Source organism: Halobaculum magnesiiphilum, assembly GCF_019823105.1.
In the GTDB taxonomy this organism is placed as follows: Archaea; Halobacteriota; Halobacteria; order Halobacteriales; family Haloferacaceae; genus Halobaculum; species Halobaculum magnesiiphilum.
Map to the genome: position 1 here is coordinate 1,343,327 of NZ_CP081958.1, position 54,605 is coordinate 1,397,931.

General features: G+C 70.2%; 57 protein-coding genes, 1 tRNA gene and 1 pseudogene (1 of these 59 cut by a window edge). 27 read left to right on the top strand and 32 right to left on the bottom strand.

Annotated elements, in window-relative coordinates:
* Together K6T50_RS06770 and K6T50_RS06775 are read right to left on the bottom strand one after the other, a co-directional pair.
* Nucleotides 1-377, bottom strand: partial view of a Vms1/Ankzf1 family peptidyl-tRNA hydrolase gene (locus K6T50_RS06770; RefSeq protein ID WP_222608633.1) — the beginning only. It extends 535 nt beyond the left edge of the window; only the first 377 of its 912 coding nucleotides appear in the window; the start codon lies at nt 375-377; the stop codon falls past the left edge of the window.
* A gap of 137 nt (nt 378-514) precedes the next feature.
* Nucleotides 515-889, bottom strand: coding sequence for a DUF5802 family protein (locus tag K6T50_RS06775; protein WP_222608845.1), 375 nt, complete (start codon nt 887-889; stop codon nt 515-517).
* 196 nt (nt 890-1,085) lie between these two features.
* Between K6T50_RS06775 and K6T50_RS06780 the strand changes: the two genes are divergently transcribed.
* Together K6T50_RS06780 and K6T50_RS06785 are read left to right on the top strand one after the other, a co-directional pair.
* Nucleotides 1,086-1,892: an aldo/keto reductase gene (locus K6T50_RS06780; RefSeq protein WP_222608634.1), complete on the top strand. Its 807-nt coding sequence runs from the start codon at nt 1,086-1,088 to the stop codon at nt 1,890-1,892.
* A gap of 135 nt (nt 1,893-2,027) precedes the next feature.
* Nucleotides 2,028-2,267, top strand: coding sequence for a hypothetical protein (locus K6T50_RS06785; RefSeq protein ID WP_222608635.1), 240 nt, complete (start codon nt 2,028-2,030; stop codon nt 2,265-2,267).
* A gap of 48 nt (nt 2,268-2,315) precedes the next feature.
* Here the strand turns inward: K6T50_RS06785 and ppc are convergent, their stop codons facing one another.
* The gene (gene ppc, locus K6T50_RS06790) at nt 2,316-5,018 is read right to left on the bottom strand and encodes a phosphoenolpyruvate carboxylase (protein ID WP_222608636.1); all 2,703 of its coding nucleotides are present in this window, start codon (nt 5,016-5,018) and stop codon (nt 2,316-2,318) included.
* Between the two features lie 451 nt (nt 5,019-5,469).
* On the opposite strand from ppc, the gene K6T50_RS06795 reads away from it, so the two are divergent.
* The 7 genes from K6T50_RS06795 to K6T50_RS06825 all read left to right on the top strand — a co-directional run bounded on the left by K6T50_RS06795 (nt 5,470) and on the right by K6T50_RS06825 (nt 12,463).
* A complete protein-coding gene (locus K6T50_RS06795; protein ID WP_222608637.1) occupies nt 5,470-6,360 on the top strand; it encodes a Rieske (2Fe-2S) protein in 891 nt (296 codons plus the stop codon).
* Between the two features lie 55 nt (nt 6,361-6,415).
* The gene (locus tag K6T50_RS06800; RefSeq protein WP_225935383.1) at nt 6,416-6,835 is read left to right on the top strand and encodes a DUF8113 family protein; all 420 of its coding nucleotides are present in this window, start codon (nt 6,416-6,418) and stop codon (nt 6,833-6,835) included.
* A gap of 150 nt (nt 6,836-6,985) precedes the next feature.
* On the top strand, nt 6,986-7,984 hold the full coding sequence (gene trpD, locus K6T50_RS06805) for an anthranilate phosphoribosyltransferase (RefSeq protein WP_222608638.1): 999 nt from the start codon (nt 6,986-6,988) through the stop codon (nt 7,982-7,984).
* On the top strand, nt 7,984-8,643 hold the full coding sequence (locus tag K6T50_RS06810) for a phosphoribosylanthranilate isomerase (RefSeq protein ID WP_222608639.1): 660 nt from the start codon (nt 7,984-7,986) through the stop codon (nt 8,641-8,643). The genes trpD and K6T50_RS06810 overlap by 1 nt, the downstream gene beginning before the upstream one ends.
* The gene (gene trpE, locus K6T50_RS06815; RefSeq protein WP_222608640.1) at nt 8,640-10,523 is read left to right on the top strand and encodes an anthranilate synthase component I; all 1,884 of its coding nucleotides are present in this window, start codon (nt 8,640-8,642) and stop codon (nt 10,521-10,523) included. The genes K6T50_RS06810 and trpE overlap by 4 nt, the downstream gene beginning before the upstream one ends.
* Nucleotides 10,520-11,113 (top strand): anthranilate synthase component II, encoded by a 594-nt coding sequence (gene trpG / locus K6T50_RS06820; RefSeq protein ID WP_222608641.1) that lies wholly within the window; start codon nt 10,520-10,522, stop codon nt 11,111-11,113. Before trpE ends, trpG begins: the two co-directional genes overlap by 4 nt.
* 57 nt (nt 11,114-11,170) lie before the next feature.
* Nucleotides 11,171-12,463 (top strand): hypothetical protein, encoded by a 1,293-nt coding sequence (locus K6T50_RS06825; RefSeq protein ID WP_222608642.1) that lies wholly within the window; start codon nt 11,171-11,173, stop codon nt 12,461-12,463.
* 18 nt (nt 12,464-12,481) lie between these two features.
* On the opposite strand, the gene K6T50_RS06830 is transcribed toward K6T50_RS06825, so the two are convergent.
* A complete protein-coding gene (locus tag K6T50_RS06830; protein WP_222608643.1) occupies nt 12,482-13,033 on the bottom strand; it encodes a peptidylprolyl isomerase in 552 nt (183 codons plus the stop codon).
* 128 nt (nt 13,034-13,161) lie between these two features.
* Between K6T50_RS06830 and K6T50_RS06835 the strand changes: the two genes are divergently transcribed.
* Nucleotides 13,162-14,232, top strand: coding sequence for a succinylglutamate desuccinylase/aspartoacylase family protein (locus K6T50_RS06835; protein WP_222608644.1), 1,071 nt, complete (start codon nt 13,162-13,164; stop codon nt 14,230-14,232).
* 54 nt (nt 14,233-14,286) lie between these two features.
* On the opposite strand, the gene K6T50_RS06840 is transcribed toward K6T50_RS06835, so the two are convergent.
* Together K6T50_RS06840 and K6T50_RS06845 are read right to left on the bottom strand one after the other, a co-directional pair.
* Nucleotides 14,287-14,811 (bottom strand): hypothetical protein, encoded by a 525-nt coding sequence (locus K6T50_RS06840; protein ID WP_222608645.1) that lies wholly within the window; start codon nt 14,809-14,811, stop codon nt 14,287-14,289.
* Nucleotides 14,812-14,903: 92 nt separating this feature from the next.
* Complete coding sequence (locus K6T50_RS06845) at nt 14,904-16,013, bottom strand: anthranilate phosphoribosyltransferase (protein WP_222608646.1); 1,110 nt, start codon at nt 16,011-16,013, stop codon at nt 14,904-14,906.
* A 104-nt stretch (nt 16,014-16,117) separates the two neighbouring features.
* Here K6T50_RS06845 and ahbB point away from each other — a divergent pair, with 104 nt between their 5' ends.
* On the top strand, nt 16,118-17,182 hold the full coding sequence (gene ahbB / locus K6T50_RS06850) for a siroheme decarboxylase subunit beta (RefSeq protein WP_222608647.1): 1,065 nt from the start codon (nt 16,118-16,120) through the stop codon (nt 17,180-17,182).
* 83 nt (nt 17,183-17,265) lie between these two features.
* Here the strand turns inward: ahbB and K6T50_RS06855 are convergent, their stop codons facing one another.
* Nucleotides 17,266-18,342, bottom strand: coding sequence for a dipeptide epimerase (locus K6T50_RS06855; RefSeq protein WP_222608648.1), 1,077 nt, complete (start codon nt 18,340-18,342; stop codon nt 17,266-17,268).
* A complete protein-coding gene (locus K6T50_RS06860; protein WP_222608649.1) occupies nt 18,342-19,364 on the bottom strand; it encodes an N-acetyltransferase DgcN family protein in 1,023 nt (340 codons plus the stop codon). The genes K6T50_RS06855 and K6T50_RS06860 overlap by 1 nt, the downstream gene beginning before the upstream one ends.
* A gap of 832 nt (nt 19,365-20,196) precedes the next feature.
* Here K6T50_RS06860 and K6T50_RS06865 point away from each other — a divergent pair.
* Nucleotides 20,197-21,558, top strand: a complete 1,362-nt coding sequence (locus K6T50_RS06865; RefSeq protein ID WP_222608650.1) for an LLM class flavin-dependent oxidoreductase — start codon at nt 20,197-20,199, stop codon at nt 21,556-21,558.
* Nucleotides 21,559-21,863: 305 nt separating this feature from the next.
* Here the strand turns inward: K6T50_RS06865 and K6T50_RS06870 are convergent, their stop codons facing one another.
* On the bottom strand, nt 21,864-22,052 hold the full coding sequence (locus tag K6T50_RS06870; RefSeq protein WP_222608651.1) for a DUF8015 family protein: 189 nt from the start codon (nt 22,050-22,052) through the stop codon (nt 21,864-21,866).
* 90 nt (nt 22,053-22,142) lie between these two features.
* On the opposite strand from K6T50_RS06870, the gene K6T50_RS06875 reads away from it, so the two are divergent.
* Both K6T50_RS06875 and K6T50_RS06880 read left to right on the top strand, forming a co-directional pair.
* Nucleotides 22,143-22,514: a tautomerase family protein gene (locus tag K6T50_RS06875; protein WP_222608652.1), complete on the top strand. Its 372-nt coding sequence runs from the start codon at nt 22,143-22,145 to the stop codon at nt 22,512-22,514.
* A 65-nt stretch (nt 22,515-22,579) separates the two neighbouring features.
* Nucleotides 22,580-23,092, top strand: coding sequence for a cytochrome b N-terminal domain-containing protein (locus K6T50_RS06880; protein WP_222608653.1), 513 nt, complete (start codon nt 22,580-22,582; stop codon nt 23,090-23,092).
* A gap of 138 nt (nt 23,093-23,230) precedes the next feature.
* On the opposite strand, the gene K6T50_RS06885 is transcribed toward K6T50_RS06880, so the two are convergent.
* A tRNA-Leu gene (locus K6T50_RS06885) sits at nt 23,231-23,315 on the bottom strand.
* Between the two features lie 134 nt (nt 23,316-23,449).
* Here K6T50_RS06885 and K6T50_RS06890 point away from each other — a divergent pair.
* Nucleotides 23,450-25,114 carry an ABC transporter substrate-binding protein gene (locus tag K6T50_RS06890; protein ID WP_222608654.1) on the top strand — a complete coding sequence of 555 codons (1,665 nt, stop codon included), beginning with the start codon at nt 23,450-23,452 and terminating at the stop codon, nt 25,112-25,114.
* Between the two features lie 6 nt (nt 25,115-25,120).
* On the opposite strand, the gene K6T50_RS06895 is transcribed toward K6T50_RS06890, so the two are convergent.
* Nucleotides 25,121-25,462: a ferredoxin gene (locus K6T50_RS06895; protein WP_222608655.1), complete on the bottom strand. Its 342-nt coding sequence runs from the start codon at nt 25,460-25,462 to the stop codon at nt 25,121-25,123.
* Between the two features lie 191 nt (nt 25,463-25,653).
* Between K6T50_RS06895 and K6T50_RS06900 the strand changes: the two genes are divergently transcribed.
* Nucleotides 25,654-26,658 carry a DUF7972 family membrane protein gene (locus K6T50_RS06900; RefSeq protein ID WP_486606382.1) on the top strand — a complete coding sequence of 335 codons (1,005 nt, stop codon included), beginning with the start codon at nt 25,654-25,656 and terminating at the stop codon, nt 26,656-26,658.
* A 97-nt stretch (nt 26,659-26,755) separates the two neighbouring features.
* Here K6T50_RS06900 and K6T50_RS06905 read toward each other — a convergent pair whose 3' ends face one another.
* Nucleotides 26,756-27,619: a PspA/IM30 family protein gene (locus K6T50_RS06905; protein WP_222608656.1), complete on the bottom strand. Its 864-nt coding sequence runs from the start codon at nt 27,617-27,619 to the stop codon at nt 26,756-26,758.
* 93 nt (nt 27,620-27,712) lie between these two features.
* Here K6T50_RS06905 and K6T50_RS06910 point away from each other — a divergent pair, with 93 nt between their 5' ends.
* Nucleotides 27,713-28,339: a dienelactone hydrolase family protein gene (locus K6T50_RS06910; RefSeq protein WP_222608657.1), complete on the top strand. Its 627-nt coding sequence runs from the start codon at nt 27,713-27,715 to the stop codon at nt 28,337-28,339.
* On the opposite strand, the gene K6T50_RS06915 is transcribed toward K6T50_RS06910, so the two are convergent.
* From K6T50_RS06915 to K6T50_RS06945, 7 genes are all read right to left on the bottom strand, one after another.
* A complete protein-coding gene (locus K6T50_RS06915) occupies nt 28,322-28,741 on the bottom strand; it encodes a hypothetical protein (protein WP_222608658.1) in 420 nt (139 codons plus the stop codon). The two genes, K6T50_RS06910 and K6T50_RS06915, sit on opposite strands and share 18 nt — an antisense overlap.
* A gap of 36 nt (nt 28,742-28,777) precedes the next feature.
* Entirely contained in the window at nt 28,778-29,101 is a 324-nt protein-coding gene (locus tag K6T50_RS06920; protein WP_222608659.1) for a transcription factor S, read from the bottom strand.
* Nucleotides 29,102-29,133: 32 nt separating this feature from the next.
* The gene (locus K6T50_RS06925; RefSeq protein ID WP_222608660.1) at nt 29,134-29,883 is read right to left on the bottom strand and encodes a DUF8135 domain-containing protein; all 750 of its coding nucleotides are present in this window, start codon (nt 29,881-29,883) and stop codon (nt 29,134-29,136) included.
* The gene (locus K6T50_RS06930) at nt 29,884-30,696 is read right to left on the bottom strand and encodes a CopG family transcriptional regulator (protein ID WP_222608661.1); all 813 of its coding nucleotides are present in this window, start codon (nt 30,694-30,696) and stop codon (nt 29,884-29,886) included. It lies immediately after the preceding gene.
* Nucleotides 30,697-30,885: 189 nt separating this feature from the next.
* Nucleotides 30,886-31,722, bottom strand: coding sequence for an RAD55 family ATPase (locus tag K6T50_RS06935; protein ID WP_222608662.1), 837 nt, complete (start codon nt 31,720-31,722; stop codon nt 30,886-30,888).
* A gap of 261 nt (nt 31,723-31,983) precedes the next feature.
* Nucleotides 31,984-33,012, bottom strand: a complete 1,029-nt coding sequence (locus K6T50_RS06940) for a beta-ribofuranosylaminobenzene 5'-phosphate synthase family protein (protein WP_222608663.1) — start codon at nt 33,010-33,012, stop codon at nt 31,984-31,986.
* Between the two features lie 162 nt (nt 33,013-33,174).
* Nucleotides 33,175-34,272 carry an NAD(P)/FAD-dependent oxidoreductase gene (locus K6T50_RS06945; protein ID WP_425601401.1) on the bottom strand — a complete coding sequence of 366 codons (1,098 nt, stop codon included), beginning with the start codon at nt 34,270-34,272 and terminating at the stop codon, nt 33,175-33,177.
* Between the two features lie 107 nt (nt 34,273-34,379).
* Between K6T50_RS06945 and K6T50_RS06950 the strand changes: the two genes are divergently transcribed.
* From K6T50_RS06950 to msrB, 3 genes are all read left to right on the top strand, one after another.
* Nucleotides 34,380-35,033 (top strand): HAD family hydrolase, encoded by a 654-nt coding sequence (locus tag K6T50_RS06950; RefSeq protein ID WP_222608665.1) that lies wholly within the window; start codon nt 34,380-34,382, stop codon nt 35,031-35,033.
* Nucleotides 35,034-35,142: 109 nt separating this feature from the next.
* A complete protein-coding gene (locus tag K6T50_RS06955) occupies nt 35,143-35,940 on the top strand; it encodes an aldo/keto reductase (protein ID WP_222608666.1) in 798 nt (265 codons plus the stop codon).
* Between the two features lie 134 nt (nt 35,941-36,074).
* Nucleotides 36,075-36,494, top strand: coding sequence for a peptide-methionine (R)-S-oxide reductase MsrB (gene msrB, locus K6T50_RS06960; RefSeq protein ID WP_222608667.1), 420 nt, complete (start codon nt 36,075-36,077; stop codon nt 36,492-36,494).
* 67 nt (nt 36,495-36,561) lie between these two features.
* Here msrB and K6T50_RS06965 read toward each other — a convergent pair whose 3' ends face one another.
* Complete coding sequence (locus tag K6T50_RS06965; RefSeq protein ID WP_222608668.1) at nt 36,562-36,807, bottom strand: DUF7385 family protein; 246 nt, start codon at nt 36,805-36,807, stop codon at nt 36,562-36,564.
* Nucleotides 36,808-36,898: 91 nt separating this feature from the next.
* Nucleotides 36,899-37,510 (bottom strand): translation initiation factor IF-2 subunit beta, encoded by a 612-nt coding sequence (locus tag K6T50_RS06970; RefSeq protein WP_222608669.1) that lies wholly within the window; start codon nt 37,508-37,510, stop codon nt 36,899-36,901.
* Nucleotides 37,511-37,737: 227 nt separating this feature from the next.
* On the opposite strand from K6T50_RS06970, the gene K6T50_RS06975 reads away from it, so the two are divergent.
* The 3 genes from K6T50_RS06975 (at nt 37,738) to K6T50_RS06985 (ending at nt 41,505) form a co-directional block, all read left to right on the top strand.
* On the top strand, nt 37,738-38,937 hold the full coding sequence (locus K6T50_RS06975) for a redox-regulated ATPase YchF (RefSeq protein WP_222608670.1): 1,200 nt from the start codon (nt 37,738-37,740) through the stop codon (nt 38,935-38,937).
* A gap of 284 nt (nt 38,938-39,221) precedes the next feature.
* Nucleotides 39,222-40,370, top strand: coding sequence for a DUF4397 domain-containing protein (locus K6T50_RS06980; protein WP_222608671.1), 1,149 nt, complete (start codon nt 39,222-39,224; stop codon nt 40,368-40,370).
* Between the two features lie 265 nt (nt 40,371-40,635).
* Entirely contained in the window at nt 40,636-41,505 is an 870-nt protein-coding gene (locus tag K6T50_RS06985; protein ID WP_222608672.1) for a DUF4397 domain-containing protein, read from the top strand.
* 211 nt (nt 41,506-41,716) lie between these two features.
* On the opposite strand, the gene K6T50_RS06990 is transcribed toward K6T50_RS06985, so the two are convergent.
* The gene (locus tag K6T50_RS06990; RefSeq protein ID WP_073307266.1) at nt 41,717-41,911 is read right to left on the bottom strand and encodes a cold-shock protein; all 195 of its coding nucleotides are present in this window, start codon (nt 41,909-41,911) and stop codon (nt 41,717-41,719) included.
* 417 nt (nt 41,912-42,328) lie between these two features.
* On the opposite strand from K6T50_RS06990, the gene K6T50_RS06995 reads away from it, so the two are divergent.
* Entirely contained in the window at nt 42,329-43,330 is a 1,002-nt protein-coding gene (locus K6T50_RS06995; RefSeq protein ID WP_222608673.1) for a DUF7972 family membrane protein, read from the top strand.
* Between the two features lie 500 nt (nt 43,331-43,830).
* Here the strand turns inward: K6T50_RS06995 and K6T50_RS07000 are convergent.
* Nucleotides 43,831-44,234, bottom strand: a pseudogene (locus K6T50_RS07000) (PIN domain-containing protein).
* Nucleotides 44,235-44,296: 62 nt separating this feature from the next.
* A complete protein-coding gene (locus K6T50_RS07005; protein ID WP_222608848.1) occupies nt 44,297-44,548 on the bottom strand; it encodes a hypothetical protein in 252 nt (83 codons plus the stop codon).
* Between the two features lie 326 nt (nt 44,549-44,874).
* Here K6T50_RS07005 and K6T50_RS07010 point away from each other — a divergent pair, with 326 nt between their 5' ends.
* Nucleotides 44,875-46,581 carry a spermidine synthase gene (locus tag K6T50_RS07010; RefSeq protein WP_222608674.1) on the top strand — a complete coding sequence of 569 codons (1,707 nt, stop codon included), beginning with the start codon at nt 44,875-44,877 and terminating at the stop codon, nt 46,579-46,581.
* 148 nt (nt 46,582-46,729) lie between these two features.
* Nucleotides 46,730-47,989, top strand: coding sequence for a carboxylate--amine ligase (locus K6T50_RS07015; RefSeq protein ID WP_222608675.1), 1,260 nt, complete (start codon nt 46,730-46,732; stop codon nt 47,987-47,989).
* 234 nt (nt 47,990-48,223) lie between these two features.
* On the opposite strand, the gene K6T50_RS07020 is transcribed toward K6T50_RS07015, so the two are convergent.
* From K6T50_RS07020 to K6T50_RS07035, 4 genes are all read right to left on the bottom strand, one after another.
* Nucleotides 48,224-49,273 (bottom strand): deoxyhypusine synthase, encoded by a 1,050-nt coding sequence (locus K6T50_RS07020; protein WP_222608676.1) that lies wholly within the window; start codon nt 49,271-49,273, stop codon nt 48,224-48,226.
* 96 nt (nt 49,274-49,369) lie between these two features.
* On the bottom strand, nt 49,370-50,137 hold the full coding sequence (locus K6T50_RS07025) for a Nif3-like dinuclear metal center hexameric protein (RefSeq protein WP_222608677.1): 768 nt from the start codon (nt 50,135-50,137) through the stop codon (nt 49,370-49,372).
* A gap of 76 nt (nt 50,138-50,213) precedes the next feature.
* Complete coding sequence (gene speB, locus K6T50_RS07030; protein WP_222608678.1) at nt 50,214-51,068, bottom strand: agmatinase; 855 nt, start codon at nt 51,066-51,068, stop codon at nt 50,214-50,216.
* A 4-nt stretch (nt 51,069-51,072) separates the two neighbouring features.
* Nucleotides 51,073-51,450, bottom strand: a complete 378-nt coding sequence (locus K6T50_RS07035; RefSeq protein ID WP_222608679.1) for a translation initiation factor IF-5A — start codon at nt 51,448-51,450, stop codon at nt 51,073-51,075.
* A gap of 130 nt (nt 51,451-51,580) precedes the next feature.
* Here K6T50_RS07035 and K6T50_RS07040 point away from each other — a divergent pair, with 130 nt between their 5' ends.
* A complete protein-coding gene (locus K6T50_RS07040) occupies nt 51,581-51,988 on the top strand; it encodes a hypothetical protein (protein WP_222608680.1) in 408 nt (135 codons plus the stop codon).
* 27 nt (nt 51,989-52,015) lie between these two features.
* On the opposite strand, the gene K6T50_RS07045 is transcribed toward K6T50_RS07040, so the two are convergent.
* The 4 genes from K6T50_RS07045 to K6T50_RS07060 all read right to left on the bottom strand — a co-directional run bounded on the left by K6T50_RS07045 (nt 52,016) and on the right by K6T50_RS07060 (nt 54,581).
* The gene (locus K6T50_RS07045) at nt 52,016-52,747 is read right to left on the bottom strand and encodes an SDR family NAD(P)-dependent oxidoreductase (protein ID WP_222608681.1); all 732 of its coding nucleotides are present in this window, start codon (nt 52,745-52,747) and stop codon (nt 52,016-52,018) included.
* A 23-nt stretch (nt 52,748-52,770) separates the two neighbouring features.
* On the bottom strand, nt 52,771-53,217 hold the full coding sequence (locus K6T50_RS07050; protein ID WP_222608682.1) for a desampylase: 447 nt from the start codon (nt 53,215-53,217) through the stop codon (nt 52,771-52,773).
* Between the two features lie 19 nt (nt 53,218-53,236).
* Nucleotides 53,237-53,830 (bottom strand): NUDIX hydrolase, encoded by a 594-nt coding sequence (locus K6T50_RS07055; protein ID WP_222608683.1) that lies wholly within the window; start codon nt 53,828-53,830, stop codon nt 53,237-53,239.
* A gap of 337 nt (nt 53,831-54,167) precedes the next feature.
* A complete protein-coding gene (locus K6T50_RS07060) occupies nt 54,168-54,581 on the bottom strand; it encodes an Lrp/AsnC family transcriptional regulator (protein ID WP_222608684.1) in 414 nt (137 codons plus the stop codon).
* Between the last annotated feature and the right edge of the window lie 24 nt (nt 54,582-54,605).

The window sequence follows — 54,605 nt, forward strand, 5'->3', positions numbered from 1 at the left end:
GCCGCCGACACCGCGTCGGGCACGTCGCCGTCGTCGGCGACGAACGCCGACAGCGCCCCCTCCGGGCCGGTCTCCACGCTCCGCAGGCGCGAGAGCACCTCGTCGCGGCGGTCGGGCCGCAGCGTCTCGATGTCGCGGAAGTCGACGCTCGCGTCGGCGTCGGCCTCCCGCTGCTGGGCGCGCTCCAGGCGGTCCTCAAGCTCCGTGATCCGCGTTTCCAGCTCGTTGACCCGCTTTTCGGCCTCCTGACGCTTCCGGGCGGCCTCGGCGCGCCGCTCCTCCTCGGCCTCCATGTGCGCGACGGCGTCGTCGCGTTCCCCCTCCAGCTCGGCGATGCGCTCCTTCAGGCGCCTCCTGCCGAGGAGTCGATCGATCATACGCCAGTCGGCGAGCCCCCGGGGCAAAAACGGTACGGGGATCGGCCGGCGACGCGGGTGCCGGTTGCCGTCGCTGGTGCCGGTTCGCGTCGCTACTCGTCGGTGCCCGTCGGCGGACGCGTCGCCCGCGACCCCGCTCAGGCGTACTCCGCGGGGTCTCCGGTGTCTCCCTCCCACCCGGTGAAGCGGAGCAGGTCGCCGGCGCGCTCGGCGTTCGCGAGGAACACCTCGCTGCGGCCCGGCAGGCGGAACTTGAGGTCCTCCGGCACCGCGGCTTCCGGGAGCGCGAGCGTCCCAGAGGGGACGTCCTCGTCGCCGACGACGGGGAAGTGCTTCGTCCCGACCTTCATCACGAGCGGGTTGTCGAGTCGGGTGATCCCCTCCTCGTCCGCATACAGCTGTTCGTTCACGCGCTCGTGATCCGCCCGCTTGATCGCCGCCGCGCTGTCGCTGTCGCTGGGCTGCACGTACAGTTCGCCCAGGTAGTAGCCGTGTGAGAACCGTTCGAACATGCGGTACATCCGATACGCGGTCGTTCAGAGTGATAAACGTTAGCACGAACCATTAAGTCGGACCGCATTCCGAGGACCCCGATTCTCGTCGGGCGAAAATCGGACGGCTCCGAGGACGGCGACGGCGGCCCGCTCACGCCCCGGCGGCGCCCGCCGACACCGACGCCTTGAGGGGCGCCGCCCCGAAGCGTCGGGTATGTCCGACTTCCAGCGGTTCGGTCTCGGCACGTACCAGCTCACCGGCCCGCAGTGCGTCGAGAGCGTCCGGACGGCCGTCGAGGCCGGCTACGACGCGATCGACACGGCGCAGGGCTACCAGAACGAGGCGCTCGTCCGCGAGGGGATCGAGGCCGCCGGCGCCGACCCCGAGGACCTCTTCGTCGCGACGAAGCTCCGGACGGAGAACCTGAGCTACGACGACGCCTACGACACCGCCCACGAGTCCGCCGCGCGCCTCGGCGTCGACGCCATCGACCTGCTGTACGTCCACTGGCCGATCAACAGCTACGACGCCGAGGAGACGGCCCGCGCGCTGAACGACCTCGTCGCCGAGGGCACCGTCGACCGCGTCGGCCTCTCGAACTTCCGACCGGATCAACTCGACGTGGCGCGTGAACACCTCGACGTGGATCTCTTCGCCCACCAGGTCGAGTGTCACCCGATGCTCCAACAGGAGGAGCTTCGCGAGTACGCCCGCGAGGACGGCCACTGGCTGGTCGCCTACTGTCCGATCGCGCGCAATCAGGTCGCCGACATCGACGAGATCGTCGAGATCGCGGAGGCCCACGACGCCACGCCCGCGCAGGTGTCGATCGCGTGGCTGCTCGCCCACGACGAGCTCGCCGCGATCCCGAAGGCGACGAGCGAGGCGCACATCCGCGACAACCTCGCGGCGACGGAGCTGGAGCTGACCGACGAGGAGGTCGCGACTATCGACGGCCTCTCCGAGGAACACCGCATCGTCGACTTCGAGGAGGCGCCCTGGAACCGGGTCGACGCCTGAGCCGCCGCCCCGACCGCTCTACATCCGTCATCGACCCCTGTCGTCGACGCAGCACGGTCCGTCCGTTCGCGCGTTTTACTTTCACTCCGGACAAGGCCGATAGTTAACCCCGAGCGGGGGCATCGGTCGGATACGATGCGAGAAACCTCCAACGGAGACGACGAACGCGACGATCCCGTCGGGCCGGCGTCCCGGCAGGTGTTGGCGGTCGCGGTGGTGTTCGCGGTGCTCGGCGGAGCGCTCGTGCGGTTCGCGACCGTCGAGCCGCCGCCGGGGACCCTCTGGACGGCGCTGTCCGTGGTCGTCGTCGCCGCGGCGGTCACGCTGTTCGGCGGCGATGCGGTTCGCACGGCGCTGCGCGTGCTGGGTCGGTGAGCGGCAGTCGACGGCGATGAATCGACCGAACTGCGCGGTCGGGGATCGTTATCCGGTGTTCTTCATCCCGGCCGCGATCCCCTTCACCGTCAGGCGGAGCGCGCGTTCCTCCGCCTCGGTCAGGTGGGTTCGCGAGAGCAGGTCCACCTGCAGGAGGTTCAGCGGGTCCACGTAGGGGTTGCGGCGCTGAAGGCTCTCGTCGAGCCACTCGCGGCGGACCAGCTCGTCGTTGCCGGTGATCTCCCGGACCAGCTCGACCGCGCGCTCGTACTCCGCCTCGATGCGCGGGAAGAACTCCTCGCGGAGGTGCTCGGGCGCGAGGTCGGCGTACTCGGCGGCGATCTCCAGCTCCGTGCGCGCCAGCGACAGCGCGACGTGGTCGACCGTCGTCCGGAAGAACGGCCACTCCTCGTACATCTCCCGGAGGGTATCGAGGTCGCCGCCGTCCTCCAGGTAGGTGTCCAGTCCGGAGGCGGTCGAGAACCAACCGGGGAGGATGGCGCGGCTCTGAGTCCACGAGAACACCCACGGGATCGCGCGCAGGTCCTCGACCGTCCGCTCGCCCGACCGCGAGGCCGGCCGCGACCCCATGTTGAGGTCCTCGATCACGGTGATCGGCGTCGCCGTCTCGAAGAACTCGACGAAGCCGTCGGTCTCCAGCAGGTCCTGGTAGGCGTCCCGGGCGCCCTCGCCGGCGGCGTCCATCGCCGCCTCCCACTCCTCACGCACGTCGGGCGCGGTTCCCTGCAGCGCGCGCAGGCGGGCGCGAACCTGCGCGTCGAGCATCTGTTCCAACTCGCGCTCGGCGACCCGAGGGTTGGCGAACTTCTCGGCGATGGCCTCGCCCTGCTCGGTGAACTTGATCTCGCCGGTCGCGGTCTCCGGCGGCAACGCGAGCATCGCCTCGTTCATCGGGCCGCCGCCGCGGGAGATGGAGCCGCCGCGGCCGTGGAACAGCCGCAGCTCGACGCCCAGATCGTCGGCGACCTCCGCCAGCCGGCGGGCGTTCTGCTGGAGGTCCCACGCCGCCGCCAGCGGGCCGTTCTCCTTGTTGGAGTCGGAATAGCCGAGCATCACCTCCTGGAGGTTCCCTCGCTCCTCCAGCGCGGCGCCGTACGCGTCGTTGTTGACGAGCGTGTCGAAGATGTCGCGGGCGTTCGCGAGCGCCGAGGCCGTCTCCAGCAGCGGCACCACGTCGAGCCCGCAGTGGTCCGGGAGGTCGACGACGCCGGCGAGGTCCGCGAGGTACAGCACCTCCAGCACGTGGGAGGGCTCCTCGGTCATCGAGATGCAGTAGGCGTCGATCGCCTCCTCGCCGTACTCGCGGTGCCAGTCGGCCAACGCGCGGAACCGGTCGCAGACGCGCTCGCTGGTCTCGGAGAACTCCTCGCCGGGGTCGAGGCTCCCGACGGCGTCGTCGACGACCGACTCCGTGAGGACGGCGACGCGCTCGTCCTCGTCCATCGCCCCGTAGTCGAGTCCCTCGCGCGCGAGCACGTCCGTGACCGTCTCGGTGTGGTTCTCCTGATGGTCGCGCAGGTCCAGCGCCGCCAGCGAGAAGCCGAACGTCTCGACGCGCCGAACCAGCGGGTCGACGCGCTCTGCGGCGGTCGTCTCGTGGCCGTTCGCGCGCAGGTCGCCCGCCAGCGCCCGCAACGAGGCGACGAGGTCGTCGGGGTCGTCGTAGCCGCCGGGACGGAGATCGTCGACGCGCTCGACGCGGGCGCGGACGACGGTGACGGCGCGGCGGTACGGCTCCTCGGGGTAGCGCTCGTCGGCGTCGTCGGCGACCGCCGGCACCGCCTCGCGGTCGGCGGCGACGCGCGCCTGGAACTCGTCGGTGTGGTCGAGGCGCTCGCCCTCCTGGCTGAGCGCGCCCAGCACGTCGGTCAGGGCGTCGACGTAGCGGTCGAGTACCGCCTCGCGCTGGGACTCCAGCGTCTCGCTCGTCACCTCGGGCGTGACGAACGGGTTGCCGTCGCGGTCGGAGCCGGCCCACGAGCGAAAGTCGAGGGTGCCGGCCGCGTCGGCCGCGTCGCTGGCGTCCAGGTCCGGGTGCGCCTCGACCACGCGGTCGGTCAGCGCGGCCTCGGCCTCGGCGGCCACGTCGAACAGCGTGTTCTCCAGGTACCAGCGCACGTCGCGCGCCTCGTCGGTCGGGGTGGGTCGCCGCGGGCGGACCTGCCGCGTCGACCACAGCGTCTCGACCTCCGACTCCAGATCGCGGTCCAACTCGTCGAACTCGCCGTCGGTGAGGCGGCGTTCGTCCAGGTCACGGAGGATCTCCGCGACCCGTCGGAGCTTCGCCTTCACCGTCTTCCGGCGCGCCTCCGTCGGGTGAGCGGTGAACGTCGGGACGACGCGGACGTCCTCCAGTACCTGCTGGGCGGTGTCGGCGTCGACCTCGGCGAGCGCCTCGGCGGTGCGGTCGAGGCCGTCGCCCAGATCGCCCTCCGCGCGGCCCCGGCGGACCGCCCGGACGCGTTCGCGCTCCTCGGCGACGTTGACGAGTTCGAAGTACGCCGCGTACGCCCGCGCGACCGTGCGGGTCGTCTCCGGGTCCAGCCCCGACAGCCGCTCGCGAACCGGGTCGCGCGACGGGGCGTCGCCACGGCGGTAGTCGATGGAGGCGCGACGGACCTCCTCGACGGTGTCGAACGCCTCCCTCGACGTCTGCCGCTCGAGCACCTCTCCCAGCAGCGCGGCCAGCTCGCGGATGTCGCGACCGACATCCCGCGCATCGAATGACATACACTCACATGCACGAGGGTGAGGGACAACCCTCCCGATAGGGGGCAATATTGCGTGAAATTCCTTCACGATCGAGTAAATAGAATTGGCGGTCGGCCGGCGCGCCGCTCGATGGCACGCGATTCGATCCCGACGGGCGTGGCTGTACCGCCCGACGGGGATGGACACGGAACCGGCGACTCGGGTCGTGGTGACGCGGTCGCCAACAGAACGGTTCGGTGGACGCGACAAGAAGCTCGCTATGAGGGATGTGGAGCGCTCCGGACGGCTCCGTTCGGAACCGAACCGGAACGGAATCGCGGCGGCGGAGCGACGGCGTGTCGACGGGGAGGGTGTTTTACCCGGTGGACGCGAGCGTGTTTCCCCCGGTCGACGCGCGACAGAATCGACGGGAGACGCCCGGGTTCACCCTTTCGTCAGGCTTTTGCGTGGCGCCTCCCGAGAGGGAGCTATGAGCGCAGACGACGACAAGTACCCCGGCGAGTCCGGCCGTCGCCGGTTCGTCAAGGGCGTCGTTGGCGGAGCGGCCCTCGCGGGCGTCGGGGCCACCGGGTCGGCTGCCGTCAACAGCCTCACCACCTCCCCGGGGCGCGGCGGGGGGGCCACCGAGGCGATGGCGATCGAGAACACCGCGGGCCCGGCGCCGCGCGGCATGCCGCAGGTCCCCATCGAGATCCAAAGCGACGGGACGATCCAGGGCGTCTGGCCGGAGGTGAGCCAGGAGACGGTGCAGGGCCAGACGATCAACGTCGCCGAGATGGATCTGGGCGGCAAGACGTACTCCACGGAGTGGTTCCAGTACTGCGGCGTCGAGACGTACGAGGGGATCCAGCCGACCTACGAGTCGGACAACGTGTTCTACGTCGGCAGCGCCCCCGGCTTCGAGTGGCAAAACGACATCGAGGCCGGCACCGCCCTCAACATCAGCATGTTCGACGACTACGAGACGTGGGGCAACGGGGTCGGCGTCGCCGGCATCGGCAAGCCCGGCACCGCCAACTGGCGTTCCCAGGACACCGAGGACACGATCCCGGTGAACGTCCTCCGGTCGACGATCATCGAGCAGCTCGCGGAGAACGGGCAGGCGCCCGCCCCGGACCAGGACGAGCCGTACACCGTTACCTCGGACGTCCAGCAGTGGCTCCAGGCGTCGACCTCCCAGGGCGTCATCGCGTGGCTCAACAAGTGCACCCACTTCTGTTGCGTGCCCGGCTTCAAGGCCGAGGGCGGCACGAAGTTCAACGCGGCCAACGAGGTGTACTGCCCGTGCCACCAGTCGGTGTATGAGCCGTTCAGCATCGTCCCGACGCTGTTCACCGCGCGCCCGCGCCCCGACGAGTAGACGCGCGCCGACCCGCACCCGACCGCTTTTCCTCGCCCCCCGCGACGACCCGCCCGTGAGCGACGACACCCCCGACGCGACCGACGGCGACGACCCCGACAGCGACGACCCCGACGGGGACGCGTCCGACAGCGACGCGCCCGCGGACCGGACGTTCGAGCGCGAACTGGCGGCCGCTCGCGCCCTCCTCGAGGACGCCGACGACCTCACCGCGCTCCACGTCGGCGTGGTCCGCGGCGACCGCGTGGACACCACGACCGCCCGCCGCAGCGAGGGCGAGCAGGCGGGACTGGAGACGCTGGCGCTGTTGGCCTCTCACCTCCGCACGGTCGCGAACGAGGCCGGCGTCGACGTCGAGACGGTCGCCGGCGACGCCGCCAGCCTCGCGAACGAGGTCGAGGAGTTCCCGACGGACCCGACCGCCGTCCGCGACGATGACGGCGACGGCGACCGCGACGGCGACGACGCGGAGTAGGTCGCGACCGACGGTCCGTGTTCGAGACCGACAGCCGCGCTCGACCGCCACACACGCCAGCGACGCCCACGTGTCCGCCGCCCGCGACAGCCTTATTGCGATGCACACATTCGTACATCGTACAACCAACACCGACAACGGTGGTTCACAATGAGTATACAAGATCACATCGAGCGCGTGACGGAGGGGGAGGACCTGAGCGTCGCGGCGGCCCGCGAGGCGTCGACGGCAGTGTTCGAGGGGGCGACCGAGGCGCAGATCGGCGCGTTGCTCGCGGGGTTGCGCGCGAAAGGCGAGACGGAGGCCGAGATCGCCGGGTTCGCACAGGGGATGCGCGAGGCCGCGCGGACGATCGAGCCCGACGCCGGCCCGCTCGTCGACACCTGCGGCACCGGCGGCGACGACTACGACACGATCAACGTCTCGACCACGTCGGCGATCGTCGCCGCCGGGGCGGGCGTCACCGTCGCCAAGCACGGCAACTACTCCGTCTCCTCGTCGTCGGGCTCGGCGGACGTGCTGGAGGTTGCGGGCGTCGAGGTCGACGCCGAGCCGCCGGCCGTCGAGGACGCCATCGAGCGCGACGGCATCGGCTTCATGCTCGCGACGGTGTTCCACCCCGCGATGAAGGCCGTCATCGGCCCGCGCCAAGAGCTCGGGATGCGGACGATCTTCAACGTCCTCGGGCCGCTCACCAACCCCGCGGGCGCCGACGCGCAGGTGCTCGGCGTGTACGACCCGGATCTCGTCCCGGTCATCGCCGAGTCGCTCACGCACATGCCCGTCGAGCGCGCGCTCGTCGTCCACGGCGACGGCGCCGACGAGATCGGGCTCCACGGTCCGACGACGGTCGCCGAGGTCGACGGCGACGAGGTCACCGAGTTCACCCTCACCCCCGAGGACATCGGCCTCGACCGCGCCCCCGTCGCCGACATCGCCGGCGGCACCCCCGAGGAGAACGCCGAGGACCTGACGGGGATCGTCCGCGGCGACGTGACCGGCCCGAAGCGCGACGTGATCCTCGCGAACGCGGGCGCCGCGATCTACGTCGCCGGCCTCGCCGACTCGATCGAGGAGGGAACCGAGGTGGCGGCGAACGCCATCGACGAGGGCGACGCCGCCGCGACGTTCGAGGCGCTCCGGAGCTGATGGTCCGCGTGAAGATCTGCGGCGTCACCAACGGCGCCGACCTCCGCGCGGTCGCCGACGCCGGCGCCGACGCCGTCGGCGTCATCTCCGAGGTGTCGGTCGACACGCCCCGCGAGGTCGACCTCGCGCAGGCGGCGGACCTGCTGTCGATGGCGCCGCCGCTGCTCACGACGGTGCTCGTCACGATGCCCGAGACCGCCGGGGACGCCGTCGACGCCGTCCGGACCGTGACGCCGGACGTGGTCCAGCTCCACGGCGAGTTTTCGCCCGAGGAGATCGGCTACATCCGCGCGGAGACCGAGACGAAGGTCGTCCCGGTGGTCGACTACGACGAGCCCGACCGCGCGCGGAAGCTGGACGAGGCAGCGGACGCGCTGCTGGTCGACTCGACCGACGAGGACGGCGGCGGCGGCACCGGGGAAACGGGCGACTGGACGGCCGCGGCCGACCTGCGCCGAGAGCTCGTCTCCCCGGTCGTACTGGCGGGCGGCCTGACCCCCGAGAACGTCGCCGACGCGGCCGCGACCGTCGAGCCGTTCGCCGTCGACGTCGCCAGCGGCGTCGAGCGCTCGCCCGGCGCGAAGGACCACGCGGCCGTCTCGCGGTTCGTCCGCAACGCCGGGCGCGCGCTCGGCGAGGCCGAGGAGGTGTACGAGTGACCCGCGAGGGCGAGCAGAGCGAGCCCGGCGTTCACCTCTCGCGCTCCCGCGAGGCGTTCGTCGACCTGGTCGAGTCGACCGACTGCGACGGCCCGTGCGTCGTCCACGCGACCGCCGAGTTGGGCGTCGACGTGGAGCCGCTGACCGCCTACGCGGCGCTCGCGGATCGCTCGAACCACTCGTTCCTGCTGGAGAGCGCCGAGAAGGTCGCCTCCAGCGACCCCGACGGCGCGTTCGCGCCGAGTTCGCGCGGCCGCGCCGGCACCGGAAGCGACGGCGGCGACGCGAGGAGCGACGGCGGCACCGACGGCACCGCCGAGCGCCACGCGCGCTACTCGTTCGTCGGCTACGACCCCGAGGCGGTGATCGCGGTCGGCCCCGACGGCACCGACCTTCAGCGGCTGGGACCGGCCGCCGACTACGTCGACGTTCGCGGCCCCGCCGCCGGCGACACCGTCGACCGCGTGCGCGCCGCCCTGCCCGACCTCGACCGCGTGGGCTTCCCGGACAACGACCGCCAGACGCTCGACGGCGGGCTCGTCGGTTTCCTCGCGTACGACGCGGTGTACGACCTGTGGCTCGGGGAGGTCGGCGTCGACCGCCCCGACCCCGTCGTGCCGGACGCCGAGTTCGTGCTCACCACCAGAACGCTCGCGTTCGACGACCGCGAGGGGAGCGTCTCGCTCGTGTTCACGCCGATCGTCGGCGACGACGACCCCGGCGCGGTGTACGACCGCCTGGCCGACGAGGCGGCCGATGTGGCGTCGACCCTCCGGAACGCCGAGGCGCCCGCGACGGGCGGCGTCCGCGTCGACCGCGAGACGGCCGGCCCGCGCGAGGAGTACGAGGACGCCGTCCGCGAGACGAAGGAGGCCGTCCTCGACGGCGAGGTGTACCAGGGCGTGATCTCCCGCACGCGGACGCTGGAGGGCGAGGTGGACGACCTCGGCCTGTACGAGTCGCTTCGGGCGGTGAACCCCTCGCCGTACATGTACCTGCTGCGCCACGGCGACCGCTCGGTGATCGGCGCGTCCCCGGAGACGCTCGTCTCCGTCGACGGCGACCGCGTCGTCTCCAACCCCATCGCGGGCACGATCCGGCGGGGGACCTCGCCCGTCGAGGACCGGAAGCTGGCGGGCGAGTTGTTGGCTGACGGCAAGGAGCGCGCCGAGCACACGATGCTCGTGGACCTGGCGCGCAACGACGTTCGCCGCGTGAGCGAGGCGGGGAGCGTCCGCGTCGAGGAGTTCATGAACGTCCTGAAGTACAGCCACGTCCAGCACATCGAGTCGACCGTGACTGGGACGGTCGCGGCCGACGCGGACGCCTTCGACGCGACGCGGGCGACGTTCCCCGCGGGCACCCTCACCGGCGCGCCGAAGGTGCGGGCGATGGAGCTGATCGACGAGCTGGAGCTGGAGCCGCGGGGGGTGTACGGCGGCGGCGTCGGCTACTACTCGTGGACCGGCGACGCCGACTTCGCGATCGTGATCCGGACGGCGACGGTGGAACACGGCGTGCCGCGAAGCGGCACGGGAAGTCGAGCGACGGAGCCGCGAGACGGCGGGGTCGGCCCCGACCGCCTGACCGTCCGCGCGGGCGCCGGCGTCGTCGCCGACTCGGACCCGGCCAGCGAGTACGAGGAGACCGAGCAGAAGATGGCCGGCGTGCTCGACGCCGTCGACCGGATCCGGGTCGAGCGCGCGGCGCGAAGTCGTTCGAGAGCCGAAGGCTCTCGTGATGACGAGACGCAAAGCGTCTCGAACCACGCCGCGGACGGCCGAGCGGCGGAGCCGCGAGACGACGACGGCGACGGGACCGAGGACGAGGGTGAGCAGCCGACGGAGACCTCGACGGACACCCCGGAGGTGGACCGGTGAACGTCACCGTCGTCGACAACTACGACTCGTTCACGTACAACCTCGTGGAGTACGTCTCCGACCTCCGGATCGACGGCGAGACGCCCGAGATCACGGTGCTGAAGAACGCCGCGACGCTGGCGGAGGTGCGCGACACCGACCCCGACGCGCTCCTCATCTCGCCGGGACCGGGCCACCCGAAGAACGACCGGGACGTGGGCGTCTCCGCGCCCGTCCTCCGCGAGCTGTCGCCCGAGGTGCCGACGCTGGGCGTCTGTCTCGGCCTGGAGGCCGCGGTGTACGAGTACGGGGGCAGCGTCGGCCACGCGCCCGAGCCGGTCCACGGGAAAGCGTTCCCCGTCGACCACGACGGCGCGGGCGTGTTCGCCGGGCTGGCGCAGGGCTTCCGGGCGGGTCGCTACCACTCGCTGATCGCCACCGAGGTGCCCGACTGCTTCGCCGTCACGGCGACGACAGACCACGACGGGGAGGAGCTGGTGATGGGCGTGCGCCACCGCGAGCACCCCATCGAGGCGGTGCAGTTCCACCCCGAGTCGGTGCTGACGGCCGTCGGCCACGACGTGATCGAGAACTTCCTGCGCGGCGTCTGAGCCGGGCGACCCGACGCACGACAAGACATTTCAGCCGGGGACGAGCACCGAACGCGTATGGTCCCCGACCTCCCCTCCCCGAGCAGGCGCGGCCTCCTCGCCGGCGCCGGGCTCGCGCTCGCGGGCGCCACCGTCGGCGTCGGCGCGACCGAACCGACCGCTCTCCCCGATCCCGTTACCGATCGGGCCTCGAAGTGGCTCCCGGACCCGACCGACCACCGCTGGCACCCGCCCGTGAGCGAGGCGCACGCGCGCGACGCCGTCGATCGACTCGCGGCGGAGGTCGAGCGCGGCCGCGACCTGTGGGACGAACTCGACACCGACGAACGGTTCACCGGCGACGGCGGCTGGCTGGAGGACGCCCGGGAGTACCTCGAGGAGGGGCGCTACCGGGAGGCGACGTTCTACGCCACCGGCGGGATGGGGTTCGCCGCCGAGGACGTGGGGTTCGCGCTCGCGCGACTCGACCGCCCCGAGGCCGACCCCGAACAGCTCGCCGAGCGAGGCACGGCGATCCGGGAGCGAGCGGACCGGATCCTCGACGGGATCGACGACTATCCGGTCGCAGAACCCGGCCGCGACCTCGGCTGGTACCACGAGATCGAGCGACGGATCCGGCTCGTTCGGCTCGACGCCCACGAGCCCGACCCGGACCGCGACCGTGGATACGACGCCGACGAGATCGCGTCGATCCACGCCGGCAACCGCCTGGCTGTCCTGCGCGTCCGCGACGCCGAGCACTACCGCGAACAGATCGAGGAACTCCTCGGCGACGACGGCGAGCCGTGGGCCGACCGGATCGAGCGGCTCGACACGCGGTTCCGTGAAGCGATCGACGAGTTCCCGGACCGGGGCGAACTCCGCGAGGAGATCGAGTCGATCGAGGACGACCACGGCCCCGGGCCCTACCACACGGCCCGCTGGAAGCTCTCGATGTGGTGTTACGACACGGACTACCTCGTCGCCGACTGGGACGAGGATCTGGGGCTCGTGAACGCCGTCGAGGCCGGGCAGGCGCTCGCACAACGGCGCGCGCACGACCGCGCGGTCGACGCGCTCGTGATGGAGCCGGACGGCCCGCGGTCGTTCGACTCGGGCCACGTCATCCGCGAGAAGCGCGCGGCGATGCGGCGCTTCCGGCGGGTCGTCGGCGACTCGCCGCCGCCGCTGTTGTCGATCCTGACGGCGCGCGCCGGCGAGGACATCGACGTGGCCGAGGTCGGGTTCGCCGGGAGCTACCAACGGCCCCTGTGGCGCGACCGCGTCGACGCCTACTGCTACGCGTTGATCGCGCGGATGAAGTTGAAGGAGTATCCGCAGATATTCGAGCGGTTCCTCGCGCGGGAGTGAGTCGGGCGGGCGGCCGTCTTATCGGTCGACGGTGACGCGCTCGATCTTCACGTCATCGCGGGGCTCGTCGTTGCGGCCGGTCGGCACCGAGCCGATCTCCTCGACCACGTCCATCCCGTCGACGACCTCGCCGAAGACGGCGTGGCGGCCGTCGAGATGGGGCTGGGCGTCGAGCGTGATGAAGAACTGCGAGCCGTTGGTGTTCGGGCCGGAGTTCGCCATCGAGAGGATCCCGGCGCCGCTGTGGGTGAGGTCGTCGTGGAACTCGTCGTCGAACTCGTAGCCGGGGCCCTCGCGGCCGGTGCCGGTGGGGTCGCCGCCCTGGATCATGAAGTCGGAGATGATCCGGTGGAAGACGACGCCCTCGTACAGCGAGTCGCCGCGGATCTCGCCGGACTCGGGGTCCTCCCAGGTCGTCGTCTCGACGCCGGGCTCGTCGCTGGCGGCGGGGTCGTGCTCCGCGAGGTTGAGGAAGTTCTCGACCGTCCGGGGCGCGCGGTCGGCGTACAGCTCGATCTCGATGTCGCCGTGGGTCGTGTGCAGCGTGACGTGCGGCAGGTCGTCGCTCATACAACCCTCCAGACCGCGGAGGGGGGAAAGTCGTTCGGCTTCGCCGTCGGCCGGGTCGCCCGCCGTCCGCCCGTCGTCAACCGGGCACCGGGCCACAGCTACAAGCCGCCGGCCGCGGAAGGGCCGCCATGGCCGACCACGAAGCCGAGCGCCTCACGCTCGCACGCCTCCCCTCGGGCGTCGCCATCGAGACAACCGTCCACACGTACACGCCCGTGTCGGGCGGTGACGGCGCGGACAACGGCGCGGGCGACGCCGACAGCAACGACTCGAACGGCGGCACGGGCGACGACGATTCGAACGATACCCCGACCGTCTACGTGCAGGCGGCCCAGCACGGCCGCGAGATCAACGGCGCCGCGGTGTGCCGGCAGCTTCACGACGACCTCGTCGCCGCCGACATCGCCGGGACGGTCCACGTCGTTCCCGTCGCGGACCCGCTTACCTTCGACACGGTCTCGTACACGACGCCGGAGGCGTACGACTCGGTGAACCCGAACATGAACCGCTGTTGGCCCGGCGACGCCGACGGCACCCTCCACGAGCGCATGGCGGCGACGCTGTGGGGGTACGCCGGCGAGGCGGACTACATCGTCGACCTCCACACCGGGAGCCGCGACATGCTCACGCACACAGTGTACCTCCGGGGCGACGACGACTGTCGCCGGCTCGCGGAGGCGTTCGGGACGGACCTCCTGCTGGCGGAGTCGGCCGGCGAGGACGCCGACGAGGAGTGGGACAGCCGAAACTTCGGCGGGAAGCTCCGCGTCGCGGCGACCCGGGAGGGGATCCCCTCGATCACGCCCGAACTCGCGCACAACAAGGAACTCGTCGACGACGCGATCGAGGCCGGCGTCGAGGGGACCGAGCGCGCGCTCCGCCACGCGGGCGTGCTGGATGACGACGGGGGCGTCCCGGAGTGGGACGGCACCCGCGCGCGCAACCACCTCGGACGGGTCACCGCCGGCGAGTCGGGGCTGTTCCGCGCGGCCGCCGACGTCGCCGTCGGCGACGAGGTCGTCGAGGGGAAGTACGTCGGCGAGGTGTACGACCCGACGACCTACGAGGTGCGCCAGGAGGCGACCGCCGACCGCTCGGGCGTCGTCTACTCGGTCGCCCGCGAGGCGACCGTCACCGCGGGCCAGACGCTCGTCGGCATCGCGATCCGGCTCGACGACGAGGAACGCGAGATCGAGTGAGGCGATCGTCGCGCCGGCGACGGGAGCGGCTCGCTCGCCCCCGACGGGGGCGACTCACCCGCCGGCGGCGACGGGCGCCGCCTCGCCGTCCCCCCGCCTCAACAGGACGAGCGTGAAGCCCCCGGCGACGACGCCGAGCAACGCCATGTACCCGAGGAACCCGACGTACCACTCGACCCCGAGCAGTCCGGGCGTCCAGCCGATGAGCGCCGGCAGCGACGCGCCGGCGGCCTGCGTGACGAGCGCGACGACGAGCGCGGCCATCCAGCCGCCGATGAGGAGGCGACACACCTCGCGCCACGGCGCCACCGAGACGGCCTTCGCGAGCAGGCCGCCGACGCCGACCGGGACGTAGAGGAACGCGAACCCGAGCGCGAGCGGGAGCGTGGCGGCGTCGGCGGGCAGCCCGAACCCCGCGCCGGTACCGGTGAAGACGGCGACGAGGGCGAGCATCGCGCCCAACGCGCGGTCGTGGCCGATCAGTCTGCCGAGTACGTACGTCGAGAGCGCGAGCAGGACGACCACGGCGCTGGCCGCGAGGAAGAACAGCTGGTACAGGCTCGCCGGTCCCACGGCCATGCTGCGTGGACGGCGCGCGCGACCGGTAATAAACCTCGTGCGCCGGGTCTCAGCGGTGAGAACCGCGGACGCGGCTCGTTCGTGGGCGCCTCTCAGAAGTCGCGCAGGTCCACCAACACCGCCGCCGCGGCGCCGTCGTCGATCGCCTCGTGGGCGAGATCGAGCCCTTCCTCGATGCTATCGGCGTCGCCGCCGGCGTAGATCCGGAAGGCGGCGTTGAGCGCGACGGCGTCGCGCCAGTGGTCGTCGCGCTCGCCGGCGACGACCGCCTCGGTGAGCGTCGCGGAGTCGACGGCCACGTCGTCGACCTCCAGGTCGGCCTCCTCGAAGTCCATGCCGTACTCGGCCGTCTCGATCTCGAAGTCGGTGAAGGAATCGCTCTCGCTGCCGCCCTCGCCGTCCGCGTCGCCTCCCGCGTTCCATTCAGCTACTTTCGTGTACCCGGGCCGGATGTCGTCGTACCCCTCCATGCCCTGGAACATGATGACGCGGCCGAGGTCGTGGAACTCGCTCTCGACGAACGTGTCGACCACCTTCTTCGCGAACGCGAGGTGGTAGAACGAGCCGAGGTGGGTGGAGGCGCCCGCGGGGTTCGCGAGCGTCTCGATCGTGTTGACGAACGAGCGCACCCCCATCATGTCACGGCGCTCGAACAGGTCGTCGACCGCGGGGTTGAACGCCGGCTGGTAGTAGAAGCCGAAGCCGGTCTCGTCGACCATCTCGGCGGAGTCACGCGGCGTCAGCTCGGTCGCGATCCCGAGTTCGTCGAGGACGTGCTTGTACGCGTCCTGCTTCTGGGTCGGCACGCGGTCGCCCGAGTGGACGACGACGGGTGTACCGGCGCCGGCGGCGACGATGCCCGCGGCAGCCCCGAGGATCGCGGTGTCACCCTTGCCGTCGTAGTTGGCGCCGCAGTCGACGGGGTCGACCTCGGGCTCGGCGTACTCGACGCGCGCGCACATCTCGTCGACGTACGCCGCCAGCTCCTCGGGGTTGTTGCGCTTCCAGCGGTTCGCCAGCCAGAACGCGCCCAGCGTGGTGTGGTCCGGTTCGCCCGCGAAGATCCGGCGCATCGCCTCGCTCGCCTGCGCGCGGGTCATGTCGTCGGCCGACTTCGGGCCGGAGCCGCACACCTCGGTCATCAGCCGCTTGAGCGGCCACTCGCCGAATTCCTCGTCCGCCTCGGTGGTCGCCTTCGCCATGTCCGATCGAACGGGCGTTCGCCGCAAAAACCACCCGGTTACCCGAGGGGGCGGGCTCGGCGACGAGCGAAACCGGTAGGTGCCGCCGGTCCCTACGACGGCCAATGAGTAGCGCCGAGGGCGATGGCGCGGACGCGGACGCGACCGACGACTGGCGCGCCGGCCTCGACGACGTGGACGCGCGGCTGATCGACGACTACCAGAGCGGCTTCCCCGTCGCCGAGCGCCCGTTCGGGGTCGTCGCCGACGACCTCGGTATCGACGAGGGGGAGGCGCTCGACCGGGTGAAACGGCTCCGCGATCGGGGCGTCTTCCGCCGCTTCGGCGCGGTGCTCAACCCGCCGGTGATCGGCTCGTCGACGCTGGCGGCCGTCTCGGCCCCCGAGGACCGCTTCGAGGAGGTCGCGGAGGTGATCAACGGCTACCGGCAGGTGAACCACAACTACCGCCGCGACCACGAGTGGAACCAGTGGTTCGTCGTCACCGCCGCCAGCCGCGAGACCCGCGACCGGATCCTCGCGGAGATCGAGGAGCGCACCGGCTGTTCGGTGCTGAACCTCCCGATGCTGACGGACTACTACATCGACCTGGAGTTCCCGGTGTGGAACGACGACGCGTTCGCCAGGGAGTCGCTCGACTCGACGGACGCCGCGGCGACCCGGATCTCCGAGAGCGCGACCGGCGACCTCTCCGCGCTGGACCGGGCGCTCCTGGTCGAGATCCAGGACGGCTTTCCACTCAGCGCGACGCCGTATCGCGACGTCGCCGACGCCGTCGGCGCCGACGTGGAGAACGTGCTCGCGGCGATCGAGCGCCTGCTGGCGGACGGCTGCATCAAACGGATCGGCTGCGTCGTGAACCACATCGTCACCGGCTTCCGGAACAACTGCATGGTCGTGTGGGACGTGCCCGACGACCGGCTGGACGAGCTCGGGGAGCGGGTGGGGGAGCTCCCGTACGTCACCCTCTGTTACCACCGACCGCGCCGGCCCGACCAGGACTGGCCGTACAACCTCTTCACGATGGTCCACGGCCGGGAGGCGGAGGCCGTCGACGCGAAGATCGACGAGTTGGCCGACGACTACCTCCCGTTCGACCACGAGCGCCTCTACTCGACGGCGACGCTGAAGCAGACCGGCGCGCAGTACGAGGAGTTGGTCGGGGAGTAGTCGCGGCCGGCGGACGACCCGGTCGCCGTCGCGCTCTCGCTCGCTCGCGGCTCACACCGTTCGCCGATCGCAACGAAGGCTCGCTATCGCCCGCCCTCGCCCCCCTCAACCGCCCCGGTCCCCGCGCGGTCGAACCCCTCCAGATCGATCCTCCCCTCCGGCATCGGAACGCCCTCGAACGGGTCCGCCCCGTCCGCGAGCAGCAGGCTGCCGTCCAGATCCGCGTAGTCGAGCAGCGGTCCGAGGTGACAGCCGGCGGCGATGGCGGCATTCGACTCGACCATGCAGCCGAGCATGACGTCGAGGCCGTGCGCGCGGGCGGCGTGGACCATCCGTTTCGCCTCCAGCAGGCCGCCGCACTTCATCAGCTTCAGGTTCGCGATGTCGCAGCGGTCGGCGATCCGTGGGATGTCCGCGAGCGTGACGCACGACTCGTCGGCGGCGATCGGGAGCACGGAGCGTTCGGAGGCGTCCTTCAGGCCCGCCGGGTTCTCCGCGGGGATGGGCTGTTCGATGAACTCGACGCCCAGATCGGCGAGCCACTCGCTCTTTCGGGCGGTCTCGCGCGGGGTCCACGCCTCGTTGGCGTCGACGCGTAGCGTCGCCTCGGGCGCCTCCTCGCGCACCGCCTCGACGACCTCGCGGTCGCGGTCGGTGCCCAGTTTCAGCTTGAGGGTGGAGTACCCCGACTCGACGGCGGCGGCGGTCTTCTCGCGCATCACGTCGGTGTCGTCGATGCCGATCGTGTACGACGACGTAGGGGCGTCCGCGGGGTTCAGCCCCCACAGGCGATACAGCGGGACGCCGAGGCGTTTCGCGGCCAGATCGTGCAGCGCGATGGAGACGCCACAGCGGGCGGCAGGGTTGTCGGCGACCACGGCCTCCATGCGCTCCTCGATCTCCGCGAGCGCGTGGGGGTCGCCGACGGTCTCGACCTCGGCGAGCAGATCCGGGAGCACGGCCACGACGGTGTCGGCCGTCTCGCCGTAGTGGCTCGACGGCGCGGCGGCGCCGACGCCGACCATCCCGCCCTCGTCCTCGATCCAGACGATCACGTTCTCGGCGGCGGTGGTGGTGCCCCGCGAGATGGTGAAGTCGTGTTCCAGCGGCAGGGAGACGCGCTCGAAGGACGCGGTAAGCGTCGACGAGGTGGCCGACATCAGCGGATCGCCTCCACGACCTCCTCGGCGCCGAAGCGGATCAGGTCCGTCGCGGGCGCGTCGATCCCGGCGGCGAACTCCTCGACGGCGGCCTCGGCGGCCGCGTCGTCGTCGAGGTCGGCGGTGTTGAGCGCGCCGGCGACGACCTCGGTCCCGTGGACGGGCGCCGCGAGCGACTCGTAGAGGTCGACGTACTCCGGCAGCGGCGGGAGGTCGAACGACTCGTAGCCGTGGATCGCCTCCCGGCCGGCGGCGTGGCACATGACGAGTTCGTCCGCCATCGCGCCGTGGAGGATGCCGCAGGTGACCGCCGAGTAGGCGGGGTGGACGATGCTCCCCTGCCCCTCGACGACGAGCAGGTCGTGGTCGTCGCCCTTCTCCAGGATCATCTCCTCGACGGCGCCGGCGGTGAAGTCCGAGACGACGCGGTCGACGGGGTTGCCCCAGCCCTCGATCATGATCCCCGTCTGGCCCGTCGGGATCACGCAGGCGTCGATGCCGACCTCCCTCGCGGCGTCGACGATCTCCATCGTCGCGGTCATCTTGCCGACCGAGCAGTCGGTGCCGACGGTGAGCACCACGTCGGCGTCGACCTCGTCCGATCGCCCCTCGGCGACGCCGATGTCGCGGTCCGGGCGCCGCACGTCCCACAGCTCGACGCCGTGTTCGGCCGCCAGCGCGGCGAGGTCGTCGTCGTCGTTCAGGAAGTAGTGGAGCCCCGAGACCACGTCGCAGCCGGCCTCGATGGCCGCCTCCACGTCCGGCCGCCACGACTCGTCGAAGCCGCCGCCGATCGGCGCGATCCCGATGACGAGCGCGTCCACGTCGTCGGGCACGTCCGCGAAGGACGCGACGACGGGCGCGTCGGCCACGCCGGGGAGGTGGTCGGCGACGCGCTCGCCGGGTCGGTCGCGGTCGAGGACGGCGGCGACCTCGTAGTCGGCGTAGCGGATGATGCCGTTGGCGGTCTTCGAGCGGTCGGGGAACTTCCCGTGCGCGAGGACGGCGACGCGATCGTACATGTGCGGAGGTGCGTGAGCGTGGGTGATAAATCGGACTCACGCGGTCGGATCGGCCGGATACTTCGACTGTGAGATCGGTGTGTACAGGTGATCGACAGTTTCGACAGCGACGACCGTGGTGTCCACCGCGAAAGCCCCCGCGGCTTTCGACTCCCGCGACTCGCTGCGCGCGCTCGGTCGCTCCGCTCTCTCGCGTGCTTGCGTCGTCATCAGAACGCGTAGCGTTCTGATTGGCTCACGAGAGCTCCGCTCTCGTGAACGTCGAGGTTCGTCGATAGCCGCGGCCCCTTTCAGTCCCGCCCGGCGGTCGGACGGGCCGAGCGATGGATCCCCTCGCTCGGTGTGCACGAACCGCGGTGGCGCGCGCCGGCCGACCTCCGTGTCGGCCGGGTGCGCGCGAGGGGCGAGTGAGGAGCGGGACGAGGTCGAACGGAGTGAGGCCTCGGTGCGAACGGCGAACATAGTGAGCCGTGAGCCGAGCGACGAACGAGTCGGTTGGGGAGGCTCACGTGAACGGAGTGAACGTGAGTTCGTCGGAGCTTGCTCCGACGTAAGTGAGGCTGCGGTGCCGTCGGGTGGGACTGAAAGGGGCCGGCGTGCTCGCGGAGCGAGACGACGCTAGCACTGCAAGGAGCGAACGGAGTGAGCGAGTGAAGCGCGCAGCGAGTCGCAGCCCGCGAGCACGCCGGGGGCTTTCGTGGTCGTGTTCTCCGTCGAAGCGACGACGACACCGCAACCAACGCCAGCGGAAACCCCTCCGAACGATCCGAATACAGGCACAGCCGGCCGATTTCACCGCCCCTTACCCGGCTCGCGAACCAGAGACCACGTAATGAGCGACGGCATCCACCTCAACCTCTTCACGATGAACTCCGTGGAGCACGTCTCCCCCGGCTCCTGGCAACACCCGGCGGATCGCTCTGCCGAGTACACCGACAGGGAGTACTGGACCGACGTTGCTCGGACCGCCGAGCGCGGCGGCTTCGCCGCGGTGTTCTTCGCCGACGTGCGCGGCATCTACGACGTGTACGGCGGCGACCGCGAGACGGCCATCGAGCGCGCCGTCCAGACGCCCTCGAACGACCCCGGGTACCTCGTGCCCGCGATGGCGGAGGTGACCGACTCGCTCGGCTTCGCGGTCACGAAGTCGACGACCTACACGCACCCGTACCAGTTGGCGCGGGAGCTCTCCACGCTCGATCACCTCACCGACGGCCGGGTCGCGTTCAACGTCGTTACCTCCTACCTCGAATCGGCGGCGGCGAACCTCGGGCTCGACGAGCGCATGGACAAGGGGACCAGATACGACCGCGCCGACGAGTTCATGGACGTGTGCTACGCGCTGTGGGAAGAGTCGTGGGACGACGAAGCCGTCGTCCGCGACCGCGAGTCGGGCGTCTTCACCGACCCCGCGGGGGTTCACGAGATCGACCACGAGGGCGAGTTCTTCGACGTGCCCGGCCCCCACGGCTGCGAGCCGTCGCCCCAGCGCACGCCCGTGATCTTCCAGGCGGGCTCCTCCGACCGAGGACGCGACTTCGCCGCCGCCAACTCGGAGGCGGTGTTCTGCTCGCAGCCGACCGAGCGCGGCGTCCGCGAGTACATGGACGACCTGCGCGAGCGGGCCGCCGCGCTCGGACGCGACCCCGACGAGCTGGCGTTCTTCCCGGGCGTCGTCCCCGTCGTCGCCGAGGCCGAGGAGGCGGCAGAGGCGAAGTACGAGCGCCTGCTGGAGACGGTCGACGTGGAGGCGACGCTCGCGCTGCTGTCGGGGTTCCTCGACATGGACCTCTCCGAGCTCGACCCGGATCAGAAGATCGAACACATCGAGACCGACGCGATCCAGGGGACGATGAACGCGTTCACGAAGTCCGACCCCGACCGCGAGTGGACGGTCCGCGAGGTGGCGCAGTTCTCCGGGCTCGGGACCACCTCGCCGGTCGTCGTCGGCACCCCCGAGCAGGTGGCCGACGAACTGCAGTACTGGCACGAGGAGGTCGGCGTCGACGGCTTCAACGTGAAGGAGGTGCTGCGCACCGGGAGCCTCGACGACGTTGTCGACCTCCTCGTGCCCGAGTTGCGCGCACGCGACCTGCTCGCGGAGCCGACCCCCGGCGAGACCCTCCGGGAGCGACTGCTGGGCGACGGTCCCCGGCTGTCGGCGACCCACCCCGCGCGGCAGGAGCTAAAATGAACGGCGCGGAAGTCGCAACGATCGCGGATCGCCTCGCTGGGGCGCGAGGCTCGCACGACCGTCGGTTTCGGTCGGGGACGGTACGGCCGACGCCAACATCATTAAGTAGTCGCACCCGTTTGTGACAGGTGACGCTTCGTCTGGAGGGCCGAAGCGTCAGCGGGGACCAATTCAGGGCGGAACGCGCGCCGCTCTTTTCACCGGCGCGCGTTCGGCCCACGTTTCACACTCGCGAGCCGCCGGTTCGTTCGTCGTTGTGTGTCCGTGAGCGTGTCACATCCGTGAGCCGTCGAGCCGCCGGCTCCTTACCCGTCAGTGGGCGGGTTGCGGAACACGCCGTCGGCGATGGCGAGGCCGCCGACGGCCGAGCCGGCGGGCGCCGTCAGCCGGAACGGCACGCCGAGGCCGACCGTCGCGACGACGGCCGCGAGCAGGCTCACGCCGATGAGCGCGAGGAGCACGTCCGCACGCGACGGACCGTCGACCGGGAGCACGGTAATTACATCTCATTAGAGACGGAAACCCCTTGGGGTCGTTTTCCGACCCGTCGGAACAGGTAGGTCGGTCGGGGGCCACCTCCGAACGTGCCACACCTCCAGTTCGACACGGACGCCGACCCGACGGCCGCCGAGAAGGAGGCGCTCGCCGCCGTCGTCACGGACCTGTACACCGATCACATGGAGACGACTGCCGGCCACGTCGCCGTGACGATCCGCGACCGCGGGCCGGCGGACCTCCAGCTCGGTCGCGCGGTCGACGGTCCGCTCGTGTTCCTCGACGCGGACGTCCGCGAGGGGCGCCCGTTCGAGTTGAAGCGGGCGTTCGCGCTCGCGACGATGGAGTACCTGATGGACGAGTGGGGCGTCCCCGAGGAGAACCTCAAGGTGACCTTCACCGAGCACGCCGGCGAGGCGATGATGGGCTACGACCGCGTCGGCGGCGACTGGGAGGGGTAGCTCGCGGCGGCGGGAACTGCGAGCGACCGTAACCGATACCGGGAGCGCGAACGAACGGGGCGACGATGCCCTCCAACGTCTCACGCGACGGTACAGTCGTCGCACTCGAAACGGCGCTGCTCGCGGTCGTCGCCGCGGCGGTGGCGACCGACCTCGTCCTGTTCGCCCGGCTCACGCCGCAGTCGCTCGCGGAACCGATCCGGCTCCTGCTGGCCGCCGGCGCCGGGATCGCCGCGTCGCTCGGGGTCGCCGCCGGCGTCGCCGACGGGCGACCCCTCGTCGCCGTCGGGGCCGTCGCCGCCGTTCCGATCGCAGGACTGTACGCCTACACCGGGCTGTTGCTCCCGTGGACGCAGCTGTCGTTCTTTCTCGGGCAGATCGGCGTCGAACTGACGCTCTCGGTTCCGGTGATCGGAGGTGTGCTGGCTGACGTCCTGTTCGGAGGATTCACCCTCTCGCAGGCGACGCTGGAGCGCGCGTATCGGGTCCACTACGGGCTCGTCGTCGCCGTCGCGGTCGTCGTCGTCGGACGGACGACGATGCTGCTTCGCGGTCGGATCGATTCGAGTCCGGCCTGAGAAAGCGGTCGTCGCTACGCTCCTCGTGACTGCGAGGGAAGGGATTTGAACCACGCCGAGACGTGCTCACTCCGCTGCGCGCGTCTCGTCTACTTCAAATCCCTTCCGTGACGATTCGGGGGGCTTCGCCTCCACTCATGCGAGGGAAGGGATTTGAACCCTCGAACCCCTACGGGAGCGGATCTTAAGTCCGCCGCTTTTGGCCTGGCTCAGCCACCCTCGCGCGGGTCGTCGTTTCGCCGGACGGCGGAAGTGGATTTCGGTCGCCCGCCGGGGTCGCTTGCTGGTGCTCCGAGATTCAGGACAGCTCTGCGGCGACCGACGGATGAAAACGTGCGTAGGAACACCGTCAGTGTCGTGAGCGACAACACCGACGGAACGCTCGATGCGGTCACGCGGCGGCGAGTCCTCGCGGGCGCCGGTACCGCGGGCGCGCTCGGCCTCGCCGGCTGCACCGGCGGATCGGATGACGGCGCCGCCGGGAGCGATACGAGCGATACGACCGAGACGACCGGGACGGGCGGGGACGGGACGAGCACCGCGACGGCGGGCGGCGGGACGCTGAACTTCGCGCAGTCGAAGTCGCCGCTGGATTTCGACCCGCTGAAGGCCAACGACGTTCCCTCGCTGCAGGTCGTCGAACGGCTCTTCGACAGCCTCTACACGTACGGCGAGGGGACCGAGCTCGTTCCGAAGCTGGCGGCCGCCGAGCCGGAGGTCAACGAGGACGCCACCGAGTACGTCGTCGAGCTTCGCGACGGTGTCACCTTCCACAACGACGAGCCGATCACCGCCGAGGACGTGAAGTACTCCTTCCTCGCGCCGGGACGCGAGGAGACGGCGAACGGCTCGGAGTTCACGATGATCGACTCCATCACCGTCGTCGACGAGCGGACGGTCCGGTTCGACCTGTCGTACCCCTTCGGGCCGTTCCGCCACAAGCTCGCGTGGTCGCCGGTGCCGAAGGCGTACCGCGAGGAGAACAAGCAGTCGTTCAACCGCGACCCCGTCGGCTCCGGGCCGTTCACGCTGGAGTCGGCTACCGAGGGCGACGAGGTCGTCATGGAGCGCTGGGATGAGTACCACGGGAGCGCGCCGAGCGTCGAGGAGGTCGTCTTCGGCGTCGTCGAGGAGCCGACGACGCGGGTGACGACGCTGAAGAACGGCGAGTTCGACATCGTCCAGACGGTGCCGCCGAAGCTGTACTCGACCGTGAAGAACCAGGCGGGCTCCTCGGTCGCGGAACGCCAGGGGCTGGGCTACTACTACCTCTCCTTCAACTGTAACGAGGGGCCCACGGCCGACCCGAAGGTCCGCGAGGCCATCGACTACGCGGTCTCGATGGACGACGCCGTCGCGAACTACATCGATCCCGCCGGCACGCGCCTGACCGCGCCGATGCCCGAGACGGTCACCGACGCCTGGGACTTCCCGACCGACGAGTGGGCGGACATCCCCCACGACAAGGACACGGACATGGCCGCCCAGCTGCTGGAGGAGGCCGGGGTTTCCAAGGACTACTCCTGGAAGATCATCGTCCCGCCGGACGACAAGCGCGAACAGATCGGTATCTCCGTCGGCAACGGGCTTCAGGAGGCCGGCTTCAGCAACGTCGAGATTCAGCGGCTCGACTGGGGCGCGTTCCTCGACCAGTACTCCACCGGCAACGAGGACGACTACAACATGTACACGCTCGGGTGGGTCGACGAGTTCGACCCCGACGGCTACCTCTACTACATGTTCCACCCGGACGTGGAAGGCGAGACAAACGGCTGTTACTACCGCAACGAGGCGGTCGCAGACAAGCTGACTCAAGCACGGCAGTCGGCCGACCGCGAGGAACGGAATCGGCTCTACACCGAGGCGACGACGACGATCCTGGAGGACCGCGCGCACCTGCCCGCGTACAACCTCAAGAACAGTTTCGGGGTGCGGGACGCCGTCGAGGGGTTCCGCCCCCACACGGTCTCGGGCATCAATCCGCGGCTGGCCGGCGAGGAAACCGTCAGTCTGAACGACTGACGACCCTCACCAGTCGACGCTGAGAGTGCCGTCGCCGTGGGGATCCGGCGACAACTCCTCGTCGGTCCGGCGGTCGACGACGTGGATACAGCCGACGTCCTTCTTCGCGGGGCACACCTCCGCAGCGCGGATGTTCTCCTCTAACTCGTCCTCGCCGATGTAGTACGACTTCGGCTTCGCCATCCCGCTGGCGATGTCCATCTCCCAGTTGTCCGCGACCTCCGCGCACTTGCCCGCGCCGAAGCAGGCGTTCGCCTCGAAGATGATCTTGTACGGCTTCTCCTCCACCGGCGGCCCGTCGCCGCCGACGTCGCTGGCGGTCTGTACCTCCGCGTCGAGGTCGCTCATACCCGACGTTCCGCCCCGGGCGACTTTCGTCTGTCGGTGCCCGGACCCATGCGTCGTCGCCGGCGGCGACGATGCACGGTCGGTTGCGTCGACGATCCACGGGCGAGAACGTCGACGACTCCGGTGGGGAGGTCCCATTCGCGCGGGAACGGCCGACGCGTTTTTTCGCTCGGCCCGCAAGCGACGCGGTAGTGAGCGACGCCCCCGACGACACGATGCGCGAACGGGCCGGGACGAACCGGCTGAAACTGTGGCTCCTCGTCGACGCCGACCGGTGGCTCGTCGCCGCCGGCTTCCTCGCGGCGGTGTTCGTGCTGCTGTTCGCCACCGGCGTCCTCGTCCCCGGCGCGGCGACGCTGCTCGCCGACGGCGACCCCATCGAGACCACGTTCCAGCCGCTCATCGGGGGGACGATCACCGTCGTCACGCTCGTGCTCACGCTGAACCAGCTCGTGCTCTCCCAGGAGTTGGGCGCCGTCGGCGACCAGCGCGAGCGCATGGAGGGCGCGACGGAGTTCCGCCGCGACGTTGCCGACACGCTCGGCCGCGACGTGATGCCGCCCGAGCCGGCGGCGTTCCTCCGCGAGCTGGTGATCGCCGCCGGCCAGCGCGCCGACGACGTGGACGAGGCGCTGGCGGACGACGAGGAGCTGGCAGACGACGCCGCGCGGCTCGTCGACAGCGTCCGCGGCAACGCCGAGACCGTCGGCGACAACCTCGACGACGCGCAGTTCGGCACCTTCGCCGTCGTCTCGGCGGCGCTGAACTTCAACTACTCGTGGAAGCTGTACGAGTCCCGGCGCCTGCGCGCCAGCCACGACCTCACCGACGAGCAGGACGAGGCGCTGTCGGCGCTGGGGGACGTGTTGGAGCTGTTCGGCCCCGCCCGCGAGCACTTCAAGACGCTGTACTTCCAGTGGGAGCTGGTCGACCTCTCGCGGTCGGTGCTGTGGGCGGCGGTGCCGTCGCTCGTCATCGCGTTCGGGTCGGTGCTGTACCTCAGCGCGCTCGTCCCCGGCGCGCCCGCGACGGGGGTGTACCTCGCGGGTCCGCTCGTCGTCAGCCTCGTCGCCGCGGTCGGGCTGCTCCCGTTCGCCATCCTGCTGTCGTACGTGCTCCGCATCGCGACGGTGACGAAACGGACGCTCTCGATCGGCCCGTTCACGCTCCGCGAGACGACCCCGAACGACGACTGAACCGGATCGACGACCGACGGGAGACGGAGAGACGGGGAGGAGAAAACGGGGAACAAAGAAGGGAAGCAGAGGGAGCGATCGGGGGAGCGAGAGCGCGCTACTTCGAGTTGTCCGACTCCTCCTGCTGGAGCTCCTCGAGCTCCGCCTCGACCTCCTCGTCGGACACGTCCTCGGCATCGACCGCGGGGTCGGCGTCAGCGTCGGCCTCGACATCGGCGTCGGCATCGACCGCCGCGTCGCCGCCGTCGTCCGACTCCGCGGACTCCTTGCCCAGCTCCGCGCGCAGCGTTTCAAGCTCGGCGTCGACCTCGCGGTCGGTGCGCCCGGACTGCAGCTCGCGGTCGATCTCGTCCTCGTCGGAGAGCGCGTCGTCGAAGGCGCCGGAGTCCTGCAGCTCGTCCATCGCCTGCGAGCGCGCCTCCATCTCCTCGGTGCGCTCCTCGGCGCGCTCGATCGACCGGCTCACGTCGGCCATCTCGTCGCCGACGCCCGACATCGCCTCCGACACCCGGGTCGACGCCTCGGCGGCCTCGTAGCGCGCCTTCATCGTCTCCTTCTTGGTCTTGAACTCGTCGATGCGGCTCTGGAGCTCGTCCTTCTTGTCGACCAGCTGGTCCTGGGTGTTCTGCAGTTCGGCGATCTGCGTCTCCAGGTCCTCGATCTGGTTCATCTTCGACTTCTTCTTCTCCAGCGCCTTGCGCGCGAGGTCGTCGCGGTCCTGCTGGACGGCCTCCCGCGCCTGCTCGTTGTGCTTCTCGACGTTCTCCTCCAGCCGGCGCTTCTGGATCTCCAGGCGCTTCTTCTGGGTCGTCAGGTCGGCGATACCCTGCTTCACGTCCTGCAGCTCGTCGCGCATCTGTTCGTAGCTGTAATCGAGCGTCTCCGTCGGGTCCTCCGCCCGGTTGAGGATCGAGTTGATCTTCGAGCGGATGACGTAGGAGGTGCGCGAGAGGATACCCATAGCCCGCAGTAAGTGAACTGGCCGTATAAATCTCACCCGAACGAGAGGACACCACCCGCTACCGTTTTCACCGGCGCGGGCGGAGCCGCGAGCGTGACCGACGTACTCGTTCCCGGGGGCCGCGACGTTCGGGGGTCGCTCGACCGCGCGAGCGACGCCGAGCGAGGCGACGCCGACGCGGAAGTCGACCCCGACACCGACGCCTGCGTCGTGGCGTGTCCGCCCCACCCGCAGCACCGGGGCCACCGCGGCGACGAGCGCCTCCGTGCGGTCTCCGACGTGCTGACCGCCGGCGGCGTCGACTGCCTCCGGTTCGACTACGGCGACTGGGACGAGGGGTACGGCGAGCGCGCCGACGCGCGCAACGCAGTCGCCTGGGCCGGGGAGCGCTACGAGCGCGTCGGGCTGTTCGGCTTCAGTTTCGGGGGGTGTCTGGCGCTGGTGGTGGCCTCGGATGACGGCGTCGACGCCGTCTCCGCACTCGCGCCCACGGCCCGGCTCGCGCCCGACCTCGACGCAGTCGCGGGGATGGACGACATCGACTGCCCCGCGCAGGTGGTGTACGGCACCCGCGACGACACCGCCGACTGGGAGCCGGTGGTCGAACGCGCGCGGGAACTCGGGGTCGACCTGCGGGAGTTCTCCGCCGACCACTTCTTCGTCGGGCAGGCGGGCAAGGTGGGCGACGCGGTCGGGGAGTGGCTACTCGGCGAGTTGTGAGCCGTCGGCGTCCGGGTCGCCCTCGCGGTAGCCGACGAGGAGGTTCACCACGACGGCGGTGACCGCGGTCGCGGCGACGAACACCCAGAACGCCGCGCTCGCCGCGGCCCCGAGGTTCCGGCTGACGGCGTACAGCGTGGCGCCCGCGAGGAAGGCGACCGCGAACGGCGCGACGAACGCGGCGTCCCCCCAGTCGCCGCCGGCGTTGCGGTACTCGACGGCGTAGCCCCAGACGTTGCCGACGGTGAACTGGAAGATCACGAGCCAAAACAGGCCGACGAGGACGGCGAAGAGCGGGCGAGCACCGTCCATGAGTCGGGTGCCGGCGCCCGCGAGGAACACCGCGAGCATGAGGCCATGCCACGGGCGGAGGCGGTCGCGGAGGCGCGTACGGAGGGACACACGCCGCGGTCACGCCGGGTCCGTAAAACTCCGTCGTCAGTTGTACTCCCGCCACCGATAGCCGCACTCCTTACACTTGAAGAAGCGCGTCGGCGGCTCGTCGGCGGCGCCGGTCTGTTTGATCGTGTACCACGCGACGGTGTGGCCGCACTCGTCGCAGATCACGTCGTCGGAGGTGGGCTTCCCCTCGAAGTTCGCGCCCTCCTCGGTCTCGATCACGTCGTCGTCGGTCTGGGCCTCGGTGGAGACGAACTGCGCGGCCAGGTCCTCGTCGCGGTCGGCGGTCGCGCCGCACGAGGAGCACACCATCACCCCGTCCTCGGTGCGCATCATCGAGCCGCAGTCGTCACAGAACTGCATACTCCGTCCTACCCGGTCCGCACCGGTATGACTTACGCGTCGTCCGGGGCGGAGATGTTGTCGGCAGCGGCGGTGTCGCCGTCGCCGGTCGACGCCCCGGCGTCGGCCGTTCCGCCGCCCGCGGAGTCGGCGTCGGCAGCCGCGACGGCGGCGAAGTCCGGCCGGCCCTCGCCGGTCACCATCGGGCACCCGCGGACGCGGAAGCGATCGCCGTCGACGACCTCGACGATGTCGGTATCGTCGTGGCCGCACGTGACCTCCGGCGGCGCCGAGAGGTACGGACAGCGCTGGCAGTACTCCCGTTTGTCGAGGACGTGTTCGGGGCGGGTGTCGCGGTCACGCGTGGCGGACTCGTCGACGCGCTCGGCGGCCCCCTCGGGCGGGTCGTACGCGCCGAGCCCGTCCGGGTCGGACGACGCCGCGTCGTCGGCGTCGAGCGACTCCCACAGCGCCTCGGTGTCGATGTCGCCCACGTCGACCTCCTCGAACGGGTCGCGCTCGCCGGGTGCCGCGTCGCGGCTCCGGTTCTCGCCGACCCGCCTGGCGAGGTCCCCCAGCGGGGCGCTCCCGCCGCGGTCGCGGGGGGCATCGGTCGCGTCGGCGGAGTCGCCCGCGATCGGGTCGTCGCTTCGGTCCGGATCGCCGTGTTTCGGGTCGTCGGACGCGAACGGGTTCCGCACCCGCGGCGTCCCCTCCCCGTCGGTCTCCGGCTCGTCGCGAGGATCGCCGTCGGCCTCGGCGTCGCGGTCGCCGTCGCCGTCGCGGTCGCGGTCGTCGGGCATCTACTCCTCCTCGAAGATGTCCCGCGTCTCCCGTTCGTCGACCGTCTCCCCCTCCAGCGCGGGGCGTGTGCCGACCACGAGCGACGGCGACCCGAAGAAGCCGGCGGCCGGTTCGACCGTCTCGAACGTGCTCCCGCAGTGGGGACACTCCGGGCTCGATAACAGCCCGAGCCGGACGCTCCCGCCGCAGCCGTCGCAGTCGGCCGTCGCGATCCCCAGGCGGTTGGCCTCCGCTTTCAGGTCGGCCGCCGCGCGGCGGTGCGCCTCGCGGGACTCCAGCGTCGAGACGCGAGCGCGGACGTCGGAGAGCACGGCGGCGAGCCTGGAGAGCTTCTCGTCGTGCTCGTCGGCGGCGTCCGTGAGGTACTCCAGCACCTCCTCGTAGTTCGCAAAGCCGCTCTCGAACGTCTCCTCCAGGTCCGACAGGTCCCCGCGGAGCGAGTCGACATCGTCGGCCAGATCCTCGACCGACTCGGCGCCCGCGAGCTCCGGGTGGTCGTGGTCGGCCTCGGCCTTCGCGTCGGTCTCGCGTTTGACCTGGATCACCCGCGAGCGCACGTCGTCGATCTTTTCGTCGAGTTCCCGGTCCAACTCGTCGATTCGGGTCTCGATCACGTCGAGTCGCGAGGCGGCCTCCCCGGCGTCGCCGACCGTCGACGGGTCCGGAAGCTCCTCCTCGTGCTCGTCGAGCAGTTTGGCGACCGTGACCGCCCGAGCCAGCACCTCCTCGCGCGATCGGCCCGTCTCCCCTGCGCGGACCTCGATCCACTCGCGGAGGACGCCCGGCAGCCCCTCGACCTGCTCACCGTCCATCTACCGGGCCGTTGGGAGTGTGCAGGTAAATAGTACCGGCCCAACTATCGGGGATAGTATCGAGAGATGACATCCTCGTCGCCGGACGGTGGCGTCGAGTTCGGCGTCGGTCGTGTCTCCGGCGGGGGCACATCCGTTATCCTCCCGATCGGCGCGGGACCTCGACGCGACCGCGCGCGGTGCGGGCCGTCACCGGATCTTCCGCACGTCGCTGATGTCGAGGCCGCCGTCGTGGATCTCCGTCTCGAAGCGGACGATGTTCTCCGACTCGAGCTGCGAGAGCACGCCGCGGAACTCGCGGACGACCATCGTCCGGGCGCGCTTGGAGCCGCCCGACTCCCAGCTGAACTGGAGCGTGCCGCCGCTGCCGTCGACGAGCTGTCCCAGTTGCCGGTCGGTGATCGTGTCCGTGTTGACGAGCGCGAGCAGCAGCCCGCCCCACGAGTGGACGGCCTTCGCGAGCCCGCGGACCAGCATCGCCACGTCGGCCCACTCCACCTCGCCGCCGGAGGCGCCGACGAGGTCGGTGACCGAGTCGATCACGACGAGGTTGCCGGCCGCGTTGTTCGTCAGGTACTCGCCGAGCGCGGAGAGGACGCCGTCGCGGTTGCCGGCCCTCCCGAGGTCGTGGATGGTGCTGGTGGCGCCCATGTACCACTCGCGCGGGATGGCCGACAGCTGGAAGTACTCCGGCGAGAGGTCGGCGAACTCGATCCCCTCGAGGGCGGCGTCGACGATCTCGTCGGCCATCGTGTAGCGCAGCTCGCGTTCGATGTAGTCGGCGTCGGTGGTAAACGAGAGGTAGTGCACCTCCGGCGGGACCGCCGCCGCGTCGTCGAGATCGCCGTAGTAGAGGTCGAACGTCTCGTCGTCGACGCGGGCGAGCGCGTTCATCGCGGCGCTCGTGTAGGCGAACTCCCGGGCGCCGGCACCGGACTCGCCGGCGACGAGCACGACGCTGCCCTCGGGAGCGCCGCCGCCCAGCACGGAGTCGAGCTGGGCGACCCCGAACGGGATCCGGTCCATGGAGTGAGACAATCCGGGCGCGTGCTTAGTCGTTGTGCCGGCCGGGGCGGAGCGGGCGATCCGGTGTGAACGGAACAACCGTCGAGAACAAGCCGCATGAGCCGATCGGGCACAGGCACCGTCACGTGACAGCCACGACCTCCCCAGCCGATTCACTCGACGCTCGCTCCGCTCGCGGTCTCGCTCATCCCTCGCACGCGTCCGGCGGGCCCGGAGGCCCGCCGGCGCGCGCCACCGCAGAGATCGTTCAGTCGTCGCCAGTCACTCCTCCGCCGGCCGGATCTCGGCGCCGCGGTTCCGCGGCCGAACGACCCGCACGTCCCCGGCGACGCCGGCGGCCGCGAGGGCGTCCTCCCCGGCTTCGCGCGCCTCTCCGGCCCGATCGGCGTCGGTGACGCCGTACACGACCGGCCCCCACGAGGACTGCCCCGCGCCGTAGACCCCGGGATCGTCGCCCACCTCGGCGACGATGTCGCCCACCGGCGGGCGGTAGACGCCGCCCTGCTCGTCGGCGAACCACGCGCCGTTGAGCCGGCCGATCTCCTCGACGGCGGCGCCGAAGCGCTCGGCCGACCCCTCCGCGACGGCGGGGAGCAGGCGGCGCTGGATCGCGCCCGCGACGCGGTCGGCCACGGCGGGGTCGGCGTCCTCGACCGCGCGCCGGATGGCCGAGTCCTCGGCGTCGCCGGCGCGGCCCGGGTCCGCCTCCGGGATGACGAGGAGGAACCGCCAGTCGTCGGGCACGCGGTGGCGGGCGGCGACAGCCGGGACCGTCCAGTCGCCGTCGGCGGGGCGGTCGGTGGTGAACCGCCCGGTCGGGTGGCCCGCGTCGAGGACGAACCCGCCGGACTCGAACGTCGCGACGCCGATGCCCGAGCGGCCGCCCCGTCCCAGCGCCGGCGCGCGCTCGCGAACCCGGGGGTCCCGACCGTGCGCGCGGGCGACGCCGGCGAGCGTCGCGAGCGCCAGTTGCGTCCCGCTTCCGAGGCCCATGTGGCGCGGGAGTTCCGCCTCGACGGCGACGCGCGCGCCGTCGACGCCGAGCAGGTCGCACGCGCGGGCTGTGTACTCGCGGACGGCGTCGTGGTCGCTCTCGACCGCGTCCGCCGGGGCGACGCGGAGCCGGACGCGGGGCGCGTCGAGGCCGATGCCGACGGCGCCGTACAGCCGTTCGTGCGCCAGCGAGAGGTTGCCGAAGCCGAAGTGCAGGCGCGCGCCGGACTCGACCGTGACCGTGGAGGCGGACGGGGCGGGGTCGTCCAAGCGGCGGTCGTCGGTGTCGTTCGGCATCGCGTCTCTGGTCGGGATCCGGTCGACATCGTGGTGTCGGTTTCGACAGCGGACAATACGGACGCCGTCTGGGGCGGCGGCAACGACGGAAACGACGGTGACGGCGACGACAACGATAGCACCCGCAACGGCGGCGGTGCGAGAATGTCGCGGACGGCCGCGCTACAGCCGTTCGGCGATCGACTCGCCGGCGTCGATCCCGTTCCACAGCGCCGCGGCGACGCGACCGCGTCCGGCGACCCAGTCGCCGGCGAGGAACAGTCCCGCATCGCGGGCGGCCGCAACCGCGGCGGCGACGGAGTCGCCGTCGGCGCTGGCGGCGCTGGCGTCGTCAGCGTCGCCGACGAGCCCGTCGTTCGGGAGCGCGTGGCGCCAGCCCTGGTCGTCGACCCAGTCGGGGTCGGTCAGGCGGTCGTCGCCGACGAGGTCGGCCGCCAGCGTCGCCGCCGCCTCGGCCGCCTCGTCGAGGGGTTCGTCGTAGTGTTCGCTCGACCACCTGGGACTCATCTGGACGACCAGAAGCCCCTCGCCGTCGGGGACGTGCCCGCGCTTGCACTCCTCCCGGGAGAGCCAGCCGATCCTGTGGGCCTTGTCCACGTCGACGAGCCCGTACCACGGCACGTCGAGCTCGAACGGGTAGTGCAATACGAGCGTCCGCACCGTGCGGAACTCGACCCCGTCGACGGCCGCCCGGAGGTCCGCGAGCGCGTCTTCCCCGCCCTCGCCGGGCCACTCGGTCGCCGCGAGCAGGTCGGCGGTCTGGGGCGCCGGCGGCGTGAGCACCAGCGCGTCGAAGGGGCCGTGGTCGGCGCCCTCGGTGTCGGTGACCGTCCACGCGTCGGCGCCGCCGTCGTGGGCGATCGACTCCGCGCGCGTCGTCTTTCGGACCTCGGCGTCGGTCTCGGCGAGCAGCCGTTTGGCGAACTGGGTGATCCCCGCCTCCCAGGTGTACTTGGGCTCGTCGTCGCCGTCGCCGGGGGCGATCTCGCCGTCGGCGCCGAACGTCCACACCGGCTCGGCGATGTCGACGAGGCCGTCCTCGCCGAGATCGCGGACCAGATCGCCGGTCCGGTCGTCGGGGAGCTTCACGTAGTTGGCGCCGTGGTCGTAGCGACAGCCGTCCTTCCGCCGCGTCGCCGCCCGTCCGCCGACGCCGCGGGACTTCTCGAGGATCGTCACGTCGTGGTCGGTGTCGCGGAGGGCGTACGCCGCGCCGGCGCCCGCGAGCCCGGCGCCGACGATGCCGATATGTGCCATCACCGCATGCAGGGGCGCCGGGTCCGTATCGCTTGCGGGCGCTCGGACGCCGTTCTCACGGCCGAGACCGTGTGTGAAAGCCTTATGGCGAACGACACGCCAGTACCGCCATGTACGACGCGATCGTCTTCGACAACGACGGGGTGCTCGTGGGGCGCACCCACTACGACGTGCTCCACGAGGCCGCCTGGGACGCCTTCGAGGCGCTCTCGGTGGCCGATCCCGACCCCGAGCACGTCGAGTCGATGGTCGTCGGCGTCTCCCCCGAACAGGTCGAGGAGGTGTGTGACACCTACGACCTGACGCCCCGGGAGTTCTGGGCGATGCGCGACCGGACGGCGTTCGAGGCCCAGCGCCGCGAGGTTCGCGCGGGCAACAAGCGCCTCTACGACGACGTCGACGTGCTCCGGGACCTCTCGGCGCCGCTCGGCATCGTCTCCTCGAACCAACACGAGACTGTGGAGTTCCTCCTCGATCACTTCGGCGTCGCCGACCTCTTCGACACCGCCTACGGCCGCGAGCCGACCGTCGAGAGCCTCCGCCGCAAGAAGCCCAACAGCCACTACATCGACCGCGCGCTCGCGGACCTGGAGGCCGAGACGGCGCTGTTCGTCGGCGACAACGAGTCCGACATCGAGGCCGCCGACAACGCCGGCATCGACTCGGCATTCATCCGCCGACCCCACCGCGAGGACTGGACGCTCTCGGTCACCCCGACGTACGACATCGACGGGCTGGCAGACCTGCAGGCGATCTGTAACTGACCGCCGAACCCGCCCGCGACCGCTGACCGCCACACCCCCACGCGACCGCCGACCCCTCTGCCCGCCCCACGACCGCCGACGCTTTCTCCCCGCCTCCCGATCCCCGCGTATGAACACGGATCTCGATCTCCCGCCCGTCGGCCTCGGCACGATGGGCCTCGACGGCGACGAGGGCGCCCGCGCGGTCGAGACGGCGCTCCGCCTGGGCTACCGCCACCTCGACACCGCGCAGGTGTACGAGAACGAGGCGACCGTCGGCGCCGGCCTCGCGGCGGCCCTCGACGACGGGGTCGTCGCCCGCGAGGACGTGACCGTCGCGACGAAGACCTGGATCGACCGCCTCGCGCCCCAGGACGTGCGCCCCTCGACGGAGGCGAGCCTGGACCGACTCGGCCTCGACGGGGTCGACCTGCTGTACGTCCACCGACCGAAGGGCGGCTACGACCCCGCCGGCACGCTCGCGGCGTTCGACGAGATGGTCGACGACGGCCTCGTCGGCCACGTCGGCGTCTCGAACTTCCAACTCGACGAGCTCGACGAGGCGATCGACCTGCTCGACGCCCCGCTTTCGGCCCACCAGACCGAGTATCATCCCCTGTTCCGGCGGCCCGCGCTCCGTGAACACGCGGTCGACCACGGCTACGCGCTGGTCGCGTACTCGCCGCTGGCCGGCGGCCGAGTCCGGGAGATCGAGGCGGTCCGCGCGGTCGCCGAGAAGCACGACGCGACGCCGGAGGCGGTGAGCATCGCGTGGATCACGGACAAGGCGGGCGTCGTCACGGTCCCGAAGGCGACGAGCGAGCGCCACCTGCGCGCGAACCTCGCGGCCGCCGGCCTCGACCTCGATCCCGAGGACGAGGCCCGGATCGACGCAGTCGAGCGTGAGGAGGAGCTGTTCCCCGAGTGAGTCGACGCACGGCGGGCCCCCGCCGTCTCCAACGGACCGCCCGCCGGCGCGTTCGGCCGCCGGTTCGTGCGATCCCCGGCAGCGTCGTCCGCCGTCGACCGTGGGTTCATGCCGCTGTAGCCCCCAGATCGGGTATGAGCGATTCGGCCGAGCGGGCGCCCGAGGAGGACATCCCCGAGACCGACGAGGAGTGGCGCGAGCGACTGACCGACGAGGAGTACGAGATCCTCCGCGAACGCGGCACGGAGGCGCGGTTCTCCGGCGAGCACGTCGACCGCGACGAGGACGGCGTCTACACGTGCGCGGGCTGTGGCACCGTGATCTTCGAGTCGGAGACGAAGTACGACTCCGGCTGCGGCTGGCCCAGCTTCTACGCCGCCGACGAGTCCAAGGTGACGCTGGAGGACGACGACCGCCACGGGATGTCCCGCGTCGAGGTGAAGTGCGCCGTCTGCGACGGCCACCTCGGCCACGTCTTCCAGGACGGCCCCGAGCCGACCGGCGAGCGCTTCTGCATCAACTCGGTCGCGCTCGACTTCGAGCCCGACGAGTAGTCCGACCTCGTCGGCGACGTGCGGTCGCCGGCCGCACGCGGGGCGACCGCCGACGCCCGGCGGCGACTCAGTGCGTCATGACGAGCAGCCGGTCGTCGGTGCGCGCCAGACAGATCGGCCCGTTCGGCGCCGACGCGAACGTTACCGTCTCGTCGTCGCCCACGAACAGGCGCTCGAAGGCGTCGCCGCAGGCTGGGCAGCCCAGCCCCTCGCGGTTCGCGAGCGTCATCGACCCGCCGTCCTGTTCGAGGAGCTTCAGCTTGCTCCGGTAATCGTGCACGTCGAAGCCGTCGGCGATGTCGAGGCGCGCCATACCGCGGGAGCGTCGCCGCGAGGAAAGTAGGTTGCGTCCCGGCTGTCAGCGCTGAAACTGCGGGTCGACCGACGCGCCGGTCCGGGCGCGGTTACGTCGGGCGGGCGAACGCGAGGTTGCCCGAGACGTTGTGGACGTACGCCTGGACCGTCTGGCCCTCCTGGGCGCCGGAGACGAAGACCGTGAACTTCCCCTTCTCGGCGACGCCGTCGCCCTTGCGGCCGGTGCCGGTGATCTCCAGCTCGTACGTCTTGCCCTCCTCGATGTCGGGGCCGGAGTCGTGACTCGTCGCCGCCGACCGCTTCTGGACCGGGCGAAACGCACCACACGCCTGACAGCGCAGCATCCGGACGCCGTCCTCCGTCTTGAGGATCGTGTCGGGGAGACCACACTCCGAGCAGGTAACGAACTCGGCGACGTACTCGTCGATGGCGCCGTCGAAGTCCGCGATGGAGAACGAGCCGTTGTAGCGGGCGACGCCGTCCTCGAACTGGCCGTTCGTCCCGAGCTGGCGCTGGATGGCGCTGTGGAGGTGCTCGGCGTCTCGCGAGAGCGCGTCGGCGATGTCCGAGAGGTTCGTCAGGCGCGTGAACGCCCCGTCGGTCTGTCCCTCGGGGTCGGGGACCTGCAGTCGCTCGCCGGCGTCGGCGGGCGTGTCGGGCAGCTCGTCGTAGGCGCGGTCGAGCGCGTCGGCGTAGTTCATAGGCGTTGGAGGGCAGTTTCACGTATAGGGCTTCCGAGAGAGTCCGTGCCGTGGTTCCCGCGGAATCGGGAGACTGCGACGGCCCGGCGCCGGTTCGCCGTCGGAGCCGTCGAACGGCCGGATCGCGGGTTCCAGTCGAAGCGATCCCGTCCGGATCCCATGTGAACGGGCGACACAGAGGCCCTCCGGTAGAAACGCGTTTCAGTCGGCGCGGCCCAGCGCTCGTAATGAGCTACACGATCGGTCTCGTCGGCAAGCCGTCCGTCGGGAAATCGAGCTTCTTCAACGCGGCGACGATGAACGACGTACCCGAAGGGGCGTATCCCTTCACCACCATCGACCCCAGCGTCGGCGAGGCGTACGTCGGCGTCGACTGCCCGGCCCCGGAGTTCGAGGAGACGTGCGAGCCGAACCACGGCTTCTGCCGCGAGGGCACCCGGTTCGTCCCGGTGAAGCTCGTCGACGTGGCCGGCCTCATCCCCGGGGCCCACGAGGGGAAGGGCCTCGGAAACCAGTTCCTCTCGGACCTCAACGAGGCGGACGTGCTCGTCCACGTCGTCGACTTCTCCGGGGAGACGGACATCGAGGGCGAGCCGACCGAGGGACACGACCCCCGCGAGGACATCGACTTCCTGGAGAACGAACTCGACCAGTGGTACCTCGACATCCTGGAGAAGGGCATCGAGAAGTTCGAGTCGATGTACCAAGGCCCGAACCCCGGCGACGAGGTCGGCGTCGAGGAGGTGCTCGCCGAGCAGATGAGCGCGTTCCGGACGAACAAAGACGAGATCAAGCAGGTCGTCCTGTCGCTCGATCTCGAGCTTGCCCCCGAGACGTGGGACGACGAGAACCGGTTCGATCTGGCCCGCGAGATCCGCAAGCGCACGAAGCCGATGGTGATCGCGGCCAACAAGATGGACACGCCCGCCGCCCGCGGCAACTACGAGGCGATCACGAGCGACCCCGAGTACGAACACCTCACGGTCGTCCCCGCCAGCGCGCACGCGGAGGGGTCGCTGAAGAAGGCCGACGAGGCCGGGGTCGTCGACTACACCCCCGGCGACGACGACTTCGAGATCGTCGGCGACGTGAGCGACGAGCAGGCGCGGGGGTTGGAGACCATCCGCGAGTTCGTCGCCGAGTACGGCGGCACCGGCGTCCAGGCGGTGATCGAGGCGGCGCTGTTCGACGAACTCGACGCGAAGGCCGTCTTCCCCGGCAGCGCCAGCGGTAGCTGGAGCAAGGGCCCCTTCCGCGACTGCTTCGTCCTGCCGGACCACGCGACTGCCGAGGACTTCGCGTACACGCTCCACTCGGACATCGGCGACGGCTTCCTCCACGGGATCGACTGCCGGAGCGGCCGCCAGGTCGGCGCCGACTCGGTGCTGGAGCACCGCGACGTGGTCGAGATCGTCACGACCGGGTGAGGCCGGACCGCCGGACCGCCGGACCTCGCACGCTCGACTGCCGGGGAGAAGGCCGAGGAGACGAGCGTGCGTACGATCGGCTTACTCGGCGTTCGCCGCGATCGATCGAGGATCGACCGAGCTTACCGAGCGCACGCGTGCGGACGCGTGTGCACGGGCGGACGCCGAACGGCCGTGCTCGGGCTCGGGGACGCCGCTCGCGTAATCGCGGCGTGTGTGTTCTGCTCCGCTCCATAACAAAGCGACAGCCGGCGGACGTGTCGGCCTGCATGACTCGACGAACGGTGTCACGACGACAGCTCACAGCGGCGCTCGGCGCGGCGGTCGGCGTCGGACTCGCCGGCTGCGGCGCGGGCACGAACAACACGACGAACGCGACCGACGGGACGGTGGGCACGGTCGAGGAGGGAACCGACGAGGAGACGCCGGCGGAGGAAACCGAGGCCGAGGAAACCGAGACTGCCGAGCCGCCGGAGGAAGTCGACGACCCGGCCGGCGCGGTCGAGGAGGGGATGGCGGTCGTCCGCATCGCGCATCTCTCGCCGGACGCGCCGAACGTCGACGTGTCCGTGGCGGGGTCGGAGATCCTCGCCGACGTGGCCTACGGCTCCGTGAGCGGCTACTACGCGCTCGAGCCGGGGACGTACCCGGTGTCGGTGACCGCCGCCGGCGAGGAGGAGGCGGTGTTCGAGCAGGAGGTCGAGTTCGACAACGGCGCGTTCACAGTCGCCGCCTTCGGCGAAGTCTCCGGGCAGAACCAGGAGTTCTCGGTGACGCCGCTGGAGGACCGCATCGAGGCGCCCGGCGACGACACCGCCGCGGTGCGCGTGGTCCACGCCTCGCCCGACGCGCCGCCCGTCAGCGTCGGCGTCGCCGACGGGGACACGCTCGTCGAGCGCGTCGCGTTCGGCGAGGCCAGCGACTACGCGGAGGTGCCCGCGGGATCGTATTCCCTCGAGGTCGCCGCCGCGGAGGGCGCCGGGGCCGAAACGGAAACCGGGACCGAGGACGGCACCGAGACGGGAACCGAGAACGGCACCGAGACGGAGACCGAAACCGCGACCGGCACGCCTGCCGACACGGTGACGGAATCGGCGGAAACCGAAACGGAATCCGCGGCCACCGGAACGGCGACCGACGACGGACCGGTCGCGACCGTCGACGTGTCGCTCACGGGCGGAACGGTGTCCTCGGCGTTCGCGACCGGGTATCTGACCCCGGACGGCGAGGCGGCCGACGCCCCGTTCGAGGTGCTGCTCACGGTCGACGCAGGCGCCGTCGAGACGGAACCGGGAACGCCCGAGGGAACGGAGAACGGAACGGAAACAGGAACGGAGACCGGCACCGAGGTCGGAACGGAGACCGGCACCGAAACGGGCGCCGGAACGGACACGGAGGCGGGCACCGAAACCGGTACCGAGGACCCTGCCTGACCCCGGAAACGGAACGCCGGCTGACGCCCTCGCTCCTCGAAACGACTCGTTTCCTCTCGAACGTCGAGCGTACCCGTAGCCGTCGATACGGCCGTCGCCGGCGACCGCCGTTCCGGCCCTCAAGAGTACGACGCCGTTACACGGCGACGGCGAACACCGGCGGATCGAGCGGCTCGTTCGCGTCGGTCCATAACAAACCACCATACCGACGTGTCACCCGAACGCGATGCGCGACCCACCAACCAAAACACTCGCGGTAGCGTTCGTGATACTTCTCGCCGGGAGCGTCGTCGTCAGCGGGGCGACCTTCGGCGGACCGGCCGCCGCGGCGCCGGCGTTGCAACAACAGCAACTACAGGCCGACGGGCCGTCGACGCAGGAGACCTCGTACCTCCGCGTCGTCCACGCCTCGGCCGACGCGCCCGCCGTCGACGTGGCGCTCGACAACGAGACCGTCGTCAGCGGAATCGAACTCGGCGAAGCAAGCGACTACCTCGCGATCGCCGCCGGCGACCACCGGCTGACGATCACCGCCGCCGAAACCGGCGACGTGGTGTACGACGCGAACGTCAGCGTCGAGGCGCGGTCGGTGACGACGATCGCCGCAAGCGGCGAGATCGGCGAGAACGCGAGCCAGCCGTTCGCGCCGCTGTTCATCCGCGACGACGCGCTCCAGCCCGCGGAGGGTGAGGCGGCCGTCGCGGTGGCACACCTCTCGCCCGACGCGCCGGCCGTCGACATCACCGTCGAGGGGAGCGACACCGTCATCGCCGACAACGTCTCCTACGCGGGCGTGTCCGACTACGTGAGCGTCCCCGCGGGCGACTACACGCTCGAGATCCGTGAGGCGACCGCCGACAACGACGGGGACGTCGTCACAACCGTCGACGTGTCGCTGGAGAACGGCTCGGCGTACACCGGCTACGCGGTCGGCTACCTCGAGGCGGAGAACGACAGCGAGCCGGAGTTCCAGGTCTCGCTCGTCGAGGACGCGACGAAGTCGGTGACACTCCCGAGCGTCGCCAACGAGGAGGACGAGGAGATCAACGAGACGGAGACGCCGATGAACGAGACGGAAACGCCGACGGACGAGACTGAGACGCCGGAGGCGACCCCGACGGAGGCACCCGAGTAACGCACGGACCGTTCGCGGCGCTCAGTAGTACACAGCGGGACGAACGAGAACGAGAGCGACGGCGGCACCGTCGAACGCCGCACGCCGGTCGCTCTCGACGCTTCCGTTCTCCGATAAGTTACCGGAACGGAGGCGTCGCTGTGGAGTCAGTTGCGTCGGTGAAGAATCGGAATCACAGTGATGTCGCCGTCAGGCGACGGTGTGAACCTAATTATGCGCGGACGACGTTCGTCGCGCGCGGGCCCTTGGGGGCCTGTTCGATGTCGAACTCGATCTCGGTCCCTTCCGTCAGATCCTCGCCGCCGACATCCTCCATGTGGAAGAACACGTCGTCGTCGGAGTCCTCAGTCGTAATGAAACCGTAGCCGCCAGTGTCGTTGAAGAAATCAACCTTACCGTTTGCCATTGCAACTAAACGAATGACCGTCGACCGGATAAGGGTTCCGCATTTGTCCTCCGAATAGATTTCTTTCCGGACAATTATTCTGCGACAACCGATTTCTGTGGTCATTCGACCATGCATGGTCGATTGTGTGGGAGTACGGTGCCCGATCCGTCACAACGAGGAATCGATCCCCGTGATCCGGAGGTATCGAGGTCGTGTGGGTCGGTACCGCCCGATCCGTGGTTTCGTGTCTCACAGTTTTTGTCGTCGGATCCGTGGTCCAGCCGTGTGGTATGAGCGGGAAGCCCGCAGTTCGGATATGTCGTCTCGGCTTGCGAGTCCGTGGATGGGGATATGTCTTTGAAGCCACATCTCGAAGTGGGAACGAACGCGTGTTTCGACCAACGATATCTCCGATAGCGGCCACCCCCGTCAGCCATGAGTGACGACGTGAGTACGGCGAGTTCGGTTCGGAGCATCGACGGGCCCGTGGAACGGGCGATGCACTGGCTCGTTCTCGGAGGCAATCGCATCGCAGTGTCGGGAGTTCTCGTCGCGGCTATCGTGGCCTTCTTTTTCCCGTTGGCCCAGTTCGGGGTTCTGGCCATCGGTCCAGGTAGCGCCGCAGCGTCGGCCTTCGCGAGCGGACTCATCTCCGGAACGGTGACGCTCGTGACGATCGCCTTGTCCATCAATCAGCTCGTCCTCTCGCGCGTGTTCGGCTCCCCGAACGAACTGTCCGACCAGTTGAGCGGCACGCGCGACCTCCGCCGCCGCGTCCGTGACCACGCCGGCGAATCGTCCGCTCCGAACGACCCGGCGGAGTTCCTCGAGCTGGTGGCCGAGACGCTCACCGAGCGCGCGAACCGCCTCGGTTCGGCGTTCGAACACTCCGGCGGCGACCGACCGCACGAGGTGGAAGCGTACGCCGAGGGGATCGCCGCCTACGGGGAGAGCATCACCGCGAAGATCGAGAGCCAGACGGCCATCGTGAACGTACTGGAGGTCGTTCTGGGGACCGAATACGCACAGAACATGACCGCGACGGAGCACCTCCGGAACGAGCACGGCGACCGTCTCTCCGACGAGGCCGAGGCGGAACTCGACGCGATCGACGACCTGCTGGGTGCCATCGCGATCACGCGCCAGTTCTTCAAGACGCTCTCGCTCCAGCAGGACTTCGCTCGACTCTCCCGCGTGGTCGCCTACAGCGGTCTCGTCGCCCTCGCTGCCAGCATCGCGATGGCGCTCATTTACCTCCCCGACTCCGTCACCGTTCCGGCCCAGTATCTGCCGCTCGTGTTCAGTCTCGGTATCGGGGTCATCGTCACCCCGCTCGCCGTGTTCATCGCGTACGTGTTCCGGGCGGCCACGATCGCTCGCCATACCGTGTCGGTCGGGCCCTTCGTCCCGCCCGAGGAACGATCCGACACCGGGTGACGCAGTCCGTCGGTGCGGGACCGGTGTTCGGCGATCCCATTTCCCTCTCGAAAGGCGGGTCGATCGAGAGCCCGTTCGACGCACTCGCGCGTCGATACCGGTTCGTGCGGGTAGAACACCCTGGTGCGTCCCTGTCTACTGTGGCAGCTCGGCTCTCTCCGAGAACGTCTCTACCGTCAAAGACGGCGGCCTCGGCACTCAAGACACACAATCTATCCATAGTGAATGTGTCTAGCGGCTCTATCGAGGCCGCTCGTTCCGCAATCGATGAATCCGACGCAAGCCGGTCACGCGTGAAACCGCTCTCCACAGCTTCGACACGTGACCCAGCCACCCGAAACCTTCTGCTCCTCCTCGCAGTGTGGACACGTCGTCCAAGATGAACCAGCGTGATGGGACATAGGAGAACCGACGTTCTATTGAATGATAAACGACATCCAACCGGATCGGAAGTGAAGCGTGGCGACCGAGAAGTTACGCATCAGAGAATCGGCATGCAATCAAGTTTCGTCCAGTAGTTCGATGCCACGTTCGACGACAGCTTCGGTCACGAAGAGACTCGTCTCACGCTGGAGTGCTCGCATCCGCGATGCCGCTTCGTCTCTGTCGAACAACCCGCGTCCGTAACCGAGCGCGATGACGCCGAGAGAACCGCGTACTTCGACGCCCGCGTCGGATGCCGCCTTTCGGGCGGCGAAGTCGTCGGTCAGGAGAACGATTCCCCGCTCATCAGCGACCGCGATCGCGGCGCGTTCTCCGGCGTCCAGTTCTTCAGTGCCGACTCGGCGTTCATCGGCTTCGACGAGGTCGTACGGGAGGTCGGCCAATCCGTCCGGAAACCACCGGCGTCAACCTCCTCGTACACCGTCTCTGGAACGAGGAGTACGTCGAACGTCGCGAGCAGTTCGAGCGAATCGATCTCGGCGAGGTGGATGAGCGGTCCCGCGTCCGATACGGCCGCAAGCGTCACGCGTTCAGGCCCCAGTCGACGTCTTCCTCGACGACCTCACGCTCGCGCTCCGCTCGCTCCACTTTCGTCCGGCCGACGTGCTCGATGGCTTCCTCGCGGTCGATCTCGCCGTCGAGGTACTGTGCGAGGATGAGGTCTTCCCACAGGTCTCCGAGCCCTCGTTCGAGAGCCCGCTCGAACACCTCGGACTCGGGAAGGCCCCGGGCTTCGGCGATCGCTCGAACCCGGTCGGAAATTTCGGCGGCCATAGCGTGGTATCTCTCGGCGACGCCCATAAATCCGTATCCGACCGACCGGTCGAAGCGGGTTCGGAACCGTCCGGGGACGCTGTCCATCCAACCGTAGTCCGGGTACCCCTGAAGAACGCAGTCCCGTCGAGTTCGAAGGCCTCGGCACTCATAGGGCTCGTCGTCGCGCCGGTGCCACCCGGGCTCGGAGCGGTCGCCTCGTCATCGGCCACCCGCCACTACCCCGTCGCGACGCAAGTGCGTTTCTCCTGCCGGCCGACGAGCCGCTCCCGCGACGACGCCGCGGCCGTCGAACAGTTATCCCCCTCGAACCCGTGGCACCGATGATGAGTTCGACCCGCCCCGTCGACGCCCTCCGGTTGAACCGGCCGGAGATCGCCGTGTTCGTCTCGGGGGTCGCGAGCATGGGCCTGGAGATCCTCGCCGGGCGGATGATCGCCCCGCAGTTCGGCAGCAGCATCTACACCTGGGGCACGATCATCGGGGTGTTCCTCGCAGCGCTCAGCTACGGCTACCACCGCGGGGGCAAACTGGCCGCCGAGCGCGCGACGAACGACCGGATGGCGCGGGTGTTCCTCCTGACGGCGGTGTACGTCGCGGGGCTGATCCTCGTCGGCGACGTGTTCTTGCGCGCCACCGCCGGCTTCCCGCTGCCGAGCCGGATCGCGTCGCTGCCGGCGGTGACGCTGCTGTTCGGCCCGCCGACGTACCTGCTGGGGTACGTCAGCCCGTACGCCGCCGAGCTGTCGGCGAAGGAGGGGCTCGGCGAGGCGTCGGGCCACGTGTACATGCTCGGGACCGTCGGCAGCATCGTCGGCGCGTTCGCGACCACCTACCTCCTGATCCCCTCGCTCGGCATCGACCAGATCGCGCTGGTGTTCGGCGCGCTCTCGATCGCGGCGGCGGTGGCGGTCGGCCGACCGTTCGGCCGCGAGCGTGCGACCGTCACCGGCTTCGTCGCGCTGCTGCTCGTCGTGTCGGCCGCGACCGGCGCCGCCGGCTACAGCGTCCAGGGCGAGGTTGTGTACGAGACACAGACGCCGTACCAGAGCCTGCGGGTCGTCGATCTCGGCGAGACACGGACGCTGTATCTCGGCGGGCAGCGCCACAGCGCGATGGATATCGAGGAGCCGAACCGACACGTGTTCGAGTACACGCGCTACTTCCATCTCCCGTATCTCTTCGCGGACGATCCCGACGAGATCGATCGGGTGTTGTTCATCGGCGGCGGCGGCTTCACCGGCCCCAAGCGGTTCGTCCACGAGTACGAGAACGTCACCGTCGACGTGGCCGAGATCGATCCCGCGGTGATCGACGCGGCGAGGGAGTACTTCCGCGTCGAGGAGTCCGAGCGGCTCAACATCTACAACGAGGGCGGCCGGCAGTTCCTGCGGGAGACGAACCGTACGTACGACCTGATCGTCCTCGACGCCTACCAGAAGGACAAGGTGCCGTTCGAGCTGACGACGCGGGAGTTCATGTCGCTGGCGAACGACCGCCTCGACGACGACGGGATCCTCTTCGCGAACGTCATCTCCGCCCCCCGAGGGCCGGCCTCGAAGTTCTACCGCGCGAAGTATCGAACCGTCTCGCGGGAGTTCCCGCAGGTGTACGGCTTCCCGACCGCCGGGGGCGGCGTGGTCCAGAACATCGAGCTGATCGCGACGAAGAACGACACGAGACTCTCGGAGGAGCGGCTGCTCGCGCGCAACGAGCGTCGCGACATCGGGATCGACCTCGAGGCGGAGATCCGGACGTACGCCGACGCGCCGCCGACGGACGACGTGCCGGTCCTGCGCGACGACCGGGCGCCCGTCGACAGCCTGCTGGATCCGATGGTCGGCCAACGCTACGTCATCCAGGAATCGAACGCGAGCGAGTCGACCGCCGACCCCGGGCAGGAATCCGAGCGGCTCACCGCCGACCCGGCGACCGTTCGGGAGGTGAACGCACGCCCCGCGGCGGGGCTGGAGCCGCCGCCCCGCGGATCGGGCGTTCGCGCGACCGAACCCGACCGAGTAACCGCACCGTAGTCGACGTCGGATCGGGCGTGGGGCGTCGGTTGGGCAACGGGGCGGGCGACGCGGTCGTCCGCGTGAGTGGGAATCCGGTTATTCGCGTCGTACTCGCGGATCCACGCCGCATACTAATCGTGGACGCCAGCTAACGCGGGGAGTACGAATGGACACCGCGAACGACGAGCGCGAGCGGGCGTTGATCCCGACGGGGTACGACGGGGCGACATGTACGTGCGTCCGGTCGCTCGCCCGTCAGGGCGTCGGGACGGTCGTCGCCTCGGAGAAGCCGAACGTCCCGGCGGCGGCGTCGCGCTACTGTGACGAGGCAGTCACGCTGCCGCGGCCGCGAGAGGGGTTGGTGCCGTATCGCGACGCGCTCCTGGCGCTTGCCGAACGCGAGGACGTGCGGACGATCGTCCCGGTCCGACCGGAGGACACCTACCTGCTGTCGCGATACGAGTCGTCGTTCGCCGAGCACGTGTCGCTCGTCGTTCCGTCGATGGCGCAACTGGAGCGGGTGTTCGACCGCCTCCGGCTCGTGGCGGCCGCGGAGGCGGCCGGGGTCCCGGTTCCGGAGACCCGCCGTCTCTCCGATGTCGACGACTGGACCCCGGAGTTACTGATCAAATCGCGGTACAACGTCCTCACCGACGCGTACCTCGACGAGCTGGGGCCGGACGACGCGAACGTCGTGAAGGGGATCCACCACGTCGGCCGCGGCGAGACGCCCGACATCGAGGGGATCCGCACCGAGATGTGTCACGACCCCATCGTCCAGGAGTTCGTCCGGACGGACGGGGAGTTCATGTTCACCGGGCTGTACGACCACGGCGAACCGCTCGCGACCTTCCAGCACCGACAGATCCGGGGGAACTCCTACACCGGCGGCGGCGGCGTCTACCGCCGGTCGATCGCCGACCCCGAGCTGGAGGAGGTCGGGCGGGCGCTCCTGGCGGAGCTCGACTGGCACGGGCTCGCGTGCATCGAGTACATGCGCGACGCCGCGACCGGCGAGTACGTCCTGACCGAGATCAACCCGCGGATGTGGCAGTCGCTCCCGTCGACGGTCCACGCGGGCGCCGACTTCCCCTGGTACTACTGGCTGGCCGCGACCGGACGGGCGGACGCGATCGACGACGGCTACGACGTGGGAGTCGGGACGCACATGCTCTACGGCGAACTCGGCTACCTCCTGAGCGTCCTGACCGAGGACTCCCCGCACGTCGAGCGACCCTCGTTGCCCGGCACCCTTCGGGAGATCTGTGCCTCGATCGTCCGCGAACCGCGGTTCGATTACCTCAAACTCGACGACCCCGGCCCGTTCGTCGCCGGCGCCCGCAGGGTCCTCCCCGACCGTGTCGCCGACGGGCGGTGGATGTCGTGGCTGACCCGCACGGACGACCGCGCGCCCCCACACTCCTGATCGACGCCGCCCTCGGCGACGACGACGTACACATCAGCTATTCAATACGATATGGCAACCATTGACGAGAGCCGTCGCTTTCAACACGGTTCCGGGAGTATGTGACTGTCACCCATGAGTCTCACCGGATCCGACCGCGTCTTCTGTCACGACTGTGGCAGGGGATTCGACTCCGAAGCGGAACTCGAACGACACGTACGCGGGGAGCAGGTCGACGAGTAGCGGCTACCAGTCCTACTCGGCCTCGACGCGTTCGCGCGCCGCCGCGACGAGCAGCGGGAGGAACACCGTCGCGTCCCCGTAGACGGAGGCGTTCTCCGCGTCCGTCTCCAGTTTCCCCCACGATCGAGCCTCCTCCAGCGTCGCCCCCGAGAGTCCGCCGGTCGCCTCCGGATCCATCGTGATCTGGACGGCGTAGTCGTACGCCCGCGGCGTCACGAGCATCGTCTGGAGGGTGAAGTTCTTCGGGACGCCGCCGCCGATCAGCAGACAGCCCGCGGTGTCGGCCTCGAACGCCAGATCCGTCAGCGGCGTCATGTCCGCCAGCGCGTCGAGCGTCAGGTCCGACGTCTGGGCGTACATCCACGCCTGGAGTCCGAGCACGGAGTCCTGCACGGCCGGACAGTAGATCGGCACGTCGTGTTCGTAGGCGGCGGCGGCGACGCCGGGGCCCTCCGAGACGGCCTCGCGCTCGTTGACCTCGGCGTTCGCCCGGCCCAACTCCCCGGTCAACTCGGCGATCGAGACCGCACCGTCGCGCTCGGCCAACGGCGGGAACACCTCATCGCGGAGGTGCGCCTCGAACTCCGCGAAGTGCTCCTGCGGGAGATAGACGTTGTAGATGCGGTCGACCTCCTCGTCGCGCAGCTGCTCGTCGTGTTCGCGGAGGCTCTTGCCCGCCTGGCGCTCCTCGCCGTGATGGTGTTTCCCGCCGATCGCCTCGATCGCGTCGTGGGTGAGGTTCGCCCCCGTCGTCACGAGCGCGTCGACGTAGCCGTCGCGGATGAGGTCCGCGACGATCCGCCGCATGCCGGTGGGAACCATCGCGCCCGCCAGCGAGACGAAGACGGTGCAGTCGTCGTCGGCCCACATCTCCGAGAGCACGTCCGCGGCGCCGTGGACCGACTCCGCGCCGATGCCCGCGTGGCCGTACTGCTCGACCAGCTCGGCGACAGTCATGCCGCCGCGGACCCGCGCGTGTCCGAGCGGGTCGTGGTCGAACGCCTCGCGCTGGGGCGGCTCCCACTTCCCGCCGTCGTCGCCGCCGGTGTCCTCGTCGCTCATTGTCGGGCGTGCGTCCGGGGGACGCTTGAAGCGCGTGGTTCACGGCGGCGAGCGTGCCGCGACGCTGGGTCCGCCGTCGGCGCCACCGGTGCCGAGTTACAATCCGGTCGGGTGGTCGATGTAGTGCGTCTCAAGCCCCCACTCCTCGGCGAGCGACTGCAGCGCGCGCACGCCGAACGTCTCGGTCGCGTAGTGGCCCGCGAGGAACACGGAGACGCCCGCCTCGCGCGCCTCGTGGTACACCTTTCCCTTCCCCTCGCCGGTGACGAGCGCGTCGAGGCCGAGCGCCTCGGCCTCGCGCAGCCAGTCGCTCCCGCTGCCGGTGACGATCCCCACGTCCTCGATCCTGTCGGGGCCGAAGTCGAGCACCTGGACGCCCTCGCCGGCGTGGGCCAGCGACGCCTCCAGCGTCCCCGCGAGTTCGTCGGCCGCGTAGCCGTCGGGGGCGACGCCGCGCTGGCCGACGTACTCGGGACCCGTCTCGCCGAACGGCTCGCGGTCGACGAGGTCGAGCACGTCGGCGACGCCGGCGGCGTTCCCCAGCTCCCGGTGGCCGTCGAGCGGGAGATGCGAGACGTACAGCGCCACGTCGTTCGCGACGAGCGGCTCGATACGGTCGTACTCGCGACCCGTCACGCGGTCGAGGCCGCCCCAGATCATCCCGTGGTGGGTCACGAGCGCGTCGGCGCCGGTGTCGACGGCGGCCGCGGCGGTCGCCTCGACGGCGTCGACGGCGAACGCGACGGTCTCCACCTCGCCGGCGCGCGAGCCGACCTGCAGGCCGTTGGGGGAGGCGTCGAGATCGGCGTACGCGTCGGTGTCCAGTTCCGCGTCGAGTCGGTCGACGAACTCCGAACGCTCCATGCCCGGGCGGACGGGCGGGGGCCGCTTGTAGCCACCGCGTCGGCGACGTGGATCGGTTCGGAACGGCGAGAAGACGTCAGCGCGCGTCCGCGTGCGAGTACACCGCCTCGCGCAGGAGCTTCCCGGCCAGCGCCGCCGCCTGGCCGTCGTCGCGGTCGTTCACCTCGACGGCGTCGATCCCGACGCAGTGGGGTGCCACCGCCCGCACGGCGTCGCGGATCTCGCGGGGCGAGAGGCCGAACGGCTCCATCGTGCCCGTGCCCGGCGCGAAACCGGGATCGGCGCCGTCGATGTCGATCGAGAGGTACGCCTCACGGCCGCCGAAGCCGTCGAACTCGCGGACCCAGTCGGTCACGTCCTCGGGCGCGACGACGGTCACGTCGGGGGCGTCGGCGCGCTCCCACTCCTCGGGGGAGCCGGTGCGCGCGCCGAGCACGACCACCTCGTCGACGGTTGGGTGGTCGCCTCCCGAGCTCTCGTCGCTCTCGTATCCGTCGAGACACCGTCGGACGACACACGCGTGGCTCAGCGGGTTGCCGTCGTAGGCGTCGCGCAGATCGAGGTGTGCGTCGACCGTGACGAGCACGTCGGGGTCGCTGGCGCGCACCCCCGCCCAAGTGACGGTGTGTTCGCCGCCCAGGAGGAACGGGACGGCGTCGTCGATGACGGCCGCGCGCAGCTCGGCGGTCAGGTGATCGAGGTACTCGTCGAGTGCGTCCCACGCGGGCACGTCGCCCGCGTCGTGGACGCGGAGATCGGAGAAGAACGAATCCGTCCGTCGGTCGTAGTCGTCGTAGGTCGCGGCGAACTTGCGGACCCGCTCGGGTCCGAAGCGGGTCCCCGGCTGGAACGTCGTCGTCGCGTCGAGCGGCGCGCCCGTGAGGACGTACGCCGCCTCGTCGCGATCGGCGTTCGCGCCGGGGAAGCGCATGGGACTATCCGACGACCTTCCGCTGTCCCTCGTACTCGAGGTACTCGATGTTCTGGTCGGGCGTGAAGTCCTCGTCCTCGGGTACGCGCATCGTGAACGTCTCGTAGGTGTCGAGGTCCATGACCTGGGCGTCGTTGCCGGAGACGGAGACGACCTGGCCCTGCTTGCGCTGGATGATCGGCACCCACACCTTCGCGTCGACGGGCTGGGAGAGCGATCGCTTCTTGTCGTCGAACACGCCCTTGCCCTCGATCCGGGCCTTCGCGCTCCCGTGCTTGCCGGGCTTCGCGGTGCTGTAGGCGTTGATCTTGCAGGGGGAGTCCTCCATCATCACGTAGCTCCCCTCTTGCAGCTCGCGGACCTGCTTCTGCTCTCTCGGCATACCACGCGGTTCCCGTCGGACCGGTATAAACGGTTTGATAGCGCCGGAGGCGCGGGAGATCCGTCACGCGCTGCGCCGAGTGAGCACGGCTCACTACGTGATTATCTCCCGTCACGGCGAACGGGATCCTATGACCGACGACACGGGGAGGCCGACCCGCGACGGACGAACCCGACCCGAAGACGGCGACGAGACCGCCAGGGACGACAGCGAGGCCGTCCCGGGAACGATCGGCGAGGCGAGCGCGGCGGCCTCCGACACGTCGCCCGACGACGAGACGCCGATGGCGAAGGTGTACTACGAGGACGGGGATCCGGTGGTGCTCGCGGCGGCGTTCGTCATCGAGGACTGGCCGTGGGTCGTCGGCTTCGACCAGGCCGGCACCGACGGCTACGACTACGTCTCGATCCCGATCGACCGGATCGTCGGCGTTCGCAGCCCGCGGTACGCCGCCTTCTCGCACAACGGCCGTCGCGTCACCGCCTACGGCGTCATGGACGGGGAGACACGGGAGTTCCGCGATCTGCTCCCGTTGTAAGGCACAGCATCGTCGCTGGCTACGCCGTCACCAGTCGATGACCTCGCGGTTCCGCCAGAACCGCCCGCCGGGACCGTCGCGAAAGCGCGCGAGCCACGTCGGCGTCGCCGCGCCCTCGGCGGGCGTCCGCGGCGCCTCCTCGCCGCCCATCTCGGTGTGGGCCCAGCCGGGACACGCCGAATTGGCGATCAGCCCCTCGTCGGCGTACTCGCCGTGGAGGTACTTCGTGAGCCCGTTGAGGCCAGTCTTCGTCACGCGGTAGGCCGGCGACCCGCCGGACTGCTCCTCGCCGAGCGCGCCCATCCCCGAGGAGACGTTGACGATCCGCGGGGAGTCGGTGTTCAACATCGGCGGGAGCGCGTACTTGCACAGCAGCATGGGGCCGCGGAGGTTCACCGAGATGGAGTGGTCGATGTGGTGCGTCTGCTCCTCGTGTAGCGGCTCCCCGAAGTGACCGACGCCGGCGTTGTTGACGAGGATGTCGAGCCCGTCCTCGGACTCGCCGATCCGGTTCAGCGCGTCCTGGATGTCGCCCTCCTGGCTCACGTCGAGTGTCACGCGCTCGTACTCCTCGGGGAGGTCGTAGGTGACGCTGCGCACGCCCGCGTAGACGGTCGCGCCCAGCTCGGCGAGGTTGCTCGCGATCTCGGCGCCGATGCCGCGGTTGGCGCCCGTGACGAGCGCGGCCTGCCCCGAGAGGTCGTCGTACAGGTCCGGCTCGGCGGCGGGCGTGCCCGCGTCGGCGTCGCTGTCGGTCATACCCGGCGTTGGGAGCCGGGACATTACGGCGTTTCGACCCGGAGCCGCCGGAACGACTCGCCGGTCCAGCGGTACGCGACGACCGCCTCGGGGGCGACGATCGCGTAGACGTAGCCCGTCCACGTCGCGCGATCGCGGTCGGTGTCGGAGGGCGCGGCCGGGCCGCGGGGATGGCTGTGGTAGAAACCGACCACGTCGCGGTCGCGGGCCTCGGCGTCCTCGATCACGGCGACCGTCTCCGCGGGGTCGAGCTCGTAGCGGCGCTCGGGGTCGGCGGCGACGTTGTCGACGGGGACCGCCTCGGCGACGCGGTCGGCCGTGCCCGCGTCTTGCTCCTCGCGTTCCGCGTCAGCGTCGCCCGCGCGGTCGCCGAGGAGGATCCCGCACACTTCGGCGGGCGCGCCGGCGACGCGGCGCTCGTGCAGGGTGTCGCGCACGTCGGCCGGGAGCAGGAGGCGGTCGGCGGTCACGGGAGCGGGCGTCGCCGGGTTACTCGAAGTCGCGCCGCATGGCGATCTCGAACCACGGGCATAGACGGAGTTGGCGGTACCACTCGGGGTGCTCGTGGAGGTGTTCGTAGTCGACCCACAGCAGGCCCGCGATCTCCTCCTCGTCGGGGTCGAGCGCGTCGTCCTCCAGCGTGACCTTCAGGACGGCACACACCTCCCACTCCAGCCCCGCGTTCTCGAAGTAGCGCTTGTACTCGAAGCGGTCGGTGAGGGTCACCTCGTCGTACTGGTCGGGGGTGATGCCGAGTTCCTCCTCCAGTCGCTCGCGGGTGGCCTCCTTCTGCGTCTGGCCCTCGACGGGGTGGGATGCGACCGTGCCGTCCCAGTAGGTGCCCCACAGGCGCTTTCCGGGCGCGCGTTGGCCCAGGAGAAGGCGGCCGTTCGAGTCGAAGACGAGGCAGGTGAACGCCCGGTGGCGGATGCCGTCCCCGGTGTGGGCGTCCAGCCGGTTCACGGTCCCCTGCGGGGTGTCGTCGCCGTCGACGGCGATCACGTCCTGGAGGGCGTTCTCGTGTTCCGGCTCCTCGTTCGCGGTCGCCGCGGCGTCGCTCGCGCCGGCGTCCTCTGTGCTCATGGCGCGTTCTGCGTGAGGGCGCACCATGACCGCTTCGGTGTCGGTTCGGTGTGGGATCCGGTTCGTCGGGAGTGGTGGAAATCGAGGCGGCGATCGCCGAAACCGCGACAGCGACGACGGACCACACCGCGAAAGCCCCCGAGCGTCTGCGGTCGCGCGGAACGCGCTGCGCTCCTCGCTCCCTCCGGTCGCTCCGGTGCTTGCGGTCCCGAGCTTCCCGCAGACGCTCGGCCCCTTTCAGTCCCACCCGGCGGAGTCTCCGTCCAGCGTCGCCGCCCCTCCCACGGTGTGCACGAACCGCACCGGGCTGTGCGGGACCGGACCCGACGGCGGCGACCTACCCGAGCCGCTCGTCCAGAATGAGCCGCGTCTTCGTCCCCTCGATCTCGTCGAGCTCGCGGGCGCGCGTGATGAGCTCGTTCACCGCGCGGGTGTCCACGCAGTCGACGATGAGCACGATGTCCTCCTGACCCGAAACCTGCCAGACGAAGTCGACCTCCTCCCAGTCGGCCAGCCGCTCGGAAACGGCGCTGGTGTTGACGTTCATGTCGACGCTGATCTCCACCATCGCCTTCACGTTCCCCGTGCGCGTGGTGACGGTGAAGCGCTCGATGACGCCCTCGCTGGTCATCCGGTCCACCCGGTTTCGCACCGTCCCCTCGCTCGTGCCGACCTCCTCGGCGATCTCCGTGTACGGCGTCCGCGCGTCCCGTCGCAGGAGGTTGAGGATGCGCCGGTCCAGGTCGTCCATGCACGCCCTTGCCGGAGGTGGCGC

What these genes read in the sequence shown, in the direction of transcription:
- K6T50_RS06775 (WP_222608845.1), bottom strand. Translation starts at nt 889, where the DNA reads ATGTTCGAACGGTTCTCACACGGCTACTACCTGGGCGAACTGTACGTG.
- K6T50_RS06780 (WP_222608634.1), top strand. Translation starts at nt 1,086, where the DNA reads ATGTCCGACTTCCAGCGGTTCGGTCTCGGCACGTACCAGCTCACCGGC.
- K6T50_RS06785 (WP_222608635.1), top strand. Translation starts at nt 2,028, where the DNA reads ATGCGAGAAACCTCCAACGGAGACGACGAACGCGACGATCCCGTCGGG.
- ppc (WP_222608636.1), bottom strand. Translation starts at nt 5,018, where the DNA reads ATGTCATTCGATGCGCGGGATGTCGGTCGCGACATCCGCGAGCTGGCC.
- K6T50_RS06795 (WP_222608637.1), top strand. Translation starts at nt 5,470, where the DNA reads ATGAGCGCAGACGACGACAAGTACCCCGGCGAGTCCGGCCGTCGCCGG.
- trpD (WP_222608638.1), top strand. Translation starts at nt 6,986, where the DNA reads ATGAGTATACAAGATCACATCGAGCGCGTGACGGAGGGGGAGGACCTG.
- K6T50_RS06810 (WP_222608639.1), top strand. Translation starts at nt 7,984, where the DNA reads ATGGTCCGCGTGAAGATCTGCGGCGTCACCAACGGCGCCGACCTCCGC.
- K6T50_RS06825 (WP_222608642.1), top strand. Translation starts at nt 11,171, where the DNA reads ATGGTCCCCGACCTCCCCTCCCCGAGCAGGCGCGGCCTCCTCGCCGGC.
- K6T50_RS06830 (WP_222608643.1), bottom strand. Translation starts at nt 13,033, where the DNA reads ATGAGCGACGACCTGCCGCACGTCACGCTGCACACGACCCACGGCGAC.
- K6T50_RS06835 (WP_222608644.1), top strand. Translation starts at nt 13,162, where the DNA reads ATGGCCGACCACGAAGCCGAGCGCCTCACGCTCGCACGCCTCCCCTCG.
- K6T50_RS06840 (WP_222608645.1), bottom strand. Translation starts at nt 14,811, where the DNA reads ATGGCCGTGGGACCGGCGAGCCTGTACCAGCTGTTCTTCCTCGCGGCC.
- K6T50_RS06845 (WP_222608646.1), bottom strand. Translation starts at nt 16,013, where the DNA reads ATGGCGAAGGCGACCACCGAGGCGGACGAGGAATTCGGCGAGTGGCCG.
- ahbB (WP_222608647.1), top strand. Translation starts at nt 16,118, where the DNA reads ATGAGTAGCGCCGAGGGCGATGGCGCGGACGCGGACGCGACCGACGAC.
- K6T50_RS06855 (WP_222608648.1), bottom strand. Translation starts at nt 18,342, where the DNA reads ATGTCGGCCACCTCGTCGACGCTTACCGCGTCCTTCGAGCGCGTCTCC.
- K6T50_RS06860 (WP_222608649.1), bottom strand. Translation starts at nt 19,364, where the DNA reads ATGTACGATCGCGTCGCCGTCCTCGCGCACGGGAAGTTCCCCGACCGC.
- K6T50_RS06865 (WP_222608650.1), top strand. Translation starts at nt 20,197, where the DNA reads ATGAGCGACGGCATCCACCTCAACCTCTTCACGATGAACTCCGTGGAG.
- K6T50_RS06880 (WP_222608653.1), top strand. Translation starts at nt 22,580, where the DNA reads ATGCCCTCCAACGTCTCACGCGACGGTACAGTCGTCGCACTCGAAACG.
- K6T50_RS06895 (WP_222608655.1), bottom strand. Translation starts at nt 25,462, where the DNA reads ATGAGCGACCTCGACGCGGAGGTACAGACCGCCAGCGACGTCGGCGGC.
- K6T50_RS06905 (WP_222608656.1), bottom strand. Translation starts at nt 27,619, where the DNA reads ATGGGTATCCTCTCGCGCACCTCCTACGTCATCCGCTCGAAGATCAAC.
- K6T50_RS06920 (WP_222608659.1), bottom strand. Translation starts at nt 29,101, where the DNA reads ATGCAGTTCTGTGACGACTGCGGCTCGATGATGCGCACCGAGGACGGG.
- K6T50_RS06925 (WP_222608660.1), bottom strand. Translation starts at nt 29,883, where the DNA reads ATGCCCGACGACCGCGACCGCGACGGCGACGGCGACCGCGACGCCGAG.
- K6T50_RS06930 (WP_222608661.1), bottom strand. Translation starts at nt 30,696, where the DNA reads ATGGACGGTGAGCAGGTCGAGGGGCTGCCGGGCGTCCTCCGCGAGTGG.
- K6T50_RS06935 (WP_222608662.1), bottom strand. Translation starts at nt 31,722, where the DNA reads ATGGACCGGATCCCGTTCGGGGTCGCCCAGCTCGACTCCGTGCTGGGC.
- K6T50_RS06940 (WP_222608663.1), bottom strand. Translation starts at nt 33,012, where the DNA reads ATGCCGAACGACACCGACGACCGCCGCTTGGACGACCCCGCCCCGTCC.
- K6T50_RS06950 (WP_222608665.1), top strand. Translation starts at nt 34,380, where the DNA reads ATGTACGACGCGATCGTCTTCGACAACGACGGGGTGCTCGTGGGGCGC.
- K6T50_RS06955 (WP_222608666.1), top strand. Translation starts at nt 35,143, where the DNA reads ATGAACACGGATCTCGATCTCCCGCCCGTCGGCCTCGGCACGATGGGC.
- msrB (WP_222608667.1), top strand. Translation starts at nt 36,075, where the DNA reads ATGAGCGATTCGGCCGAGCGGGCGCCCGAGGAGGACATCCCCGAGACC.
- K6T50_RS06965 (WP_222608668.1), bottom strand. Translation starts at nt 36,807, where the DNA reads ATGGCGCGCCTCGACATCGCCGACGGCTTCGACGTGCACGATTACCGG.
- K6T50_RS06970 (WP_222608669.1), bottom strand. Translation starts at nt 37,510, where the DNA reads ATGAACTACGCCGACGCGCTCGACCGCGCCTACGACGAGCTGCCCGAC.
- K6T50_RS06975 (WP_222608670.1), top strand. Translation starts at nt 37,738, where the DNA reads ATGAGCTACACGATCGGTCTCGTCGGCAAGCCGTCCGTCGGGAAATCG.
- K6T50_RS06990 (WP_073307266.1), bottom strand. Translation starts at nt 41,911, where the DNA reads ATGGCAAACGGTAAGGTTGATTTCTTCAACGACACTGGCGGCTACGGT.
- K6T50_RS06995 (WP_222608673.1), top strand. Translation starts at nt 42,329, where the DNA reads ATGAGTGACGACGTGAGTACGGCGAGTTCGGTTCGGAGCATCGACGGG.
- K6T50_RS07005 (WP_222608848.1), bottom strand. Translation starts at nt 44,548, where the DNA reads ATGGCCGCCGAAATTTCCGACCGGGTTCGAGCGATCGCCGAAGCCCGG.
- K6T50_RS07010 (WP_222608674.1), top strand. Translation starts at nt 44,875, where the DNA reads ATGAGTTCGACCCGCCCCGTCGACGCCCTCCGGTTGAACCGGCCGGAG.
- K6T50_RS07015 (WP_222608675.1), top strand. Translation starts at nt 46,730, where the DNA reads ATGGACACCGCGAACGACGAGCGCGAGCGGGCGTTGATCCCGACGGGG.
- K6T50_RS07020 (WP_222608676.1), bottom strand. Translation starts at nt 49,273, where the DNA reads ATGAGCGACGAGGACACCGGCGGCGACGACGGCGGGAAGTGGGAGCCG.
- K6T50_RS07025 (WP_222608677.1), bottom strand. Translation starts at nt 50,137, where the DNA reads ATGGAGCGTTCGGAGTTCGTCGACCGACTCGACGCGGAACTGGACACC.
- speB (WP_222608678.1), bottom strand. Translation starts at nt 51,068, where the DNA reads ATGCGCTTCCCCGGCGCGAACGCCGATCGCGACGAGGCGGCGTACGTC.
- K6T50_RS07035 (WP_222608679.1), bottom strand. Translation starts at nt 51,450, where the DNA reads ATGCCGAGAGAGCAGAAGCAGGTCCGCGAGCTGCAAGAGGGGAGCTAC.
- K6T50_RS07040 (WP_222608680.1), top strand. Translation starts at nt 51,581, where the DNA reads ATGACCGACGACACGGGGAGGCCGACCCGCGACGGACGAACCCGACCC.
- K6T50_RS07045 (WP_222608681.1), bottom strand. Translation starts at nt 52,747, where the DNA reads ATGACCGACAGCGACGCCGACGCGGGCACGCCCGCCGCCGAGCCGGAC.
- K6T50_RS07055 (WP_222608683.1), bottom strand. Translation starts at nt 53,830, where the DNA reads ATGAGCACAGAGGACGCCGGCGCGAGCGACGCCGCGGCGACCGCGAAC.
- K6T50_RS07060 (WP_222608684.1), bottom strand. Translation starts at nt 54,581, where the DNA reads ATGGACGACCTGGACCGGCGCATCCTCAACCTCCTGCGACGGGACGCG.